The 56,658-nt window shown below is 59.9% G+C and carries 51 protein-coding genes, 1 other RNA gene and 4 pseudogenes (1 of these 56 only partly in view); 38 read left to right on the forward strand and 18 right to left on the reverse strand.

Annotation, left to right across the window (positions count from 1 at the left end):
- The 4 genes from rho to ACIPL2_RS11130 form a co-directional block, all read left to right on the forward strand.
- Positions 1-1,179 (forward strand): transcription termination factor Rho (gene rho / locus ACIPL2_RS11115; RefSeq protein ID WP_401356011.1); only part of this gene is annotated, 1,179 nt, incomplete at its 5' end.
- 140 nt (positions 1,180-1,319) lie between these two features.
- Complete coding sequence (gene ubiD, locus ACIPL2_RS11120) at positions 1,320-2,786, forward strand: 4-hydroxy-3-polyprenylbenzoate decarboxylase (RefSeq protein ID WP_401356014.1); 1,467 nt, start codon at positions 1,320-1,322, stop codon at positions 2,784-2,786.
- Positions 2,786-3,754, forward strand: a complete 969-nt coding sequence (locus ACIPL2_RS11125; RefSeq protein ID WP_401356017.1) for a CDP-6-deoxy-delta-3,4-glucoseen reductase — start codon at positions 2,786-2,788, stop codon at positions 3,752-3,754. Before ubiD ends, ACIPL2_RS11125 begins: the two co-directional genes overlap by 1 nt.
- A gap of 309 nt (positions 3,755-4,063) precedes the next feature.
- The gene (locus tag ACIPL2_RS11130) at positions 4,064-4,735 is read left to right on the forward strand and encodes a gamma-glutamylcyclotransferase (protein WP_401356018.1); all 672 of its coding nucleotides are present in this window, start codon (positions 4,064-4,066) and stop codon (positions 4,733-4,735) included.
- Here the strand turns inward: ACIPL2_RS11130 and glpT are convergent.
- Positions 4,708-6,060: pseudogene (gene glpT, locus ACIPL2_RS11135) on the reverse strand (glycerol-3-phosphate transporter). The gene ACIPL2_RS11130 and the pseudogene glpT sit on opposite strands and share 28 nt — an antisense overlap.
- Positions 6,061-6,388: 328 nt before the next feature.
- On the opposite strand from glpT, the gene ACIPL2_RS11140 reads away from it, so the two are divergent.
- On the forward strand, positions 6,389-7,003 hold the full coding sequence (locus ACIPL2_RS11140) for an energy transducer TonB (protein ID WP_401356020.1): 615 nt from the start codon (positions 6,389-6,391) through the stop codon (positions 7,001-7,003).
- Between the two features lie 110 nt (positions 7,004-7,113).
- On the opposite strand, the gene ACIPL2_RS11145 is transcribed toward ACIPL2_RS11140, so the two are convergent.
- The gene (locus ACIPL2_RS11145; protein ID WP_219094980.1) at positions 7,114-8,091 is read right to left on the reverse strand and encodes an NADPH:quinone oxidoreductase family protein; all 978 of its coding nucleotides are present in this window, start codon (positions 8,089-8,091) and stop codon (positions 7,114-7,116) included.
- A gap of 150 nt (positions 8,092-8,241) precedes the next feature.
- Here ACIPL2_RS11145 and ACIPL2_RS11150 point away from each other — a divergent pair, with 150 nt between their 5' ends.
- Positions 8,242-8,649, forward strand: a complete 408-nt coding sequence (locus ACIPL2_RS11150) for a flagellar basal body-associated protein FliL (protein WP_401356022.1) — start codon at positions 8,242-8,244, stop codon at positions 8,647-8,649.
- Between the two features lie 127 nt (positions 8,650-8,776).
- On the opposite strand, the gene ACIPL2_RS11155 is transcribed toward ACIPL2_RS11150, so the two are convergent.
- Positions 8,777-9,232, reverse strand: a complete 456-nt coding sequence (locus ACIPL2_RS11155) for an EVE domain-containing protein (protein ID WP_401356024.1) — start codon at positions 9,230-9,232, stop codon at positions 8,777-8,779.
- A 195-nt stretch (positions 9,233-9,427) separates the two neighbouring features.
- On the opposite strand from ACIPL2_RS11155, the gene ACIPL2_RS11160 reads away from it, so the two are divergent.
- The gene (locus ACIPL2_RS11160) at positions 9,428-9,580 is read left to right on the forward strand and encodes a hypothetical protein (protein ID WP_007942433.1); all 153 of its coding nucleotides are present in this window, start codon (positions 9,428-9,430) and stop codon (positions 9,578-9,580) included.
- Between the two features lie 34 nt (positions 9,581-9,614).
- Here the strand turns inward: ACIPL2_RS11160 and ACIPL2_RS11165 are convergent, their stop codons facing one another.
- From ACIPL2_RS11165 to ACIPL2_RS11180, 4 genes are all read right to left on the reverse strand, one after another.
- Positions 9,615-10,220, reverse strand: coding sequence for a 5-formyltetrahydrofolate cyclo-ligase (locus ACIPL2_RS11165; protein WP_401356153.1), 606 nt, complete (start codon positions 10,218-10,220; stop codon positions 9,615-9,617).
- A gap of 84 nt (positions 10,221-10,304) precedes the next feature.
- Positions 10,305-10,483, reverse strand: a non-coding RNA gene (gene ssrS / locus ACIPL2_RS11170) — 6S RNA.
- A gap of 30 nt (positions 10,484-10,513) precedes the next feature.
- A complete protein-coding gene (locus tag ACIPL2_RS11175) occupies positions 10,514-10,831 on the reverse strand; it encodes a cell division protein ZapA (RefSeq protein ID WP_007942435.1) in 318 nt (105 codons plus the stop codon).
- On the reverse strand, positions 10,828-11,037 hold the full coding sequence (locus tag ACIPL2_RS11180; RefSeq protein ID WP_007942437.1) for a TIGR02449 family protein: 210 nt from the start codon (positions 11,035-11,037) through the stop codon (positions 10,828-10,830). Before ACIPL2_RS11180 ends, ACIPL2_RS11175 begins: the two co-directional genes overlap by 4 nt.
- A 194-nt stretch (positions 11,038-11,231) precedes the next feature.
- Between ACIPL2_RS11180 and ACIPL2_RS11185 the strand changes: the two genes are divergently transcribed.
- From ACIPL2_RS11185 to gcvH, 9 genes and pseudogenes are all read left to right on the forward strand, one after another.
- Positions 11,232-11,792 (forward strand): YecA family protein, encoded by a 561-nt coding sequence (locus ACIPL2_RS11185; RefSeq protein WP_401356027.1) that lies wholly within the window; start codon positions 11,232-11,234, stop codon positions 11,790-11,792.
- A 27-nt stretch (positions 11,793-11,819) separates the two neighbouring features.
- Positions 11,820-13,154: a Xaa-Pro aminopeptidase gene (gene pepP, locus ACIPL2_RS11190; RefSeq protein WP_401356030.1), complete on the forward strand. Its 1,335-nt coding sequence runs from the start codon at positions 11,820-11,822 to the stop codon at positions 13,152-13,154.
- Positions 13,151-14,338 (forward strand): 2-octaprenyl-6-methoxyphenyl hydroxylase, encoded by a 1,188-nt coding sequence (gene ubiH / locus ACIPL2_RS11195; protein WP_401356033.1) that lies wholly within the window; start codon positions 13,151-13,153, stop codon positions 14,336-14,338. The genes pepP and ubiH overlap by 4 nt, the downstream gene beginning before the upstream one ends.
- 22 nt (positions 14,339-14,360) lie before the next feature.
- Positions 14,361-14,465 (forward strand): annotated as a pseudogene (locus ACIPL2_RS11200) (tetrameric acyl-CoA thioesterase); the annotation flags it as partial.
- A gap of 9 nt (positions 14,466-14,474) precedes the next feature.
- Positions 14,475-15,692, forward strand: coding sequence for a 2-octaprenyl-3-methyl-6-methoxy-1,4-benzoquinol hydroxylase (locus ACIPL2_RS11205; RefSeq protein ID WP_401356155.1), 1,218 nt, complete (start codon positions 14,475-14,477; stop codon positions 15,690-15,692).
- 221 nt (positions 15,693-15,913) lie between these two features.
- Complete coding sequence (locus tag ACIPL2_RS11210; RefSeq protein WP_401356036.1) at positions 15,914-16,918, forward strand: extracellular solute-binding protein; 1,005 nt, start codon at positions 15,914-15,916, stop codon at positions 16,916-16,918.
- Positions 16,919-17,074: 156 nt separating this feature from the next.
- A complete protein-coding gene (locus ACIPL2_RS11215) occupies positions 17,075-18,691 on the forward strand; it encodes an ABC transporter permease (RefSeq protein ID WP_401356039.1) in 1,617 nt (538 codons plus the stop codon).
- 156 nt (positions 18,692-18,847) lie between these two features.
- A complete protein-coding gene (gene gcvT, locus ACIPL2_RS11220; RefSeq protein ID WP_401356042.1) occupies positions 18,848-19,930 on the forward strand; it encodes a glycine cleavage system aminomethyltransferase GcvT in 1,083 nt (360 codons plus the stop codon).
- Positions 19,931-19,979: 49 nt separating this feature from the next.
- Positions 19,980-20,363: a glycine cleavage system protein GcvH gene (gene gcvH, locus ACIPL2_RS11225; RefSeq protein ID WP_059407245.1), complete on the forward strand. Its 384-nt coding sequence runs from the start codon at positions 19,980-19,982 to the stop codon at positions 20,361-20,363.
- Positions 20,364-20,529: 166 nt separating this feature from the next.
- Here gcvH and ACIPL2_RS11230 read toward each other — a convergent pair whose 3' ends face one another.
- Positions 20,530-21,669 carry a DegT/DnrJ/EryC1/StrS family aminotransferase gene (locus ACIPL2_RS11230; protein ID WP_401356044.1) on the reverse strand — a complete coding sequence of 380 codons (1,140 nt, stop codon included), beginning with the start codon at positions 21,667-21,669 and terminating at the stop codon, positions 20,530-20,532.
- 154 nt (positions 21,670-21,823) lie between these two features.
- Between ACIPL2_RS11230 and gcvP the strand changes: the two genes are divergently transcribed.
- Positions 21,824-24,697 (forward strand): aminomethyl-transferring glycine dehydrogenase, encoded by a 2,874-nt coding sequence (gcvP, locus tag ACIPL2_RS11235; RefSeq protein WP_401356046.1) that lies wholly within the window; start codon positions 21,824-21,826, stop codon positions 24,695-24,697.
- Between the two features lie 178 nt (positions 24,698-24,875).
- Here gcvP and ACIPL2_RS11240 read toward each other — a convergent pair whose 3' ends face one another.
- The 5 genes from ACIPL2_RS11240 to ACIPL2_RS11260 all read right to left on the reverse strand — a co-directional run bounded on the left by ACIPL2_RS11240 (position 24,876) and on the right by ACIPL2_RS11260 (position 28,962).
- On the reverse strand, positions 24,876-25,193 hold the full coding sequence (locus ACIPL2_RS11240; protein WP_008081461.1) for a DUF2388 domain-containing protein: 318 nt from the start codon (positions 25,191-25,193) through the stop codon (positions 24,876-24,878).
- A 68-nt stretch (positions 25,194-25,261) separates the two neighbouring features.
- Positions 25,262-25,711, reverse strand: a complete 450-nt coding sequence (locus ACIPL2_RS11245; RefSeq protein ID WP_401356050.1) for an NfeD family protein — start codon at positions 25,709-25,711, stop codon at positions 25,262-25,264.
- Positions 25,712-25,719: 8 nt separating this feature from the next.
- Positions 25,720-26,640 carry an SPFH domain-containing protein gene (locus tag ACIPL2_RS11250; RefSeq protein WP_008150402.1) on the reverse strand — a complete coding sequence of 307 codons (921 nt, stop codon included), beginning with the start codon at positions 26,638-26,640 and terminating at the stop codon, positions 25,720-25,722.
- Between the two features lie 108 nt (positions 26,641-26,748).
- Complete coding sequence (locus tag ACIPL2_RS11255) at positions 26,749-28,533, reverse strand: GspE/PulE family protein (protein ID WP_059407250.1); 1,785 nt, start codon at positions 28,531-28,533, stop codon at positions 26,749-26,751.
- Positions 28,534-28,623: 90 nt separating this feature from the next.
- On the reverse strand, positions 28,624-28,962 hold the full coding sequence (locus tag ACIPL2_RS11260) for a hypothetical protein (protein ID WP_401356053.1): 339 nt from the start codon (positions 28,960-28,962) through the stop codon (positions 28,624-28,626).
- A gap of 125 nt (positions 28,963-29,087) precedes the next feature.
- Between ACIPL2_RS11260 and ACIPL2_RS11265 the strand changes: the two genes are divergently transcribed.
- On the forward strand, positions 29,088-29,552 hold the full coding sequence (locus ACIPL2_RS11265; RefSeq protein WP_401356055.1) for an Lrp/AsnC family transcriptional regulator: 465 nt from the start codon (positions 29,088-29,090) through the stop codon (positions 29,550-29,552).
- Between the two features lie 108 nt (positions 29,553-29,660).
- On the opposite strand, the gene ACIPL2_RS11270 is transcribed toward ACIPL2_RS11265, so the two are convergent.
- Positions 29,661-31,028, reverse strand: coding sequence for an inorganic triphosphatase (locus ACIPL2_RS11270; protein WP_401356058.1), 1,368 nt, complete (start codon positions 31,026-31,028; stop codon positions 29,661-29,663).
- A gap of 156 nt (positions 31,029-31,184) precedes the next feature.
- Here ACIPL2_RS11270 and argE point away from each other — a divergent pair, with 156 nt between their 5' ends.
- Positions 31,185-32,363 carry an acetylornithine deacetylase gene (gene argE, locus ACIPL2_RS11275; RefSeq protein ID WP_401356062.1) on the forward strand — a complete coding sequence of 393 codons (1,179 nt, stop codon included), beginning with the start codon at positions 31,185-31,187 and terminating at the stop codon, positions 32,361-32,363.
- A 142-nt stretch (positions 32,364-32,505) separates the two neighbouring features.
- Positions 32,506-33,804, forward strand: coding sequence for an amino-acid N-acetyltransferase (gene argA, locus ACIPL2_RS11280; protein WP_401356065.1), 1,299 nt, complete (start codon positions 32,506-32,508; stop codon positions 33,802-33,804).
- A gap of 389 nt (positions 33,805-34,193) precedes the next feature.
- Here argA and tauA read toward each other — a convergent pair.
- A pseudogene (tauA, locus tag ACIPL2_RS11285) lies at positions 34,194-34,295 on the reverse strand (taurine ABC transporter substrate-binding protein); the annotation flags it as partial.
- A 362-nt stretch (positions 34,296-34,657) separates the two neighbouring features.
- Here tauA and ACIPL2_RS11290 point away from each other — a divergent pair.
- The 9 genes from ACIPL2_RS11290 (at position 34,658) to ACIPL2_RS11330 (ending at position 43,650) form a co-directional block, all read left to right on the forward strand.
- Entirely contained in the window at positions 34,658-35,986 is a 1,329-nt protein-coding gene (locus tag ACIPL2_RS11290; RefSeq protein WP_401356067.1) for an OprD family porin, read from the forward strand.
- Positions 35,987-36,383: 397 nt separating this feature from the next.
- Positions 36,384-37,733, forward strand: coding sequence for an OprD family porin (locus tag ACIPL2_RS11295; RefSeq protein ID WP_401356069.1), 1,350 nt, complete (start codon positions 36,384-36,386; stop codon positions 37,731-37,733).
- A 293-nt stretch (positions 37,734-38,026) separates the two neighbouring features.
- The gene (locus ACIPL2_RS11300; RefSeq protein WP_401356072.1) at positions 38,027-38,665 is read left to right on the forward strand and encodes a peroxiredoxin; all 639 of its coding nucleotides are present in this window, start codon (positions 38,027-38,029) and stop codon (positions 38,663-38,665) included.
- 306 nt (positions 38,666-38,971) lie between these two features.
- Positions 38,972-39,565 (forward strand): NADPH-dependent FMN reductase, encoded by a 594-nt coding sequence (gene ssuE, locus ACIPL2_RS11305; RefSeq protein WP_059407260.1) that lies wholly within the window; start codon positions 38,972-38,974, stop codon positions 39,563-39,565.
- A 101-nt stretch (positions 39,566-39,666) separates the two neighbouring features.
- The gene (locus tag ACIPL2_RS11310; RefSeq protein WP_401356074.1) at positions 39,667-40,632 is read left to right on the forward strand and encodes a sulfonate ABC transporter substrate-binding protein; all 966 of its coding nucleotides are present in this window, start codon (positions 39,667-39,669) and stop codon (positions 40,630-40,632) included.
- A 25-nt stretch (positions 40,633-40,657) separates the two neighbouring features.
- Complete coding sequence (gene ssuD, locus ACIPL2_RS11315; protein ID WP_401356077.1) at positions 40,658-41,806, forward strand: FMNH2-dependent alkanesulfonate monooxygenase; 1,149 nt, start codon at positions 40,658-40,660, stop codon at positions 41,804-41,806.
- Positions 41,807-41,814: 8 nt separating this feature from the next.
- Positions 41,815-42,597: an aliphatic sulfonate ABC transporter permease SsuC gene (ssuC, locus tag ACIPL2_RS11320; RefSeq protein ID WP_401356079.1), complete on the forward strand. Its 783-nt coding sequence runs from the start codon at positions 41,815-41,817 to the stop codon at positions 42,595-42,597.
- Positions 42,594-43,400: an aliphatic sulfonates ABC transporter ATP-binding protein gene (ssuB, locus tag ACIPL2_RS11325; protein ID WP_401356082.1), complete on the forward strand. Its 807-nt coding sequence runs from the start codon at positions 42,594-42,596 to the stop codon at positions 43,398-43,400. The genes ssuC and ssuB overlap by 4 nt, the downstream gene beginning before the upstream one ends.
- Positions 43,401-43,434: 34 nt before the next feature.
- Positions 43,435-43,650 carry a molybdopterin-binding protein gene (locus ACIPL2_RS11330; RefSeq protein WP_003229256.1) on the forward strand — a complete coding sequence of 72 codons (216 nt, stop codon included), beginning with the start codon at positions 43,435-43,437 and terminating at the stop codon, positions 43,648-43,650.
- A gap of 168 nt (positions 43,651-43,818) precedes the next feature.
- Here the strand turns inward: ACIPL2_RS11330 and ACIPL2_RS11335 are convergent, their stop codons facing one another.
- The gene (locus tag ACIPL2_RS11335) at positions 43,819-44,451 is read right to left on the reverse strand and encodes a TetR/AcrR family transcriptional regulator (RefSeq protein ID WP_401356085.1); all 633 of its coding nucleotides are present in this window, start codon (positions 44,449-44,451) and stop codon (positions 43,819-43,821) included.
- A 244-nt stretch (positions 44,452-44,695) separates the two neighbouring features.
- On the reverse strand, positions 44,696-46,072 hold the full coding sequence (locus ACIPL2_RS11340) for a glutamine synthetase family protein (protein WP_010466681.1): 1,377 nt from the start codon (positions 46,070-46,072) through the stop codon (positions 44,696-44,698).
- A 278-nt stretch (positions 46,073-46,350) separates the two neighbouring features.
- On the opposite strand from ACIPL2_RS11340, the pseudogene ACIPL2_RS11345 reads away from it, so the two are divergent.
- From ACIPL2_RS11345 to ACIPL2_RS11380, 8 genes and pseudogenes are all read left to right on the forward strand, one after another.
- Positions 46,351-46,668 (forward strand): annotated as a pseudogene (locus ACIPL2_RS11345) (gamma-glutamyl-gamma-aminobutyrate hydrolase family protein); the annotation flags it as partial.
- 100 nt (positions 46,669-46,768) lie between these two features.
- On the forward strand, positions 46,769-48,127 hold the full coding sequence (locus ACIPL2_RS11350; protein ID WP_401356088.1) for a glutamine synthetase family protein: 1,359 nt from the start codon (positions 46,769-46,771) through the stop codon (positions 48,125-48,127).
- Between the two features lie 58 nt (positions 48,128-48,185).
- Positions 48,186-49,550 (forward strand): aspartate aminotransferase family protein, encoded by a 1,365-nt coding sequence (locus tag ACIPL2_RS11355; protein ID WP_401356091.1) that lies wholly within the window; start codon positions 48,186-48,188, stop codon positions 49,548-49,550.
- A gap of 182 nt (positions 49,551-49,732) precedes the next feature.
- The gene (locus ACIPL2_RS11360) at positions 49,733-50,830 is read left to right on the forward strand and encodes a polyamine ABC transporter substrate-binding protein (RefSeq protein WP_401356158.1); all 1,098 of its coding nucleotides are present in this window, start codon (positions 49,733-49,735) and stop codon (positions 50,828-50,830) included.
- Between the two features lie 239 nt (positions 50,831-51,069).
- Positions 51,070-52,167, forward strand: a complete 1,098-nt coding sequence (locus tag ACIPL2_RS11365; protein WP_401356093.1) for a polyamine ABC transporter substrate-binding protein — start codon at positions 51,070-51,072, stop codon at positions 52,165-52,167.
- Positions 52,168-52,236: 69 nt separating this feature from the next.
- Entirely contained in the window at positions 52,237-53,379 is a 1,143-nt protein-coding gene (locus ACIPL2_RS11370; protein WP_253433447.1) for an ABC transporter ATP-binding protein, read from the forward strand.
- Complete coding sequence (locus tag ACIPL2_RS11375; RefSeq protein ID WP_401356097.1) at positions 53,376-54,296, forward strand: ABC transporter permease subunit; 921 nt, start codon at positions 53,376-53,378, stop codon at positions 54,294-54,296. Before ACIPL2_RS11370 ends, ACIPL2_RS11375 begins: the two co-directional genes overlap by 4 nt.
- A complete protein-coding gene (locus ACIPL2_RS11380) occupies positions 54,293-55,186 on the forward strand; it encodes an ABC transporter permease subunit (RefSeq protein ID WP_401356099.1) in 894 nt (297 codons plus the stop codon). The genes ACIPL2_RS11375 and ACIPL2_RS11380 overlap by 4 nt, the downstream gene beginning before the upstream one ends.
- Before the next feature lie 143 nt (positions 55,187-55,329).
- Here the strand turns inward: ACIPL2_RS11380 and ACIPL2_RS11385 are convergent, their stop codons facing one another.
- Positions 55,330-55,971 (reverse strand): HD domain-containing protein, encoded by a 642-nt coding sequence (locus tag ACIPL2_RS11385; protein ID WP_401356100.1) that lies wholly within the window; start codon positions 55,969-55,971, stop codon positions 55,330-55,332.
- 314 nt (positions 55,972-56,285) lie between these two features.
- On the opposite strand from ACIPL2_RS11385, the gene ACIPL2_RS11390 reads away from it, so the two are divergent.
- A protein-coding gene (locus tag ACIPL2_RS11390; protein WP_401356103.1) for a GlxA family transcriptional regulator crosses the window boundary here: on the forward strand, positions 56,286-56,658 show its start. 593 nt of this gene lie beyond the right edge of the window; 373 of the gene's 966 nt are visible here — the first part of the coding sequence; its start codon is at positions 56,286-56,288; its stop codon lies beyond the right edge, outside the window.

Below are 56,658 nucleotides of genomic sequence, written 5' to 3' on the forward strand. Positions count from 1 at the left end.
CGTTCGCGCAAGCAGGACGTGATTTTCTCCCTGCTCAAAAAGCACGCGAAAAGCGGCGAGGAAATCTCCGGTGATGGCGTGCTGGAGATTCTCCAGGACGGCTTCGGCTTCCTGCGCTCCGCTGACGCTTCCTATCTGGCTGGCCCGGACGATATTTACGTCTCGCCTAGCCAGATCCGCCGTTTCAACTTGCGCACCGGTGACACCATCGTTGGCAAGATCCGCCCTCCGAAGGAAGGCGAGCGTTATTTCGCGCTGCTCAAGGTCGACACGATCAACTACGATCGTCCCGAGAACGCGAAAAACAAGATTCTCTTCGAGAACCTGACCCCGCTGTTCCCGACCGTGCGCATGAAGATGGAAGCCGGCAACGGTTCCACCGAAGACTTGACCGGTCGAGTGATCGACCTGTGCGCCCCGATCGGCAAAGGCCAGCGCGGTCTGATCGTTGCACCGCCGAAAGCCGGTAAAACGATCATGCTGCAGAACATCGCGGCCAACATCGCGCGTAACAACCCTGAAGTTCATCTGATCGTCTTGCTGATCGACGAACGTCCGGAAGAAGTAACCGAAATGCAGCGCACCGTGCGCGGCGAAGTGGTTGCCTCGACGTTCGACGAGCCGCCAACCCGCCACGTGCAGGTTGCCGAAATGGTGATCGAAAAGGCCAAGCGCCTGGTCGAACACAAGAAAGACGTGGTGATCCTGCTCGACTCCATCACCCGTCTGGCTCGCGCCTACAACACCGTGATCCCGAGCTCCGGCAAAGTGCTCACCGGTGGTGTCGATGCCCACGCCCTGGAGAAACCGAAACGTTTCTTCGGCGCCGCGCGGAACATCGAAGAAGGCGGTTCGCTGACCATCATCGCCACCGCGCTGGTTGAAACCGGCTCGAAGATGGACGAAGTGATCTACGAAGAATTCAAAGGCACGGGCAACATGGAACTGCCGCTGGATCGCCGCATCGCTGAAAAACGCGTGTTCCCGGCCATCAACATCAACCGTTCCGGCACCCGCCGCGAAGAGTTGCTGACGGCTGACGACGAGTTGCAGCGCATGTGGATCCTTCGCAAGTTGCTGCACCCGATGGACGAAATCGCTGCCATCGAGTTCCTGGTCGACAAGCTGAAAACGACCAAGACCAACGATGAGTTCTTCCTGTCGATGAAACGCAAGTAAATCGAGCAGGCCAGCAGAAGCCGGGGAAACCCGGCTTTTTGCTATCTGATTTTTGATGAATGGCACTTCGGTGTTCTGAATAGAGGGGTTCGGCGCTAAACTGCCACCCCCGAACGGCACGGCCAATACGAGGCTCACGCATGCAGTATCGCGACTTGCGCGACTTTATCAGCGGCCTGGAAAAGCGCGGCGAACTCAAGCGCATCCAGGTTCCGGTGTCCCCAGTGCTCGAAATGACCGAGGTCTGCGACCGCACGTTGCGCGCCAAAGGCCCGGCCCTGCTATTCGAAAACCCTACCGGCTTTGACATTCCGGTGCTCGGCAACCTGTTCGGCACCCCCGAGCGCGTCGCGTTGGGCATGGGCGCCGAGGCGGTCAGTGAGCTGCGCGAGATCGGCAAGCTGCTGGCCTTCCTCAAGGAACCCGAGCCGCCCAAAGGCCTGAAAGACGCCTGGTCGAAACTGCCGATCTTCCGCAAGATCATCGCCATGGCGCCGAAAGTCGTCAAAGACGCGATCTGCCAGGAAGTGGTCATCGAAGGCGACGACGTCGACCTCGCGATGCTGCCGGTGCAGACCTGCTGGCCCGGCGACGTCGGCCCGCTGATCACCTGGGGCCTGACCGTCACCAAAGGCCCGAACAAGGATCGCCAGAACCTCGGCATCTACCGTCAGCAAGTGATCGGCCGCAACAAGGTCATCATGCGTTGGCTAAGCCACCGTGGCGGCGCGCTGGATTATCGCGAGTGGTGCGAGAAGCATCCGGGCCAACCGTTCCCGGTGTCCGTGGCGTTGGGCGCTGACCCGGCGACTATTCTCGGCGCGGTGACGCCGGTGCCGGACAGCCTCTCCGAATATGCCTTCGCCGGTCTGTTGCGCGGCAACCGCACCGAGCTGGTGAAGTGCCGTGGCAACGACCTGCAAGTGCCGGCCACCGCCGAGATTATCCTCGAAGGCGTGATCCATCCGGGCGAGATGGCCGATGAAGGTCCGTATGGCGACCACACCGGCTACTACAACGAAGTCGACAGTTTCCCGGTGCTCACCGTCGAGCGCATTACCCACCGGATCAAACCGATTTATCACAGCACCTACACCGGCCGTCCGCCGGATGAGCCGGCGATTCTTGGCGTGGCGCTGAACGAAGTGTTCGTGCCGATCCTGCAGAAGCAGTTCCCCGAGATCACCGACTTCTACCTGCCGCCCGAAGGCTGCTCGTACCGCATGGCCATCGTGACCATGAAGAAGTCGTATCCCGGCCATGCCAAGCGGGTAATGCTCGGTGTCTGGTCGTTTTTGCGACAGTTCATGTACACCAAGTTCGTTATCGTCTGTGATGACGATATCAACGCACGCGACTGGAACGACGTGATCTGGGCCATCACCACGCGCATGGACCCCAAGCGCGACACGGTGATGATCGACAACACGCCGATCGACTACCTCGACTTCGCCTCGCCGGTTTCCGGCCTGGGTTCGAAGATGGGGCTCGATGCCACGCATAAATGGCCGGGCGAAACCACCCGCGAGTGGGGCCGGGTCATCGTCAAGGACGAAGCCGTGACCCAACGGATCGATGCCATCTGGAATCAGTTAGGAATAGATTGATGCGTGTAACCTTGCAGCCCTCCGGAGCAGTGCTAGAGATTCTGCCCGGCGAGCGGATTCTCGATGGCGCACGGCGTCTGGGCTATGAATGCCCGCAAAGCTGTCGCAATGGCAATTGCCACGTCTGTGGCGCACTGCTGGTGGAAGGGCGAGTCGAGCAGGCCGGCGATGTGCGCGACCATGGCGAGTTCTACACTTGCATAGCAGAGCCGCTGGAAGACTGCATCGTGCTGTGGGATGGCGTGCTCGCGCTGGGAGAATTGCCGGTGCGCAGCTTGTCGTGTCAGGTCATTGAATGCAGGGATGTCGGCGGCGATACCTGGCGCGTGCGTTTGCGCGCACCGGCAGGCAAGCCACCGCGCTATCACGCAGGTCAGTATTTGATGATCGAACGGGAAAACGGCGAGAAATCCGCGTTCTCCCTGGCCTCGGCGCCGCATGGCGGGCGTGACCTGGAAATCCATGTGCTGGCGCGCGAAAGCAGTGCGCTGAGCCTGATCGAGCAGCTTCAGCGCAACTCGATGGTGCGGATCGAAATGCCGTTCGGCGATACCCACCTGGCGGAACTGCCGGACGGTCCGCTGGTGCTGATTGCCGCAGGCACAGGCATGGGCCAGATCCACAGTTTGATCGAACATTGCCGCGCGACCGGCTTCAAACACCCGGTGCATCTGTATTGGGGCGTGCGTCGTCCTGAAGACTTCTATGACATTGAACATTGGGATGAATGGCTGAAACTGCCTAACCTGTTCCTGCATAAAGTCGTCAGCGATCAATGCGGCTGGCAGGGGCGCTGCGGCATGTTGCATGAAGCGGTATGTGAAGACTTCCCTGATCTGAAAGCCTTGCACGTCTACGCCAGCGGCTCACCGGCGATGGTCTACGGCACGCTGGACGCGTTGGTCGAAGCCGGGATGGACGCCCATCAAATGCGCGCCGACGTATTTGCATACGCCCCCAGATCCTGAGGCTGCCCACCACACTGTAGGAGCGAGCTTGCTCGCGATGGACTCAAAAGCACCGCGGGAAAGCCTGACTTCCCGCGTAATCGTTAACGACCCTCGCGAGCAAGCTCGCTCCTACAGGTTATAACCCTCTATATAGCCGATCGGTATTTATAAATTTATATAAATACCGGTAGGTTATATGTCATCCAGGCATTCAGTTAAGAACTGTGCCATGGCATTCAAATTGCCTTAAAACATATGTGCCTTATTGTTACAGCGGTGCGTTCTATTAAGTAATCTTTACCCGCGGGGAGCTGAACGCTATTCGCCATGAGCGCCATTGAATCTGCTTTTTTGAACCTGCCTTACCCTCCGCGGCTCGATCTGGGGCCGCAGCTTACGCACGAACAATTGCTCAGCTCGATGCAATCGACCATGGCGCGCCACAAGGGCGGGCCGGTCTGGCTGTTCGCTTACGGTTCGCTGATCTGGCGGCCTGAATGCCCGGCGGTGGAACGTGTGCGCGGTCGGGTGCATGGCTACCATCGCGGTTTGTATTTGTGGTCCCACGAACATCGCGGCACGCCGGAAGTGCCGGGTTTAGTGTTTGGCCTGGATCGCGGCGGCTCTTGCAGCGGTTTCGCTTATCGCTTGCCCGAAGAACAACTCGACGCGTCGCTCTACGCCTTGTGGCAGCGCGAAATGCCCTTTCCATCCTATCGCCCACACTGGCTTAACTGCCGTCTTGAAGACGGAAGCCAGGTTCAGGCATTGGGATTTGTACTGGAGCGGCACCTGCCCAGCTATGCCGGCAACTTGCCGGATCATGTGCTGAGCCATGTGTTCGAAAATGCTTGCGGGCGTTATGGCACCACTCGCGATTATGTCGAGCAGACTGCCAACGCCCTGCGCAGCCACGCCATGCCAGACCGGAATCTGGAGGCGCGGCTCAAGCGTTGCAAGTCAACGTCCGATCAGGCGATGGCTTCTTCGCGGCTCTGACTGGCGACGTTCTTGTGACCCAGCGTGGGTGCCAGGAACGCCATCGCCAGCAGGCACGCGGCAACCAGCAGAATGAAACCGCCATCCCAACCGAAGTAGTCCACGGTGTAGCCCATGAGCGCACTGGCCGCGACTGAACCGCCCAAATACCCAAACAGACCGGTAAAACCAGCGGCTGTCCCGGCGGCTTTTTTCGGTACCAGTTCCAGCGCTTGCAAGCCCACCAGCATCACCGGACCGTAGATCAGGAAGCCGATCGCGAACAGCGAGATCATATCGATCATCGGGTTGCCCGGCGGGTTCAGCCAATACACGATCGTCGCGACGGTCACCAATGCCATGAACACCATGCCTGTCAGGCCACGGTTGCCACGGAAGACCTTGTCCGACATCCAGCCGCACAGCAGCGTGCCCGGAATGCCTGCCCACTCATAAAGGAAATACGCCCATGAGGTCTTGTCGAAGTCGAAGTGCTTGACCTCTTTGAGGTAGGTCGGCGCCCAGTCCAGGATGCCGTAGCGCAGCAGGTAGACGAAGACGTTGGCCAGGGCGATGAACCAGAGCATTTTGTTGCGCAGTACGTATTTGACGAAGATGTCCTTGGCGCTGAATTCGTCTTCGTGGCTGGCGTCGTAGCCTTCCGGGTAATCGTTTTTGTACTTCTCGATGGGCGGCAGGCCCGTCGATTGCGGTGTATCGCGCATCACAATGAAGGCAAATACGGCGACCAGCAGTGCCACGGCAGCCGGTACATAGAACTTGCTGTGCCAGTCGTTGAACCAGCCCATGCCGAGAATCGCCAGCGGGCCGATCAAGCCACCGCCGACGTTATGCGCGGTGTTCCACACCGACACCACACCGCCGCGCTCTTTCTGCGACCACCAATGCACCATGGTTCGCCCGCTCGGCGGCCAGCCCATGCCTTGCGCCCAGCCGTTGATGAACAACAGGATGAACATCATGGTCACGCTGGACGTCGCTCACGGCGCGAAACCGAAAACGAACATCACCCCGTCGGACACCACCAGGCCAAACGGCAGGAAGTAACGTGGGTTCGAGCGGTCGGACACAATGCCCATCAAAAACTTCGACAGGCCGTAGGCGATCGCAATCGCCGACATGGCCACGCCCAGCTGGCCTTTTGTATAGCCTTGGGCGATCAGGTCGGGGAAGGCCAGGGTGAAGTTCTTGCGCAGCAGGTAGTAACCGGCATAGCCAATGAAAATCCCGGCGAAGATCTGCCAGCGAAGGCGTCGGTAGGTGCTGTCTATTTTTTCTTCAGGCAATGGAGCCTGATGTGCGGCAGGACGAAAGAAAGCAAACATTCAAGAGCTCCAGATTTCTTGTTTTGACTGCGGATGCGAATGTTACAGTTTCGTTACCGAAAATAGCACCGGTTCGCATTGGCAAAACAGCGGAAACATTGGAGATCGCATGTTCTTTTACGAACATGTCGCTCAGGTATAAATGAACGACGTTGTAGGAAGCATTACCTCTGTCGCTTTGACGCCCTTCGTCTGTCCGAAGTAGGGCAGGGCTTTGGGAAATGTCCTTCGATTGAATGGGAAGTCGTGATGTTCTGTTTCAGGTCGCCGCGCTTTAACCTTTGTGCGGGTGCCAGGGTTGGCATTGCAGTCGCGAAGGAGAGGGGTTATGCGGTGGTTAGCGTGTGTGCTGTTGCTGATGGTGTCGATGGATATCAGGGCCGGGGAGGTGCTCCTGATACCTGAGCATAATCCCAAGCCGATTTACCCCCGGGCGCTTTACAGGGCCGGGAAAATCGGTGAGGTCCGGGTCGGGTTCACTGCCAATGCCGATGGTTCGGTCAGCCAGGTGAACATTTTGCAAAGCGACCATCCTGAACTGGCCGAAGCGTCCAGGGTCGCGATTGCACAGTGGCGATTCAAGCCGTGGGCGGTGGAGGGGGACACACTTGCCGAACTGGAAGTGGTTGCGCCCATGAGCTTCCGGCTGGATCTGGACACGCCCATCCACACCAACCAATGGCTCAAAAAGCTGCGATGCCGTGACATTAATGAGGCTCTGGCCGATTTCCCGGAACACGCGTGGGTGGATACAGCAGTGTTTGATTACACCCGAGCTTACCTGTCGAACGTGTTTCATATCACTCAATTGCCAGACGAGAAGCGTCTGGCGCTGATCGCCACGCTCAACAGGCGTGTGCCCACCATCGTCAGGCAATGCCGTCGCGGCCCCGTCCTCAAATACATGAGTTTGCTGCCGAAGGAGGTTCGCGAGTTGCTTTAGTCCCGGCCAAAAAAAGCCCTCGATCCTGAGATCGAGGGCATTTTTATACTCGTACAACACCCGTAGGAGCCAGGCTCGCCGGCGAAGGCGTCATCAGCCGTAGCGCAGGCTCAGCGAACCTGAACCACCACTTTCCCGACCGCTTTACGCTGGCCCAGATCATTAATGGCTTGCGCCGCATTGCTCAGCGGATACACCTGCGACACCAGCGGCTTCAACTTGCCCTCGGCAAACCAGCCAAACAACTGCTGGAAGTTCGCCGCGTTGTCTTGTGGCTGGCGTTGGGCGAACGAGCCCCAGAACACGCCGACCACCGCTGCACCCTTGAGCAGCGCCAGGTTTACTGGCAGTTCCGGGATGCGTCCACTGGCGAAGCCGACCACCAGCAACCGACCATTCCAGGCGATGGCACGGATGGCCTGGTCGAACAGGTCGCCGCCCACCGGGTCGTAGATCACGTCGGCACCCTGGCCATCGGTCAGGCGCTTGATTTCATCCTTGAGGCTGGTTTCGCTGTAGTTGATCAGTTCATCGGCGCCGGCCGCCTTGGCCACCGCGAGTTTTTCGGCGCTGCTGGCGGCGGCGATCACGCGGGCGCCCATGGCTTTGCCGATTTCCACGGCAGCCAGACCGACACCGCCGGAGGCGCCGAGTACCAGCAAGGTTTCACCGGGTTGCAGATTGGCCCGTTGCTTGAGCGCGTGCATCGAGGTGCCGTAAGTCATGCTGAAGGCGGCGGCGGTGTTGAAGTCCATCGACGGCGGGATCGGCAGCACGTTGTAGCCCGGCACCGCGACCTGTTCGGCGAAGCTGCCCCAGCCGGTCAGGGCCATGACCCGGTCGCCGACTTTCAGGTGGCTGACCTTTTCGCCCACCGCACTGACCACGCCAGCCGCTTCACCGCCCGGGGAAAACGGGAAGGGCGGCTTGAACTGGTATTTACCCTCGATGATCAGCGTGTCCGGGAAATTCACCCCGGCGGCGTGCACGTCCAGCAGGATTTCATTCTTCTTCGCGACAGGACTGGCGACGTCTTCCAGCACCAGCGATTCGGCAGGGCCGAAGGCTTTGCACAGCACGGCTTTCATCAGGGCTATTCCTTTGGGAGTGATGGCCGATAAGTGTAGGTGTGTGAATCGACGGGTCAACGAGCATGCCCCGCCCTGATAGTCAGCCATAAGCTTGTGCTAGCGCGGAGGGTCGATATGCTAGGCCGCAAACCGGATAAGGAGCGAATTGTGAAAGCGTGGATCATGTTGTTGCTGGCCCTGTCTCTGCCCGTGGCAGCGATGGCCGAAGAAGCCAAAGAAGGTTCGGCGCCGAAGGTCAATTACATCACCTTGAGCCCGCCGTTCGTGGGCAACTACGGGCTGGACGGCACGCCGAAGCTCAAGGTCTACAAGGCCGATGTGGCGTTACGGGTGTCCGGGGAAGAAGCGACCAAACTGGTCAAGGCCAACGAGCCGTTGATTCGTAATCAGCTGGTGGCGCTGTTTGCCCAGCAGACGACCGAGGCGATGAACAATGTCGAGGCCAAGGAAAAGCTGCGTCAGGAAGCGTTGAAGCAGACCCAGCAAATAATGAACGACGAAACCGGTCAGCCGGTGGTTGAGGATTTGTTGTTCAACAACCTCATCATCCAGTAAGACTTTCGCTGTCCCGGCGGGCCTCTTCGCGAGCAAGCCCGCTCCCACATTTGACCGTATTTAACATGAAAACGCGGTCAAATGTGGGAGCGGGCTTGCTCGCGAAGGCATTCTTTCAGTCAATAAATCAATCAGGCTTCAACGCGATAACCGCCGCCCACTGCTCAGCCGTCACCGGCATCACCGACAGTCGCGACCCTTTCTGCACCAACGGCATCTCGGCCAGAGCCGTCTGCTGTTTCAGGTAATCCAGCTTCAACACTCTGGAAAACGTCTCGACATGCGCGACATCGATCGCGCTCCAGGCGTTTTTCTCAGCGGACGCCTTCGGATCGAAGTAATGACTCTCTGGCTCCAGCGCCGTCGGGTCCGGATACGCGGCTTCGACAATTTTGCCGATCCCGGCAATTCCCGGCTCCGGGCAGCTGGAGTGATAAAAGAAAAACTCGTCACCGACCGCCATGGCCCGCAAAAAGTTACGCGCCTGATAGTTGCGAACCCCGTCCCAGCGTGCTGTGCCCAACTTCTCCAGACCTTTGATCGAGAGTTCGTCGGGCTCGGATTTCATCAGCCAATAGGCCATGGTTTTTGCTCCTTGCGAGGTGAGTGGGCAAGTTGTCGGTCAATTTTATGACAAACCGACAGTCGGTTGACGCCAGCGTTTGCGTGTCGGTTCACGTTGTCGCAAAATGCCGGCCTTCTAAGCTTGACGCTGCTGCACGGCCTACAACGGAAACCGCTGCTGTCATCGTGTTGATGTGCCTTTGGGGGGCAATCGATGAAACGCAAACCGGATTTACTATGGATTTTGGTTATTTTGTTCGGCCTCGGCGTCGTGACTACCGGCTATGCCCAAAGCTTGTGGAACAACAAGACCGACGCACCGATCGAAATCGCCCAGCAACAACAGCCGTCAGCCTTCAAGCGCTGATCGGTCTTTTCGACGCCGCTGATTCCAGTGGCGTCTAGCCTGCGAAATACCACGCCTTGTCTGTCACCGTTCCTTGCAGCGGCACATCCCAGCTCGCCTGAGCCAATCGCTCGACCTTCTGACATTCATGGGCCAGCCCCAGCAGCGTCGGCTTGCGCCAGTTTTTGCGCCGCGCCAGGTACGCCAGGCTCCGGTCGTAGAAACCACCGCCCATGCCCAGTCGCCCGCCGACATCGTCAAACCCCACCAACGGCAGCAACACCAGGTCCAGCGCCCAGACTTTGCGTTGCCGGGCGAGGTTGTGCAGGGGTTCGAGAATACGGAAGCGGTTGGGTTTCAGTTTTTCACCGGGGCGGATCCGCTGGAACACCATTTTGGTTCGCGGCCAGGCGCTGAGTACCGGCAGGTAGGTGGCCTTGCCCCGACGTTGCGCGGCACGCAGCAGCACGCGCGGATCGATTTCACCGTCGGTGGGCAGATACAGTGAGATGTGTTTTGCGCGGCGGAACAGCGGTTGCTGGGCCAATTGCTTGTACAACCCGTGAGCGGCCTGGCGCTGCTGACTGGGTGTCAGTGCGCGACGGGCCTTGCGCAGCATGCGTCGAAGTTGCGGTCGGGGTAGCAGCGCAGGTTCGGTCATGAATTCGGGCTCGTGGAATGAGTCCATGAAGCGTACCCGTAAAAAAGCCGATGCCGGTATTTAAACCGGCATCGGATTGGAATCAGGCTCCCCGGATGAACCGCTGCTGACTTAGCCCTTGAACCCGAAAGTTCAAGGTGGAAGATGCAGTAGGCTTTAAGGCTTTCCGTCTAGCGGACATGCACACCAGCCCAACGTGCAACTTCCAGGGTAGTGCGAATCGGCTCAGGGACGTGGTCAACTGGCAAGCACCCCAGGGAGTGAAGCGAGTATACCCCAAGCCGTTTCACGTTTCAGCCCTTGGTGACGTCCGGATCGGTTGCGAGCACCAAATCGACACGGTCCAGCAGGTCGCGAACCTGCTCGCGAGTCGAGCCGCTGGCCTGTACATCCGGGCGTTCTTCCTTGTGCAGCAGGTCGTGGGTGATGTTCAGCGCGGCCATCACGGCGATGCGATCGGCACCGATGACTTTGCCGCTGCTGCGGATTTCACGCATCTTGCCGTCCAGGTAACGGGCTGCGCTCACCAGATTGCTGCGCTCTTCCTGGGGGCAAATGATCGAATATTCTTTGTCGAGGATCTGCACGGTTACGCTATTGCTTGAACTCATGAGTCTTGCTCCAGGGCCTTGAGGCGCGAAATCATTGATTCGACCTTACGCCGGGCGATTTCGTTCTTTTCAATGAGGTGAGCGCGTTCCTCGCGCCAGGTCTTTTCCTGAGCTAATAGGAGTCCGTTTTGACTCTTTAGTTGCTCGACTCGGCTAATTAGCAGTTCGAGTCTGGCCATCAGCGCTTGCAGGTCGGTGTCTTCCATTGTCTTCACTGTCTGATGGGTGTCGGACCGTAGGAGCGAGCTTGCTCGCGATGAACCCGAGAACGCCGCGGGGTGTCAGGTACTCAGCGTTATCGTTGGCGAGCATCGCGAGCAAGCTCGCTCCTACAGGGGTAGTCGATGTAGGATACAAGGCCTTCATTCTAGACATAGCGCCGTCTGGCGCCTAGCTGCCCATGCCCATTCAGAATTCTCCGTACCAAGCCTTCGCCACCCTGCTGACTTCCAGCGGTCATAACGTCTCGCCTGCCGAACTGCATGGCCTGTTGCTCGGCCGCAGTTGCGCCGGTGCCGGCTTTGATGCCGAAGGCTGGTTGATCGATGCCGCCGAGCTGCTCGAAAGCGAGCCGCAAGACAATGTCCGCAATGCCCTGATCGGTTTGCAGGAGATGGTCAAGGGCGAACTCACCGGCGACGACGTGACCGTCGTTCTGCTGCTGCCGACCGATGACGAGCCGCTGGCCGATCGTGCCGCTGCACTGGGCCAATGGTGCCAGGGCTTCCTTAGCGGTTTCGGCTTGAACTGCCGTGACAGCAGCATGCTCAGCACCGAAGCCACCGAAGTGCTGCAAGACCTGGCGGCCATCGCCCAGGTGCAAGACGCCCTTGAAGAGTCCGACGACGGCGAGAGCGACTACATGGAAGTCATGGAATACCTGCGCGTCGCGCCGCTGCTGCTGTTCAGTGAAACCAGGAAGCCGGACGCGCCGGCTGCCGCCAAACCGTCGTTGCATTAATCGCGAGCCAGGAAAAGCCATCTGCCCATGATTCATATCCCGAAATCGGAATACAGCCGTCGCCGCAAGGCCCTGATGGCGCAGATGGAACCCAACAGCATCGCCATCCTGCCTGCCGCCGCGGTGGCCATTCGTAACCGTGACGTCGAGCACGTCTATCGCCAGGACAGCGACTTCCAGTACCTCAGCGGTTTCCCCGAGCCACAGGCCGTCATCGTGCTGATGCCCGGCCGTGAGCATGGCGAATACCTGCTGTTCTGCCGTGAGCGCAATGCCGAACGCGAGTTGTGGGACGGCTTGCGCGCCGGCCAGGAAGGCGCGATCCGTGACTTTGGCGCCGACGACGCGTTCCCCATCACCGACATTGACGACATCCTGCCGGGCCTGATCGAAGGGCGCGACCGGGTGTATTCGGCCATGGGCAGCAACCCGGAATTCGACCGGCACCTGATGGACTGGATCAACGTGATCCGCTCCAAGGCGCACCTTGGCGCCCAGCCACCGAACGAATTCGTTGCCCTGGATCATCTGCTGCACGACATGCGCCTGTATAAATGGGCGGCAGAAGTGAAGGTGATGCGCGAGGCCGCGCGGATTTCCGCCCAGGCGCATATCCGCGCGATGCAGGCCAGCCGCGCCGGGCTGCATGAGTTCAGCCTCGAAGCCGAGCTCGATTACGAGTTCCGCCGGGGCGGGGCGAAGATGCCGGCCTACGGTTCGATTGTCGCGTCGGGGCGCAACAGCTGCATCCTGCATTACCAGCAGAATGACGCGGTGCTCAAGGACGGTGACCTGGTGCTGATCGACGCCGGTTGCGAGATCGACTGCTACGCCAGCGACATCACCCGCACCTGGCCGGTCAATGGCAAGTATTCGGCGGAACAGAAGGCGATCTATGAACTGGTGCTGGCGTCGCAAGAAGCCGCATTTGCCCAAATCGCGCCGAACAAGCACTGGAATCAGGCGCACGAAGCCACGGTTCGAGTAATTACTGCCGGTCTGGTGCAACTGGGCCTGCTGCAAGGCGATGTCGACGAGTTGATCGCCAGCGAAGCCTATAAAGCCTTTTACATGCACCGCGCCGGCCACTGGCTGGGCATGGATGTGCATGACGTCGGCGAGTACAAGGTCGGCGGCGAATGGCGCGTGCTGGAAGTCGGCATGGCGCTGACCGTGGAGCCGGGCATCTACATCGCCCCGGACAACCAGAGCGTGGCGAAGAAATGGCGCGGCATTGGCGTGCGCATCGAGGACGACGTAGTGGTGACCAAGACCGGTTGTGAAATATTAACCAAAGGCGTGCCGAAAACGGTCGCCGAGATCGAAGCCTTGATGGCCGCCGCACGGGCACAAGCGGCATGAGTCGAGTCAATCTGGCCATCATCGGTGGCGGTCTGGTGGGAGCCAGTCTGGCGTTAGCCTTGCAGGCCGGGGCCAAGGCTCGCGGCTGGAAGATCGTGCTGATCGAACCGTTCGCGCCGGGCGACACTTATCAGCCGAGCTACGACGCCCGCTCTTCGGCGCTGTCGTACGGTGCCAAGCAGATTTATCAGCGGTTGGGCGTGTGGCAGGAAATCTCCCGCCGCGCCGAGCCGATCAAACAGATTCATGTCTCCGACCGTGGGCGTTTTTCAACGGCGCGACTGTCGGCGATGGAAGAAGGCGTTCCGGCGCTGGGTTACGTGGTGGAAAACGCCTGGCTCGGCCAATGCCTGTGGCAAGGTCTGGACAAGGACGTGATCAGTTGGCGTTGCCCGGCGGAAGTCACGCGCATGGAGCCGCTGACCGATGGCTATCGCCTGACCCTCAACGATGAAACCACCCTGGAATGCGACCTCGCGGTGCTCGCTGATGGCGGCCGTTCCGGCCTGCGCGAGCAACTGGGGATCGGCATTAAGAAGCGCCCGTACAACCAGAGCGCGCTGATCGCCAACATCACCCCGAGTGAAGCGCACAACGGCATGGCCTTCGAGCGTTTCACCGACGACGGCCCGATGGCCTTGTTGCCGCTGCCGGAAAACCGCTGCGCGCTGGTCTGGACGCGTCTGGGGATGGACGCGCAACGCTTGGCTGCCCTCGATGAAAGAAGCTTTCTCAGCGAGTTGCAGGGCGTGTTCGGTTATCGCCTCGGTACCTTGAAGCAGGTCGGCGTGCGGCATTTGTACCCGCTGACCCTGATCGAGGCCGAAGAGCAGGTGCGGCCGCATCTGGCGATTCTCGGCAACGCCGCCCACAGCCTGCACCCGATTGCCGGCCAGGGTTTCAACCTGTCGCTGCGGGATGCCCAGGCCTTGGCCGACGCTTTGCTGGCCAGCGAGACTTCGCCCGGCGACTTCGCGACCTTGCAGGCTTACCGCGAGCGTCAGCGCATGGATCAGAACCTGACCGTCGGTTTCTCCGATCAGGTCACGCGTTTGTTCGGCAGCACCCAGCCGCTGGTGTCCCTGGGACGCAACCTCGGCCTGCTCGGCCTCGATCTGCTGCCTCCGGCCAAACGCTGGTTCGCCCGGCAGGCCATGGGCTTGGGTACGCGTCCCGATGCTTGAGTGGCGGGTTGACGCGCACTCTCTGCCGCGATTGCAGGTCGATATTCACGACGGCGCGGGCCCCTTGGCGGCGCCGGTCGAAAAACCCCTTTACGTGCGGTGCAAACCGCAAGCGAGACAGGCTTAAAGCATGGAAATGCGCGCAGATCTGCTGATTGTCGGGGCTGGAATGGTCGGCAGCGCCCTGGCGCTGGCGTTGCAGGACAGCGGGCTGGAAGTCCTGCTGCTGGACGGCAGCCCCCTGAGCGTCAAACCGTTTGATGTGCAGGCGTCGTTCGAGCCGCGAGTGAGCGCCTTGTCGGCGGCCAGCCAACGGATTCTTGAGCGCCTGGGCGTCTGGGACGGCATCGCCCATCGGCGCAGCAGCCCTTACACCGACATGCAGGTGTGGGATGGCAGCGGCACCGGGCAGATTCATTTCTCGGCGGCCAGTGTGCATGCCGACGTGCTCGGGCACATCGTCGAGAACCGTGTGGTTCAGGACGCTTTGCTCGACCGTTTGCACGACTGCGACCTCGGGATGCTGGCCAATGCGCGCCTGGAACAGATGCGCCGCTCCGGCGACGACTGGCTGCTGACCCTGGCCGATGGCCGCACACTGCGCGCACCGCTGGTGATCGCAGCGGACGGCGCCAACTCGGCGGTGCGGCGCCTGACCGGCGTGGCCACGCGCGAGTGGGATTACTTGCACCATGCGATTGTCACCAGCGTGCGCAGCTCAATGCCTCATCAGCTGACGGCCTGGCAGCGTTTCACCGATAACGGTCCTTTAGCGTTCCTGCCGCTGGAACGCGACGGTCAGCAAGATTGGTGTTCGATCGTCTGGTCGACCACGCCGAGCGAAGCCGAACGCCTGATGGCGCTGGATGACGACGGCTTCTGCAAAGCGCTGGAGCGCGCCTTTGAAGGTCGACTCGGCAGCGTGCTCAGCGCTGACCCGCGTCTGTGCGTGCCGCTACGCCAGCGCCACGCCAAGCGTTACGTGGCGGAAGGCCTGGCGCTGATCGGCGACGCAGCGCACACCATTCACCCGTTGGCCGGGCAGGGCGTGAACCTGGGTTTCCTCGATGCCGCCGTATTGGCCGAAGTGCTGTTGCAAGCGGCTGCGCGTGGCGAGCGTCTGGCGGATGTGAAGGTGCTGAGCCGTTACGAGCGTCGGCGCATGCCCCACAACCTGGCGTTGATGGCGGCGATGGAGGGGTTTGAGCGGTTGTTCCAGGCGGATCCGCTGCCGGTGCGCTGGTTGCGCAATGCCGGGTTGAAGATGGTCGACCAGATGCCGGAAGCGAAGGCGCTGTTTGTGCGTGAGGCGCTGGGGTTGACCGGGGATCTGCCGGCGCTGGCCAAGGCTTGAGATTTTTGCTGAAGCTGAGGGCCTCTTCGCGGGCGAGCCTCGCTCCTACAGGGATCGGCGTTGATCTGTAGGAGCGAGGCTCGCCCGCGAAGGCGTCGGTACATTCACCCCACCTTTCAAACCATGCAACATCTGGTAACTCACCCGCGAACTGTTCGATTGAGAAGGCAAATGTGAGTCCTTATCATTTGGCCTCACTTTTCAATCGAGAGACTGCGCCCATGTTGGCACCGAAGCGTCTACTGACCGCACTGGCCCTGACCCTGATTGGCAGCACCGCCGCCCAGGCCGCCGACGAAGTGGTGGTTTACTCCTCGCGTATCGACGAGCTGATCAAGCCAGTCTTCGATGCCTACACCGCGAAAACCGGTGTGCAGGTGAAGTTCATCACCGACAAGGAAGCGCCGCTGATGCAGCGCATCAAGGCCGAGGGCGAGAACGCCACCGCCGACCTGCTGCTCACCGTCGATGCCGGCAACCTCTGGCAAGCCGAGCAGATGGGCATCCTCCAGCCATTCACCTCGAAAGTGATCGACGCCAATATCCCGTTGCAGTACCGCGCGTCCTCTCACGCCTGGACCGGCCTGAGCCTGCGGGCGCGGACCATCGCTTACTCCACCGATCGAGTGAAGCCGGGTGAACTGACCACCTACGAAGGTCTGGCCGACAAGCAATGGGAAGGCCGCCTGTGCCTGCGCACGGCGAAAAAGGTCTACAACCAGTCGCTGACTGCCACGATGATCGAAGTGCATGGCGCGGATAAAACCGAACAGATCCTCAAGGGTTGGGTAAGCAACCTGTCCACCGACGTGTTCTCCGATGACGTCGCGGTACTGGAAGCGATCAACGCCGGGCAGTGCGACGTCGGCATCGTCAACACCTACTACTACGGCCGCCTGCACAAGCAGAAGCCGGACCTGGCGGTGAAGCTGTTCTGGCCAAACCAGGGTGACCGTGGCGTGCACGTCAACCTGTCGGGCATCGGCCTGACCAAACATGCGCCGCACCCGGAAGCGGCCAAGGCGTTGGTGGAGTGGATGACCACGCCGGAAGCACAAAAGATTTTCGCGGATGTGAACCAGGAATTCCCGGCCAACCCTGCCGTTCAACCTTCCGCTGAAGTGGCGGGCTGGGGCAAGTTTGTCGCCGATACCTTACCGGTGGAAATTGCCGGCAAGCGTCAGGCCGAAGCGATTCGGATGATGGATCGGGCAGGTTGGAACTGAGTCCAGTGCGTTAAAGATCAAAAGATCGCAGCCTCGTTTCGCTCGACAGCTCCTACATCGGGATAGCGGACCCCTGTAGGAGCTGTCGAGTGAAACGAGGCTGCGATCTTTTTGCGTTTTTCCTAAACTTCACGATTTATCCGCGAGAGACCTTCCTTGGCCCACCCCGCCCAACGCCGCTGGTATCCCCTGGTCTTCGCCATTGCCGCGCTGGTCCTGCTGCCCCTGAGTGTGTTGTTTCTCTCCTGGCAAACCATCGATCAGCAAATCTGGTCCCACCTGTGGGACACCCAGATGCCACGCTTGCTGGGCAACACCCTGACCCTGGTGCTCGGCGTCGGTATCGGCGTAACGCTGTTGGGCGTGAGCCTTGCCTGGCTCACCAGCCTCTGCGAATTCCCCGGTCGGCGCTGGCTGGACTGGGCGCTGATGCTGCCGTTTGCGATTCCCGCCTACGTGCTGGCGTTCGTCTTTGTCGGCTTACTGGACTTTGCCGGCCCCGTGCAAACCCTGATGCGCGAATGGTTCGGCAGCGGGCTGCGGCTGCCGCGAGTGCGCTCCACCGGCGGGGTCATCCTCGTTCTGGTGCTGGTGTTTTATCCCTACGTTTACCTGTTGGCGCGCACCGCGTTCCTGGCGCAGGGCAAAGGCCTGATGGAAGCGGCGCGGGTTCTCGGCCAATCGCCGTGGCAGGCGTTCTGGCGCGTCGCCTTACCGATGGCGCGCCCGGCCATTGGCGCGGGCGTGGCATTGGCGTTGATGGAAACCCTCGCGGATTTCGGTGCGGTGTCGGTGTTCAACTTCGACACGTTCACCACCGCCATTTATAAAACCTGGTACGGATTTTTCAGCCTCTCCACCGCCGCGCAACTGGCGAGCCTGTTGCTGCTGGTGGTGATGGTCGTGTTGTACGGCGAGCGCCGTGCGCGCGGGGCCAACCGGGCAAGCAACGAGCGACCGCGGGTCAAGGCGCTGTATCACTTACACGGCTTCAAGGCGTTGGTGGCAATGAGTTGGTGTGGGCTGGTGTTCGCCTGCGCCTTCGTCATTCCGATGCTGCAACTGGTGGTGTGGTTCTGGCAGCGCGGGCGCTTCGATCTGGACGAGCGTTACGCCGGGCTGATCGTCCACACCCTCTATTTGGGTGGCATGGCGGCAGCGATTACGGTCAGCGTCGCCCTGGTACTGGCGTTTGCCCGCCGACTGGCGCCGACGCGGGGTATCCGCACCGGTGTCAGCCTGGCCAATCTTGGGTATGCCTTGCCCGGTTCGGTGCTGGCGGTGTCGATCATGCTGGCGTTCAGTTACCTCGACCGCGAACTGGTGATCCCGTTATCGGGTTGGCTCGGTGGCGCGGGCAAGCCGTTGCTGTTGGGCAGTCTGTCGGCGCTGTTGCTGGCCTATCTGGTGCGCTTTATCGCAGTGGCGTATGGGCCACTGGAAAACAGTCTGGCGCGAATACGGCCATCTTTGCCCGAAGCGGCACGTAGCCTTGGCGTCAGTGGGCCACGGTTGTTTTTCAAAGTGTATCTGCCGTTATTACTGCCCGGCACCTTGAGCGCCGCGTTGCTGGTGTTCGTCGATGTGCTCAAGGAAATGCCTGCGACCCTGCTGATGCGCCCGTTTGGCTGGGACACGCTGGCGGTGCGCATCTTTGAAATGACCAGCGAAGGCGAGTGGGCGAGGGCGTCGTTGCCGGCACTGACCCTGGTTTTGGTCGGGTTGTTACCGGTCATCGGATTGATTCGACGTTCGGCGCATCGAAACGCCTAGGTGCCAGTCCTACACCTTGAGGCTACAATGCGCGGCATTCGGTGCGGTCCGTCCTACGGACCCGGTAGCTGAGATCGGCTGAAAGCCTTGTATTTCAAGGCCTTCACTCGGTAAAGCACCTGCCCGCACCTTCGCCACGCCCGGAAGGAGAAACCCATGGGACAGCGTACGCCTCTGTATGACCTTCATCTCGCCCTCGGCGCGAAGATGGTCGATTTTGGCGGTTGGGATATGCCTCTGCATTACGGCTCGCAGGTCGAGGAGCACCATCAGGTGCGTCGCGATTGCGGGGTTTTCGATGTATCCCACATGACCGTGATCGATGTCGGCGGCCCCGAGGCGAAAGCCTGGCTCCAGCATTTGCTGGCCAATGACGTCCAACGTCTGCACAGCCCCGGCCGTGCGTTGTACAGCACCATGCTCAACGAGCGCGGCGGCATCGTCGACGACATGATCGTCTACCGCCTCGACGAGGGTTATCGTCTGGTGGTCAACGCCTCGACCCGCAATCAGGACCTCGCCTGGATGCAGGCTCACCTTGATGGTTTCGATGTGCAGCTCAAGGAGCGCTCCGAGTTGGCGATGCTGGCCATTCAAGGTCCGCAGGCCCGACACAAGATTGCCGAACTGGTGACCCAGTCTCGCGGCAACCTGATCCAGCTGCTCAAGCCGTTCGAAGGTCAGCCGGACGGTGACTGGTTCATCGCCCGCACCGGTTACACCGGCGAAGACGGCCTGGAAATCGTTCTGCCGGCCAGTCAGGCGCCGGGTTTTTTCAACGACCTGGTGGGCGCGGGCATTTCCCCCATCGGGCTTGGCGCTCGGGACACCTTGCGGGTCGAAGCCGGGATGAACCTCTACGGTCAGGACATCCATCAGGATGTTTCACCGCTGGCCTCCAACATGGCCTGGAGCATTGCCTGGGAACCGGCCACTCGTCAGTTCATTGGTCGCGCCGCGCTGGAAGCCGAACGCGCGGGTGGCATACAGCACAAACTGGTCGGTCTGGTCCTTGAAGAGCGTGGGGTTTTGCGCGCTCATCAAGTGGTCCGCATCGCCAATGTTGGCGAAGGAGAGATCACCAGTGGTAGTTTCTCTCCTACGCTTAGCAAGTCGATAGCACTGGCGCGCGTGCCAATGGCAACTGCCGACCGCGCCGAAGTGGAAATCCGTGGCAAGTGGTACCCGGTCCGAGTGGTCAAACCGACCTTCGTACGCCATGGCAAAACCTTGATCTAACCTTTTCCGGCGGACTACGACCGCTAACAATTTCTTGAGGACACAGAACATGAGCGATATCCCTGCCGACCTGCGTTTTGCCGAAAGTCACGAATGGGCCCGTCTGGAAGCCGATGGCACCGTCACCGTGGGCATCAGCGATCACGCTCAGGAAGCCTTGGGCGATGTGGTCTTCGTTGAGCTGACCGAAGTCGGAAAAGTCTTCGCCGCCGGTGATCAATCCGGTGTGGTGGAGTCGGTTAAAGCGGCTTCCGACATCTATTCGCCGATTGCCGGTGAAGTGATCGCAATCAACGAAGACCTGGGCGCTTCGCCTGAGTCGCTCAACACCGACCCGTACGGTGCCTGGATCTTCAAGCTCAAGCCAAGCAACACGGCTGACCTGGACAAGCTGCTCGATGCAGCAGGTTACAAGGCTGCCATCGGCGAATAAGCCGCAAAGCGTCATCCCAAAGCCCCGACCTGTCGGGGCTTTTTATTGCACGCTGAAAATCCCTGTAGGAGCGAGCTCGCTCGCGATGGTCGTCAACGATAACGCTGCAAGACGGTACTGCGCGGCATTCTCAGGCCTGTCGCGAGCAAGCTCGCCCGTACAGGTTTTAAGGCTTCAGAACGGCTTTCACTGCTGCCACCGAACGCTCGACGTCGGCTTTGTTCATGGCTGTAAACATCGGCAACGAAACAATCAGGCGACCCACCCGTTCAGCCACGGGAAACATCCCTTCCTTGAACCCGCGCTCGCGGTAAAGACTGAGCAAGTGAATCGGCGGGTAGTGATAGCCAATACCGACGCCCAATGCCTGCATCTGCTCCATGAACGTGGCCCGTGCCGGTTGGCCATCCTTACGCTCTGGCAGCACCAGTTGGAACAAATGCCAGTTGCTGTTATGAAAATCCGCCGGCGGCAGTTGAGCCCCGTACTGCGCTTCGAAATCCTCGCCAAAGCAAGCGAAGTAATGCCTGGCCAATTCGCGCCGATGAGCGGTGATCGCTTCGATAGGGGCAAATTGGCCCAGACCAATGGCCGCTGCAACATCGGTCATGTTGAACTTGCCGCCCAACACATCAACATCCAGCCCATCGAAGCCGCTGCGGGTCACGCCCTGCAAACGGTACTTCTCCGCCAGTCGTACTTCGTCGGCGGTGTTCAGCACCAGGCACCCGCCCTCTGACGAGGTGACGTTTTTGTTCGCCTGGAAACTGAAGGACACAAAGTCGCCGGTCGAGCCAATGCGTCGGCCATCCCAGCTTGACCCCAGTGCCTGGGCCGCGTCTTCCAGCACTCGCAGGTTGTGCTTTTTCGCCAGGGCATACAGGCGCGTCATGTCCAGTGGCAGGCCGGCGAGAAACACCGGGATGATGGCTTTGGTGCGCGGGGTGATGGCGGCTTCGAGCTGCCTGAGGTCGATGTTGCGTGTCATCGGATCGATGTCGGCAAACACCGGCGTGGCACCGACTTCAAGAATGACGTTGGCGGTAGCGACCCAGGAAATCGGCGTGGTGATCACTTCATCACCCGGCCCGACTCCGGCAATGCGCAAGGCGATTTCCATGGTGCAGGTGCCGGAATTGAAGGTGCGCACCGGGCGCCCGCCGAAATACTCCGAGAGCTGCGCTTCAAAGGCCTGGACCTTGGGACCGCTGGTAATCCAGCCCGAACGCAATACGTCACCGACAGCGGCAATCGTGGCTTCATCGATGGTGGGTTTGGAGAAAGGCAGGAAAGGCAGTTGGCTCATGGATACAGACACCTGATCAGCGGACATTAGGCATGCGCCGAGCATGATGATCGGGATTGGTCGTTGGCGCCACGCCATCCGCTCGGGCATCGACTGCTATGCTGCTTTGACCGAGTTGCATCGACGTTGAGCGCCAGTCAAGAGAGAGCCCGTCATGTCCCAGTTGCCGTCCTTGAGCCAGTTACGCGACCCCAATGCCTTCCTTCGCCGCCACCTCGGGCCCGATGCCGCCGAGCAGCAAGCGATGCTCGACAGCCTCGGCCTCGGTAGCCGGGTCGAGTTGATCGAGCAGACGGTGCCCCCGGGAATCCGCCTGAACCGGGCGCTCGACCTGCCGCCTGCCCTCGACGAAGAAGCCGCGCTGGCCAAACTGCGAGGTTACGCCGAGCAGAACCAGGTCTGGACCAGCCTGATCGGTATGGGCTACCACGGCACGCTCACACCAACCGTCATCTTGCGAAACGTGCTGGAAAATCCCGGTTGGTACACCGCCTACACGCCCTATCAACCGGAGATCGCCCAAGGCCGTCTCGAAGCGCTGCTGAATTTTCAGCAGTTGACCATCGACCTCACAGGCCTGGAACTGGCCAACGCCTCGCTGCTGGATGAGGCCACCGCGGCGGCGGAAGCCATGGCGCTGGCCAAGCGTGTTGCCAAGTCGAAAAGCAATCTGTTCTTCGTCGACGAAAACTGTCATCCGCAGACCATCTCCGTGGTGCAGACCCGCGCCGAAGGCTTCGGCTTCGAGCTGATCATCGATGCTGTGGATAACTTGAAACAGCACCAGGTGTTCGGCGCGCTGCTGCAATACCCCGACACCCACGGCGAGATCCGCGACCTTCGCCCGTTGATCGATCACCTGCATGCCCAGCAAGCGCTGGCCTGTGTCGCTACCGATCTGTTGAGTCTGCTGTTGCTGACGCCGCCGGGAGAGTTGGGCGCCGACGTGGTGTTCGGTTCGTCCCAGCGGTTTGGCGTGCCGATGGGTTACGGCGGGCCGCACGCGGCGTTTTTTGCCAGCCGCGATGAGTACAAACGGGCGATTCCCGGTCGGATCATCGGCGTCTCGAAAGATGCGCGTGGCAACACCGCGTTGCGCATGGCCCTGCAAACCCGCGAGCAACACATCCGTCGGGAGAAGGCCAATTCGAACATCTGCACCGCCCAAGTATTACTGGCCAACATCGCCAGTTTCTACGCGGTCTACCATGGCCCGGAAGGGTTGAAGCGGATTGCCCAGCGCGTTCACCGCCTGACCTGCATCCTTGCTGCCGGCCTTGAGCGAAACGGTATCACCCGCCTCAATCAGCATTTCTTCGACACCCTGACCCTGGAGGTCGGCGGCACCCAGACCGCGATCATCGAAAGTGCTCAGGCGGCGCAGATCAACCTGCGTATTCTCGGTCGCGGGCGACTGGGCCTGAGCCTCGATGAAACCTCTGATGAATCCACCGTGGCGAAGTTGTTCGATGTGTTCCTCGGTGCCGATCATGGGCTGAACGTCGACGACCTGGATGCCGAAACCCTGGCGCCCGGCATTCCCGATGGGCTGCTGCGTACCTCGCCGTATTTGCGTCATCCGGTGTTCAATGCGCATCACAGCGAAACCGAGATGCTGCGTTACCTCAAGCAACTGGAAAACAAGGACCTGGCGCTCAATCAATCGATGATCCCGCTGGGCTCTTGCACCATGAAGCTCAACGCCACCAGCGAAATGATCCCCATCACTTGGCCACAGTTCGCCAATCTGCACCCGTTTGTGCCGAAAGAGCAGGCGCTCGGTTATTCGCTGATGATCGAGGAGCTGGAGCGCTGGCTGTGTGCGATCACCGGTTTCGATGCGATCTGCATGCAACCCAACTCCGGCGCCCAGGGCGAGTACGCCGGGTTGCTGGCGATCCGCAAATACCATGAGAGCCGCCATGAAGGCGCCCGGGATATCTGTCTGATTCCGTCCTCGGCCCACGGCACCAATCCGGCTTCGGCGCAGATGGCCGGGATGCGCGTGGTGATCGTCGAGTGCGATGAAGCGGGTAACGTCGACCTGGAGGACTTGAAGGAAAAAGCAGCGGCGGCGGGGGATAAACTCGCCTGCCTGATGGCGACGTATCCTTCGACTCACGGCGTCTACGAGGAAGGCATCAGCGAAATCTGTGAAGTTATCCACAGCCATGGCGGCCAGGTGTACATGGATGGCGCCAACCTCAATGCCCAGGTCGGGCTGGCGCGGCCGGCAGACATTGGCGCCGACGTGTCGCACATGAACCTGCACAAAACCTTCTGCATTCCCCACGGCGGCGGCGGGCCGGGCATGGGACCGATTGGTGTGCGGGCGCATCTGGCACCGTTCGTGGCCAACCACCCGGTGGTGCCGATCGACGGGCCGTTGCCGCAGAACGGCGCAGTGAGCGCGGCGCCCTGGGGCAGTGCGAGCATCCTGCCGATCAGTTGGATGTACATCGCCATGATGGGACCGCAACTGGCGGACGCCAGCGAAGTGGCGATCCTCGCCGCGAATTACCTGGCGCAGCATCTGTCCGGCGCGTTCCCTGTGCTCTACACCGGGCGCAACGAGCGGGTGGCACACGAATGCATCCTCGACTTGCGGCCGCTCAAGGTGCTGACCGGGATCAGCGAGGAGGACGTGGCCAAGCGCTTGATGGACTACGGCTTCCACGCCCCGACCATGTCGTTTCCGGTGCCGGGAACGTTGATGGTCGAACCGACCGAGAGTGAATCGAAAGCCGAGCTGGACCGGTTTATCGGAGCGATGCTGAGCATCCGCGCGGAAATCACCGAGGTGCAGAACGGCAACTGGCCGGCCGAAGACAACCCGCTGAAACGTTCGCCGCACACCTTGGCTGACATCACCGGAATTTGGGAGCGGCCCTACAGCATCGAACAGGCCGTGACGCCGGATGCGCACACCAAGGCGCATAAATATTGGCCGGTGGTGAACCGGGTGGACAATGTCTACGGCGACCGCAATTTGTTTTGTGCGTGTGTCCCGGTAGACGATTACCGCTGATCTATCGGGTAATACAAATCAAATGTGGGAGCGGGCTTGCTCGCGAAGAGGGTATGTCAGTCGATACAAATATTGCCTGATACACCGCCTTCGCGAGCAAGCCCGCTCCCACATTTGATCGCATTCAGGGCAAAAAAATGCCGCTCATGTGAGCGGCATTTTTGTTCAGCAGTAAATCTTACTCGGAAGCGACGGCATTCTTCGCCAGGATCGCATTCGCCAATTCCATGTCCGTCGCCTGCAGGCCCGGGTTGTCGGCGCGGACTTTCTGCATCGCGGCTTCCAGGTACGGGCCGCGGATGCCGCCGTCGCTGGCGACGAAGCTGCCGGCATCGTCCTGAGCGGCAATGATCAGCTTGTGATCCTTGAAGGTCAGGTAAGTCGAACCGGTGGTCGCACCGGAAGAGATGACGTTACGCCAAAAGCTATCGGCCATCGCCGAACCGACTGGAAGGGACAACAAGGCGAGGGTAGCGACAGCAAGTTTGAGACGCATAGGGGGTGACTCCACTGGGTTATCTACGGCCTTTGATTGCCAATCACCCAATCGAGTTCCATACCGGCTCATTCAGCCGGTTGCACCAGCAAAATCGCCCCGTGCTGCCCGACCACGCGAACCCGGCTGCCCAGTGCAGCATCCGGCCCTCGGGCCATCCACACGCCGTCGGCAACCTTGATTTTGCCGCGTCCGTCGATAATCGCTTCATGCACCACAAAGGTTTTGCCGACCAGTTCCTGACCGCGCAGGTTGAGGTTCGGCTGATCGCTCTCGCGCACGGCGCTGCGTTGGCGTCGCCACCAATACAACGCGGTGGCGATCGAGAGCAGGCCGAACAGCAGGAACTGCAATTCCCAGGACAGATCCGGCGCGACAAAGGTCAGCACGCCAACGGCGGCGGCCGCCATGCCGACCCACAGCAGATAGCCGCCCGCGCCGAACACTTCGAGAATCAGCAACACCGTGCCTAACGCCAGCCAGTCCCAGAAGGAGAGATGCTGCAGAAATGCCCACATAGCGTGCCTCAGGCTTTCTTGTTATCGAACGTGGCCTTGACGATTTCGCCGATGCCGCCGACTGCGCCGATCATCGAACTGGCTTCGAGCGGCATCAGGATCACTTTGCTGTTGTTGGCCGAGGCCAGTTTGCCCAGTGCATCGATGTACTTTTGCGCGACGAAGTAGTTGACCGCCTGCACGTTGCCGCCAGCGATGGCTTCGGACACCACTTTGGTCGCCTGGGCTTCAGCTTCGGCCTGACGTTCACGGGCTTCGGCTTCGAGGAACGCGGCCTGACGACCGCCTTCGGCCTCGAGGATCTGCGCCTGTTTCTTGCCTTCGGCGGTCAGGATGGCAGCCGCTCGCAGGCCCTCGGCTTCGAGGATTTGCGCACGCTTGATCCGCTCCGCCTTCATCTGCCCGGACATTGCCGCCATCAGGTCAGCCGGCGGGCTGATGTCCTTGATCTCGATCCGGGTGATCTTGATGCCCCACGGCGCCGTCGCTTCGTCGACGGTACGCAGCAGTTTTTCGTTGATCCCGTCGCGCTGGCTGAGCATCGCGTCCAGTTCCATCGAGCCGAGCACGGTGCGGATGTTGGTTTGCAGCAGGTTGCGAATCGCGTGTTCGAGATTGTTCACCTCGTAGGCGGCCTGGGCGGTGTTGACCACCTGGAAGAAGCACACCGCGTCGATCTGCACCGTGGCGTTGTCGGCGGTGATGACTTCCTGCGGCGGAATATCCAGCACGCTTTCCATCACGTTGATCTTGCGACCGATGCGGTCCATCACCGGAATGATGATGTTCAGGCCTGGCTTGAGGGTGTTGGTGTAACGGCCGAATCGCTCGACCGTCCATTGGTAACCCTGAGGCACAACCTTGAAACCCATGAACAGAATGGCGACCACGAGGCCGACAAACAGTAAAAGCACGCTGCCGATCTGCATAACGATTCCCTGTTGATCAATGAAATGGCGATCGCAGAAGTGTAGCGGCGCGGGTCGGGGATAAGTACCGATAGTCGGCCCTCGCATCATCAGGAGACACAATAGGGGTTATTTCTGCTCACTTTGCGGCGTCACTCGCAGCACCTCCTCGATCGTGGTCAACCCTGCCGCGACTTTCTGCGCCCCGGACAGCCGCAAACTGCGCATGCCTTCCTTGAATGCCTGGCGCCGGATCGCCAGCAAATCGGTATCGGGATTGATCAGCGCCTTGACGCCGTCAGTCAGTTGCATGATTTCGTACACCCCGGCGCGGCCTCGATAGCCGGTGTCGCGGCATTCCAGGCAACCGATGGCGCGTTGGGCGTTGCTCGGCAACGGTGCCTGCCAGGGCCGGGTCAAGGTTTGCCAGTCTTCTTCGCCCAGCGTCAGCGGCGCCTTGCAATGCGGGCACAAGGTACGGACCAGACGCTGGGCCATGACGCCAAGCACCGTGGCTTTGATCAGGTAATGCGGCACGCCGAGTTCCAGCAGGCGGCTGATCGCACTGGGTGCGTCATTGGTGTGCAACGTCGACAACACCAAGTGACCGGTGAGCGCGGCCTGAATTGCCATTTCGGCAGTTTCGAGGTCGCGGATCTCGCCGATCATGATGATGTCCGGGTCCTGCCGCATCAGCGCACGCACACCGGCGGCGAAGGTCAGGTCGATGTTGTGCTGGACCTGCATCTGGTTGAACGCCGGCTCGACCATTTCGATCGGGTCTTCGATGGTGCAGAGGTTGACCTCGGGCGTCGCCAGTTTCTTCAGGGTGGTGTACAGCGTGGTGGTTTTACCGGAACCGGTCGGCCCGGTGACCAGGATGATGCCGTTGGGCTGGCTCGTCATGTCCTGCCAGCGGCGCAAGTCTTCGGCGGAGAAGCCCAACTGATCGAAATTCTTGAGCAGCACTTCCGGGTCGAAGATCCGCATGACCATTTTTTCGCCGAAGGCGGTCGGCAATGTCGACAGGCGCAACTCGACTTCGCCACCGTCCGGGGTCTTGGTCTTCACCCGGCCGTCCTGGGGTTTGCGCTTTTCCGCGACGTTCATTCGCCCCAGGCTTTTCAGGCGACTGACGATGGCCATGGTCACCTGCGGCGGGAATTGATAGACGTTGTGCAGCACGCCGTCGATGCGAAAGCGTACGGTGCCTTGCTCGCGTCTGGGTTCGATGTGGATGTCGCTGGCGCGCTGCTGGAACGCGTACTGGAACAACCAATCGACGATGTTGACGATGTGCGCGTCGTTGGCATCGGGTTCCTGGTCGCTGGCGCCGAGGTTGAGCAACTGTTCGAAGTTGCCCAGAGTGTTCATCTGCTGATCGGCGTTGGTCGCGCCGCTGACCGATTTGGCCAGGCGGAAGAACTCCACACTGAAGCGCTGGATGTCGATCGGGTTGGCCACCACGCGCTTGATCGGCAGTTTCAGGACGTGGGTCAGGTCGGCTTCCCAACCGTTGACGTACGGCTGGGCGCTGGCCACGGTCACCGCGTCGCGATCGATGGCGACCGCGAGAATCTTGTGGCGCTGGGCGAAGGCATAGGACATCAACGGGGTAATGGCTGCCACGTTGATTTTCAGCGGGTCGATGCGCAAGTAAGGCTGGCCGGCCTGCTGCGACAGCCACAGCGTCAGGCTTTCCAGGTCGAGGTGTTTGCCGGGGCGGCTGAGGTCGTCCAGCTGCTGGCTGGCGATGAACTCCAGCGGGTGCATCTGGCCATTGGCGGCGTGACGGCGTCGGGCATTCAGCGCGTGCTCGGCCGAGTCCTGGCTGATGAAGCCTTGGGCGACCAGTTCACGCAGCAAATCATTGAGATCCAGCCAGCGGTCCTGAATGGCAAGTTGAACGGACATGCGGGCTCCTCATGAACAACAGTTCGCAAAGGATAGTCGCGGAACCGCTGACCGTTGGGCCACTACCCGACGAAGCCGTTTCGAGTTCTTTCAGCCTGCCGCCTGCACCGGCTCATCCCACGCAGAATCGGCGGCTTGCAGCTCCACCGAACAGACGCTGATCAGGTTACGCAGTTTTTCCGCGATGACCTGGGCGCGGTGCCAGCTTAATCCGTCGATGACGATGTCGAGCGACAGCAGATCATCCATGCGCTGTACGTTGACCTGATGCGGCGTGAGGAACTGCAGGGCAAACAGGTTCAGCGCCCGGCACAGCACATCCGGTTCGGTCTCGGCCAGCAGTTGGTAATGAACGCGGCAGTGGGCGTTGCTGGTGTTCCAGACATCGGCGCGGGTGGGCGAGGTATTTACGGCTTCCAGATACGGCATGGTCGGTCTCCAAATCACTGGAGAAATTTTTACATTCGGAGCGGGGCATTTCTTATCTATGATGGGCTTTATGGGTGATTTATCGAATCACACAATTCATAAAGCTATTGATTACAGGTTTTTCTATGCATAGCGAGCTGGACAGCTACGACCGCAAGATTCTGGCATTGCTGCAAGAGGACGCCTCGCTCTCCAGTGCGCAGATCGCCGAACAGGTGGGGCTCTCGCAATCACCGTGCTGGCGGCGAATTCAGCGGATGAAGGAGGAGGGGATCATTCGCGGGCAGGTAACGTTGCTCGACCGCAAGAAAATCGGCCTGAACACGCAGATCTTCGCCCAGGTGAAACTCAACGCCCACGGACGCTCGAACTTCACCGAATTCACCGAGGCGATTCGCGGTTTTCCCGAGGTGCTGGAGTGTTACGTGCTGATGGGGGCGGTGGATTTCATGCTGCGGATTGTCGCGGCGGACATCGAGGCCTATGAGCGCTTCTTTTTCGAGAAGCTGTCGATGGTGCCGGGGATCCAGGAAGTGAACTCGGTGGTGGCGTTGTCGGAGATCAAGTCGACCACGAGTTTGCCGGTCTGAAAATGATGCGTTAACCCTGCGGCCCCATCGCCAGCAGGCTGGCTCCCACATTGGTTTTGTGTACACCACAAATCCCCTGTGGGAGCCAGCCTGCTGGCGATGGCGGTATTACATGCGCAGCAGCATCTTCCAGGCACGGTTCTGATACACCGCAATCGCCTGCTGCTTACGCGCATCCAGCGATTCATCGGTGATCGGCTCGTTGGCCAGTTGCGCCAGTTTGTTCAGCTCACCGTACAGGCGATCCATTTCCGGAGTGTCCAGCACGTTGCGGGCATGGTGCATCCAGGCCTGGATGCGTTCGATGCGCGGCAGTTGCTCGGCCAGGTCTTCCGGCTGCTGCTGGTAACGCTGCAATTGCAGGGACGTGGCTTCTTCGCCCAACAGGCGCGGCAACCAGCTGCCCAGTTGAGCGGCGCCCTGGCGATTGCCACGAACGTTGCGATCGGCAGCCCAGGTGCGGGCCAGCAACCAGCGCGAGGTGTTCAATGAGAACAGGCCCCAGCGCGGGTCTTCGAGTTCTTCGAGGAACTGTTCCGGCGCGGCTTTGCGCACGTCTTCGTCATCGATGCCGGCGTGTACCAGCGGGCGCCAGTCTTCCAGCAAGGCATCCAGTGCAACGCGCAGATCGTGCGTCGATTGACGCGGTGCGGCCTGACCCAGGCTGCTCAGCAGCGCGCGCAGTTCAGCCAGGTTTTCGACCCAGTCCTGCAACAGGCGCCAGTGACCATTGAACCGATACTGCTCGGCCAAACGCTGGCTGCTGCCCAGCAAGTGCCAGCTCAGGGCGGCGAACGCATCGTCCAGCGGCATTTCGGCGCTGATCTGCGGCGCCGGCAGGCTCAACGAGTAGCTGTTGGCGTCGTACAAACGATAACCGCGCTCGGCCTTGCTGATGTCACACGGCATCAGGGCCAGGGTCGCGGCCAGTTCGGCGGCCAGTTCCAGCAGCGCAGCGGGTTCGCCTTCGCGCAATTCCAGTTCCAGCTCGCAGATTTCTTCTTTCTGCTTGCCGACGATCACGTGGCCCAGGTCCAGCGCGGCTTCGATGACCACTTTGGTCTTGCCACGGCCCCAGGCGATTTCCGCGCGTTCGCGGATGAAATCGGTGGTGAAGATCGGCTTCAAGGTTTTCTTGTCCAGCTCGGCCAACTCTTCTGGCCAGCATTCGCCGTCGAGTTTTTTCACGTCGAGCTTGGCTTTGGGCAGGTTCCAGTCGTATTCGTTACGCTCGGACAGACCGGCGACGCTCTGGCCACGGGTCTTGAGTGTCTGAATCACTTCTTCGCCATCGCGGCGCAGGCGCAGGGCAACCTTGGCGCGGGCCAGGTCGCGCTCAGGCGTGTCGAAGTACTGATTCATCAACTCACGGCGTTCCCAGCCACTTTTGTTGCGTTTTTTCAGGAGCGGGTGCTCGCGCAGGGCGGCGAGGGTTTCGCGGCTGACGCGGAGTTTGATTTCGGTTTCTTTCTGCATGGCCGGAAAATCCAGGATCGGGAGCGCAGCCGGGGGAATGTGTGGCTGCCAAGGTCGTGCAGTGTACAGGACTCACTTGTCCTGCGCGCCGCGACGGTTTATTCCTGTGACTAGATGGTTCTATGATGGACTTCAATCCGGGAGTTGGAGTCAGCGATGCCTTTGCCGTCCATGAAAGATCAGTTCGCTGCGCTGATCGCCGCACCGTCCGTCAGTTGTACCCAACCCAGCCTCGATCAATCCAATCGTCCGGTGATTGATCTGCTGGCGACGTGGCTCGGTGACCTGGGTTTTGCCTGCGATATCCAGCAGGTCAGCCCCGGCAAGTTCAACCTGCTGGCCAGTTTCGGCTCCGGTCCTGGCGGCCTGGTGCTGGCCGGGCACAGCGACACGGTGCCTTACGACGGCGCGTTGTGGCAGACCGATCCGCTGAAGCTGACCGAAGTCGATGGCCGTTGGATCGGCCTTGGCAGTTGCGACATGAAAGGCTTTTTTGCCCTGGCCATCGAAGCCGTCATCCCGCTGCTCGACCAACCGTTCAAGCAACCGCTGCTGATCCTTGCCACCTGCGATGAAGAAAGCTCGATGTCCGGAGCCCGCGCCTTGGCCGAAGCCGGGCGGCCGTTGGGCCGCGCAGCAGTGATCGGCGAGCCGACCGGGCTCAAGCCGATCCGCATGCACAAAGGCATCATGATGGAGCGCATCGACATTCTCGGTCAGAGCGGCCATTCCTCTGACCCGCGCCTGGGCCATAGCGCCCTCGAAGCCATGCACGATGCCATCGGCGAACTGCGGGGCCTGCGTCTGCTGTGGCAGCGCGAGTTTCGCAACCTGCAGTTTGGCGTGCCGACGCCGACCATGAACTTCGGCTGCATCCATGGCGGCGACAACCCCAACCGTATCTGCGGCCAATGCTCGCTGGAGTTCGACCTGCGGCCATTGCCGGGCATGGACCCTAAAGCCTTGCGTGCGGAAATTCTGCAACGGCTCAAGCCGGTTGCCGAGCGGCATCAGGTGAAGATCGATTACGCGCCGCTGTTCCCCGAAGTGCCGCCCTTCGAGCAGGCCGAGGATGCCGAATTGGTGCGGATCGCGGAACAGCTCACCGGTCATCGGGCCGAAGCAGTGGCGTTCGGCACGGAAGCGCCTTATCTTCAGCGTCTTGGCTGCGAAACACTGGTGCTCGGCCCGGGCGACATCGCCTGCGCACACCAACCGGGGGAATACCTCGAAATGTCACGTTTGCAGCCTACGGTGCATCTATTACGTCAGTTGATTGAACATTACTGCCTGGCGCCGGCCCAAACACCAACGCCGGTCATTTATGCCACCTGACTGTGTAAATTGCCGGTGTCCGAACCCGTATTCATGAGGAGAGCGCGCGTGTCGCCAAGCCTGTTCCGACGATAACCATCAGCCCGCTGTGCATTTTCTGTTCGCCCATTTTTTGGCTGCTATTTATTACAGGCCCAGGTTCATGCCCGAATACGTTAATTGGCTTCGTCACGCTTCGCCTTACATCAACGCCCACCGTGATTGCACCTTCGTCGTCATGCTCCCCGGCGACGGTGTGGAACACCCGAATTTCGGCAACATCGTCCACGACCTGGTGCTGCTGCACAGCCTGGGTGTGCGGCTGGTGCTGGTGCACGGTTCCCGTCCGCAAATCGAAACCCGCCTGGCGACTCGCGGCCTGACCCCGCATTACCATCACGGCATGCGCATCACCGATGCCGCAACGCTGGAATGTGTGATCGATGCGGTCGGGCAACTGCGTATCGCCATCGAAGCCCGGTTGTCGATGGACATGGCCTCGTCGCCGATGCAGGGCTCGCGCCTGCGGGTGGCAAGCGGCAATCTGGTGACGGCACGGCCGATCGGCGTGCTCGAAGGTGTCGACTATCACCACACCGGCGAAGTGCGCCGGGTCGACCGCAAGGGCATCAATCGTCTGCTGGACGAGCGTTCCATCGTGTTGCTGTCGCCGTTGGGTTACTCGCCGACCGGGGAGATTTTCAACCTCGCGTGCGAAGACGTCGCCACTCGCGCGGCCATCGACCTGGGCGCGGACAAACTGCTGCTGTTCGGCGCCGACCTTGGCCTGATCGATGAAAACGGCCGTTTGGTTCGTGAGTTGCGCCCACAGCAAGTGCCGGCGCATTTACTGCGGTTGGGCAGCAACTATCAGGCTGAGCTGCTGGATGCGGCCGCTGAGGCGTGTCGCGGCGGCGTCGCCCGCAGCCATATCGTCAGTTACGTCGAAGACGGCGCGCTGTTGACCGAACTGTTCACCCGTGACGGTGGCGGTACGCTGGTGGCCCAGGAGCAATTCGAAGTGGTGCGCGAGGCGGCCATCGAAGACGTCGGTGGCTTGCTGGATCTGATCAGCCCGTTGGAAGAGCAGGGGATTCTAGTGCGTCGTTCCCGCGAGGTGCTGGAGCGCGAGATCGAGCAGTTCAGCGTGGTCGAGCGCGAAGGCATGATCATCGCTTGCGCGGCGTTGTACCAGATTGCCGATTCGGATGCCGGGGAGTTGGCGTGCCTGGCAGTGAACCCGGAGTACCGCCATGGTGGGCGCGGGGATGAGTTGCTGGAGCGGATCGAAACCCGAGCGCGGGCACAGGGGCTGAAGACTCTGTTCGTACTGACGACCCGCACGGCCCACTGGTTCCGTGAGCGCGGTTTCGTGCCGAGCAGCGTCGAGCGCCTGCCATCGGCGCGGGCGTCGCTGTACAACTATCAGCGCAATTCGAAGATCTTCGAAAAAACCCTCTGAGTCGGCGACCCCAGCCGATGATCGTTCCCACGCTTCGCGTGGGAATGCCTCTACGGACGCTCCGCGTTCGGCTCTGGATGGGACGCGGAGCGTCCCGTGCTGCATTCCCACGCAGAGCGTGGGAATGATCAAAAACCCCTCTGAATCGGCGACCCCAATCCCTGTAGGAGCGAGGCTTGCCCGCGAAGCAGACGACTCGATTTGTCTGTTGTCCAGATGACGCTTTCGCGGGCAAGCCTCGCTCCTACAGGGGACGGTGTGTTATTCGCAATGACATGCGGCGAATGATCCGGCAGTACCGGTTCAACCTTTCCCTGTTCCTTCAAGAACATCGCCGTCTCGCCAATCGCCTTGGTTGGCACCGGTCAGTTTGGCGATTTTCCGGTTTATCGATAGCCGACGGTGAGGTTCGCTGCATGAGCGGAGAACGAAATTGAAAGCGACACACAAACTGTAACAATTGGGCTGGATAGTGCGCGTTTGGTCGACATGGCGATGCCTCTCGGTAGGGGAAATATTTCCGAATTGCGTCAAAGCTAATCGATCTAAAAAACAGCTAATAAATACCCTTTAGGAATTAGCTTATGAGTCGATCGCTCTATTCCGGGCGTCGAGTGGGGTGAGCTGTATTCCTAAAAGGTATGAAAAAAAGAATCGACCAATTCTTTTTGGGTTTATGACGAATTCATGACCCCGCAAGGACCAAAAAACCGGGGATTAGACTATGGTCGTAGACACACATAGTTACGATTGACTTGTGGGTCACGGTCTGGCGCTAATCGCGCATCTTAGGATTCGAGGCACTTGACCCCGAACCAGGAACACAAGAATTAGAAACGAGAGGAGCGAAGCAATGAACAAGTCCACCTTGGCGCTGGCCGTGGCTGTTGGGGTTTTGGCGCAGCAGGCAGGCGCCGCGGGTTTCATCGAAGACAGCAAGGCTTCCGTCAGTTCCCGCACCATGTATTACAACAACGATAACCGTGATGGCGGCGCCGATCAGAAAGAGACCGCTGAAGGCCTCAAGTTCGATTATCTGTCCGGCTTCACCCAAGGCACCGTTGGTTTTGGTATCGATGCGCAGGCACTGGTCGGCATCCATCTGGATGGCGGCAAGGGTCACCACCCGGACAACAACACGTTCTTCCCTAGCGACACCGATGGTTCGGCAGTGGACGAGTGGAGCCGTGTGGCGGGTAACGTCAAGGCGCGCTTCTCCAAGACCGAAGCCCACTACGGTGGCGCTCTGCAGCCAAACATGCCGATTCTGGTAGCGAACGACAGCCGTCTGCTGCCACAGACCTTTGAAGGCGGCACGATCTCCTCCAAAGAAATCGACAACGTGACCCTCAACGTCGGCCAGCTCGAACACGCCGCAGGTCGCGCTTCGTCGAACACCACCGGTATGGCCGTGGCCGGCGGTACTCAGGACAGCAACCAGTTCCGTTACGCCGGTGCTGACTGGAAGGTCACCAAAGACCTCACCCTGCAGTACTACCACTCGAACCTGAAGGACTACTACAAACAGAACTTCTTCGGTCTGATTCACGTCTTGCCGATCAGCACCAATCAGTCCTTCAAGACCGACATTCGTTATTTCGATAGCAGCTCCGACGGCAAGAACGGCGACGCTGGCTATCAGTTCAATAACAACGGTGGTTTCGCCAGGAACCCGGGCGAGGTCGATAACAAGACCTGGAGCGCGATGTTCACCTACACCCTGGGTGGCAACGCCTTCCTGCTCGGCCATCAGCGTGTCAACGATGACGGTGGTTTCGTTTATCTGAACCAGGGCAACGTGGTCGATGGCAATGGCCGCAACGAAGGGGCTGGCGGCACGAGCTTCTACCTGTTCACCGACGCCATGGTTAACGGTTTTGTCCGTGCCGGTGAAAACACCACGTTCGGTCAGTACAGCTACGACTTCGCAACGCTGGGCGTGCCAGGCTTGAAAGCATCGGTTGCTTACCTGCATGGCGATAACATCAAAGCCACTAACGGTACCGGCAGCGATATGTCCGAGTGGGAACGCGACTTGCGAGTGGACTACACCATTCAGCAGGGCGCTCTCAAAGGTTTCGGCGCGACGTTGCGTCATGGCACCTACCGTGGCAGCGAAATCAACATCGCCGACCAGGACCAGACCCGTCTGATCTTCAACTACACCTACAGCTTCATGTAATCAGTCAGTCCTGAAAAAGCCTCGCCGGGTGGCGAGGTTTTTTTTCGCCCGGATTTTATATTCCATAAACAGCGCGCGTGATGATTTTTTATTCTTTTTAGATTTGTTTCTGTGCGCCTAAAGTGGGCGCCGCAGCACCTTTCTGCCTTGGCATACCGCTCCCTATTCAAACAGGTTAAGGAATTGGTTTTCGAGCCGATACCTTCTGTCCCATGCGGAGCTTTATTCCTCAATGGCATGAAAAACAGGTCCGCAATTCTTTTTGGGTTTATGAACAGGTATCCTTTAGCGACCAGATGACCGCGCTAGACGGCTTGGCGCTAAAGCGCGCATCTCAGGATCCGGGCATTCGACCAGGACCAGAACATTAGAATTAGAAACGATAGGAGCGAAACAAATGAACAAGTCCACCTTGGCCATGGCTGTGGCCTTAGGGGTTGTGGCGCAACAGGCAAGCGCCGCAGGTTTCATCGAAGACAGCAAGGCCACTCTGGGGCTGCGCAACTTCTACATCAACACCGACTACCGTGACGGTACCGGTCCGAACAAGAACGAAGAATGGGGCCAAGGCTTCGATCTGCGTTTCATCTCCGGTTATACCCAAGGCACCGTTGGTTTTGGTGTTGATGCGATCGGCCTGTTGGGCGTGCGTCTGGATTCGGGCGGCGGTACTAACGGTGCCTCCAACAACTCGTACGGCGGTACTGTTTTCCCAAGCAAGTCCAACGGCGAAGCGGTTGATAACTTCTCCAGCCTGGGCTTGACGGCCAAGGCCAAGATCTCCCAGACCGAGCTGAAACTGGGCACTCTGCAGCCGAAACTGCCGGTCATCGTGACCAACGATGGTCGTCTGCTGCCGCAAACCTTCCAGGGTGGCCAGATCACCACGAATGACATCAAAGACCTGACGTTGGTCGGCGGTCAGATCGAGCACGCCAAGGGTCGTAACTCCAGCAACAACGAAGAGCTGTCGATTTCGGGTGCCAACGGTCGCACGGCTGCTGGCCGTGACAGCAACAAGTTCATTTACGGGGGTGGTGACTACAAAATCACCAAAGACCTGACCGCCCAGTACTACTACGGCAACCTGGAAGACTTCTACAAGCATCACTTCCTGGGGCTGGTGCACAACTGGGCAATCGGCCCGGGTGTGTTGAAGTCGGACTTGCGCTACTTCAACAGCTCTGACGACGGCGCCAACGGTCACGATCCGCTCTACTACAGCACCGGCAACTACAACGCGGTGGCTAGCGGTAAAGGCAAAGTCGACAACAACCTGTACAGCGGCCTGTTCCTCTACACCGTTGCCGGTCACACCTTTGGTGGTGGTTATCAGGTCAGCAACGGCAGCAGCGATTTCCCTTGGCTGAACCAGGGCGACGGCTCGTCGGCTTACATCATTACCGACTCGCAAATCCAGAAATTCGCCCGTGCCGGCGAGCGCACCTGGCAAGCACGCTACGCGTATGACTTCGCCAAGGTCGGCGTGCCTGGCTTGACTGCTGGTGTGGTGTATCTGCGTGGCGACAACATCGATACCGTTTCCGGTACCCGTCCTTTTGCTCAGGTCGCCAACGGCGCTTCCGAGTGGGAACGGGACCTGACCGTGGGTTACGTCGTCCAGTCCGGCGCGTTGAAAAACCTCGGCGTCATGTGGAAAAACGCTACCTGGCGTACCGACCTGCCGAGCACTCGCTCCCAGGACGAAAACCGCCTGATCGTCAGCTACTCGATCCCGCTGTTGTAAGCGCGCTCTTGTAACCGAGACAAAAAAGCCCCGCCCGGCATCTCGCCGGGCGGGGCTTTTGCGTTTTCAAGTCGGGATCACCCCCGTAAACCCGACCTGAAATTCTCCTCTTTTGCAGCAACTCAAGGCCTTCTCGAACCTTGCCGGCGATGTTCGGCGGGATGCGCCTGCACGTCCAGTGAACAGATTTTTAATATTCATTTAAGATCTAAACAAATCGATATTTATTCTTTTTAATAGATAAGAAACACAGGCACAGTTGAGCTCAAACCGCACTCATCAGGAGCAGCACCATGAGCCTCAGACTGGGCGATATCGCCCCCGACTTCGAACAGGATTCCAGCGCCGGCACCATCAATTTCCACCAGTGGCTGGGTGATAGCTGGGGCGTGCTGTTTTCCCACCCGGCGGATTTCACGCCGGTGTGCACCACCGAACTCGGCTTCACCGCCAAGTTGAAAGACCAGTTTGCCCAGCGTGGGGTCAAGGCCATCGCGTTGTCCGTCGACCCGGTGGATTCGCACCACAAGTGGATCGAGGACATCAACGAAACCCAGGACACCGTCGTCAACTTCCCGATCCTCGCTGACGCCGACCGCAAGGTCTCGGACCTCTACGACCTGATCCACCCCAATGCCAACGACACCTTGACCGTGCGTTCGCTGTTCGTGATCGACCCGAACAAAAAGGTGCGCCTGACCATCACCTACCCGGCGAGCACGGGTCGCAACTTTAATGAAATCCTGCGGGTAATCGATTCGCTGCAACTCACCGACCACTACAAAGTGGCGACCCCGGCCAACTGGCAGGACGGTGATGAAGTGGTGATCGTGCCGTCGCTCAAGGACGAAGACGAAATCAACAAACGCTTTCCCAAAGGGTATCGCGCGGTGAAACCGTACCTGCGCCTGACGCCACAACCGAATCGTTAATCACCCATCCTGTAGGAGCGAGGCTTGCCCGCGAAGGCGTCCTGCGCAACACCTCAAGTACCGAGTCGTACCCTTCGCGGGCAAGCCTCGCTCCTACAAGGGCAATGTACAGCCACAAAGCAGGGGATTTCGGGCCGTGTATACGGCCTGTTTTTTTGCCTGGAGGAAATGAAACCGTATAGGCCTTTAAGGAATAACCAAATGAATAAATATGATTTATGGATATAACAATCACCTGTTAAGGTCATTCCACCCAAGCGAGATCGCAAACCGCGAATCGCCAACACCGCTCAAGGAATCGTCTGAATGCTGGTCGTCTCTCTCGGTGGCAGTCCGAGCCAACGCTCCCGTTCCGGGGTGCTGCTGGACCGCTCGCAACGCTGGTTGCAGGAGCAAGGTGTGGAAGTGGTGAGTTATCAGGTACGGGACTTCCCGGCTGAGGACTTGCTGCATGCACGCTTCGACAGTCCGAAGGTGATCGACCTGCTGCAACAGATTGAAAACGCCGATGGCTTGCTGATCGCTACTCCGGTGTACAAGGCCTCGTTCTCCGGCGCCCTGAAGACCGTATTGGATCTGCTGCCCGAACGCGCCCTGGCGCACAAAGTGGTTTTGCCAATGGCAACCGGCGGCAGCATCGCCCACATGCTGGCGGTGGATTACGCGCTCAAACCCGTGTTGTCGGCGTTGAAAGCGCAGGAAATGCTCCACGGGATTTTCGCCGTGGACAGTCAGATCGCCTACGGCGAAGGCAGTGCCCAGGCGCAGTTGGCACCCGAGCTGGAACAGCGGCTGAGCGAATCGCTGGAGCTGTTTTTCAGCGCCATGGCCCGACGCCCCAAGCCGATCGACCCGAACCTGTTGAACGAACGTTTGTTGAGTGCTCGCTGGAGCATTTAAGCCAGCACTCAAGCCACATCCGAATTTGATCCACTCACCTTACTCAGCCGCTAACGGCCAAGCAGGTGCAGCCAAAACCCAACAGCAAAAAGGAGAGCGCCATGCGCCCTGTCATTTTGCGTCGTGGTCTGGTCGCTCTGTTTGCTGCGGCTGTCACCTTCGGCGCCATTACTCAAGCTCAAGCCGAGACACTTCGGATCGGTTATCAGAAGTACGGCACCCTGGTGCTGCTCAAAGCCAAAGGCACCCTGGAAAAACGCCTCGCCGCCCAAGGCGTGGACGTGCAATGGACTGAATTCCCCGGTGGCCCGCAACTGCTTGAAGGCCTGAACGTCGGCTCGATCGACTTCGGCGTCACTGGCGAAACCCCTCCGGTGTTCGCTCAAGCGGCCGGCGCCGATCTGCTCTACGTCGCCTACGAACCGCCTGCGCCACACAGCGAAGCGGTCCTCGTGCCGAAGGACTCGCCGATCAAATCCGTGGCCGAGCTCAAGGGCAAGAAAGTCGTCCTGAACAAAGGCTCCAACGTTCACTATTTGCTGGTACGCGCCCTTGAAGACGCCGGCCTCAAATACACCGACATCCAGACCGTCTTCCTGCCGCCGGCCGATGCCCGCGCCGCGTTCGAACGTGGCAGCGTCGATGCCTGGGTCATTTGGGACCCGTACCAGGCCGCCGCCGAACAGCAGCTGCAAGCACGCACCCTGCGTGATGGCCAAGGCATCGTCGACAACCATCAGTTCTACCTGGCGACCAAGCCGTATGCGCAGAAAAATCCCGAGGTGATCAAGACCCTCGTGGAAGAAGTGCGCGCAGTCGGTGAGTGGTCCAAGGCCAACCCCGAAGACGTGACCAAACAGGTCTCGCCACTGCTCGGCCTGCCGGCGGACATCACCCTGACCTCGGTGAAACGCCAGGGCTACGGTGCGCTGTTCCTGACGCCTGAAGTGGTCGCCGCCCAACAGAAAATCGCCGACAGCTTCTACCAGCTCAAGCTGATTCCGAAGCCGTTGAGCATCAAAGACGTGATCTGGACGCCACCGGCGGCCGTTGCCAAAGCACCGTAATTCGATTCCCTAAGGAGACCACTCCATGAGCCTCAATATCTTCTGGTTCCTGCCTACCCACGGCGACGGCCATTACCTTGGCACCGCCGAAGGCGCTCGCGCCGTTGACCACGGTTACCTGCAACAAGTCGCGCAAGCGGCGGATCGCCTGGGCTTCGGCGGGGTGCTGATTCCCACCGGTCGCTCCTGCGAAGATTCGTGGCTGGTGGCCGCGTCGCTGATCCCGGTGACCCAGCGTTTGAAATTCCTCGTCGCCCTGCGCCCCGGGATCATTTCCCCGACGGTGGCCGCGCGTCAGGCTGCCACGCTGGATCGCTTGTCCGGCGGTCGTGCGCTGTTCAACCTGGTAACCGGTGGTGATCCGGAAGAATTGGCCGGCGACGGGTTGTTCCTGACCCACGAAGAGCGCTATCAGGCTTCGGTGGAATTCACCCGCATCTGGCGTCGCGTGCTGGAAGGCGAAACCGTTGATTACGACGGCCAGCACATCAGCGTAAAGGGCGCCAAGTTGCTCTATCCACCGATCCAGCAACCGCGTCCGCCGCTGTACTTCGGCGGCTCTTCGGAAGCGGCGCAGGACCTCGCGGCCGAGCAGGTGGAAATGGTCCTGACCTGGGGCGAACCACCGGCCGCCGTGGCGGAGAAAATCGCACAGGTTCGCGCCAAAGCCGCGAAGCTCGGCCGTACCGTGCGCTTCGGTATTCGCCTGCATGTGATCGTCCGTGAAACCAACGAAGAAGCGTGGCAAGCGGCGGATCGACTGATCTCGCACCTGGACGACGACACCATTGCTCGCGCTCAAGCCTCATTGGCGCGTTTCGATTCGGTCGGCCAGCAACGCATGGCCGCGCTGCACGGTGGCAGCCGCGACAACCTCGAAGTCAGCCCCAACTTGTGGGCCGGCGTTGGCCTGGTGCGCGGCGGTGCCGGCACGGCGCTGGTGGGCGACGGTCCGACCGTGGCGGCCCGCGTGAAGGAATACGCGGACCTGGGCATCGACACCTTCATCTTCTCCGGTTATCCACACCTGGAAGAGTCGTACCGCGTCGCCGAATTGCTCTTCCCGCACCTGGACATCGAACGTCCCGAGTTGCCGAAAAGCGCCGGTTACGTCAGCCCGTTTGGTGAGATGGTCGCCAACGATATCCTCCCCAAAGCCGCGTCGCAGAGCTGAGGCGCGCCATGAAGAAAATCATCCACAACCTCGCACCCTGGGCGTTGCCGGTGTTGCTGTTGGCGGTGTGGCAGTTGTCGGTGTCGGCGGGCTGGTTGTCGACGCGGATTCTGCCGGCACCCATCGCCGTCATCGAAGCCGGCGTGAGCCTGGTGCGCAGCGGCGAAATCTGGACGCACCTGGCGATCAGCGGCTGGCGTGCCGCGCTTGGCTTTGCCATCGGCGGCGGCATCGGCCTGACGTTGGGCTTCATCACCGGCCTGTCGAAATGGGGCGAACGCCTGCTCGACAGCTCGGTGCAGATGATCCGCAACGTGCCGCACCTGGCGCTGATTCCGCTGGTGATCCTGTGGTTCGGCATCGATGAGTCGGCGAAGATTTTCCTGGTGGCGTTGGGCACGTTGTTCCCGATCTACCTCAACACCTATCACGGCATCCGCAACGTCGACCCGGCGCTGGTGGAAATGTCCCGCAGTTATGGCTTGTCCGGGTTCAGCCTGTTCTGGCAAGTGATCCTGCCGGGTGCGCTGCCTTCGATTCTGGTCGGTGTGCGTTTCGCTTTGGGTTTCATGTGGCTGACGCTGATCGTCGCGGAAACCATTTCCGCCAGTTCCGGCATCGGCTACCTGGCGATGAATGCCCGGGAGTTCTTGCAGACCGACGTGGTGGTGCTGGCGATTCTGTTGTACGCGGTGCTCGGCAAGCTGGCCGACCTCGCGGCCCGTGGACTGGAACGTGTGTGGCTGCGCTGGCATCCGGCGTATCAGGTTGTTAAAGGAGGTGCCGCATGACTGCTCAACAACCTCCACGCCTGCTGCGCGGGATTCCGCTGGCGGTGCGCAAGCTGCAAAAAAGCTTCGGTTCGCGGCAAGTGCTGCGCGAGATCGACCTGCACATTCCCGCGGGCCAGTTCGTGGCGGTGGTCGGTCGCAGCGGTTGCGGCAAAAGCACCTTGCTGCGTTTGCTCGCCGGCCTCGACAAGCCCACGGGCGGTGAATTGCTGGCCGGCTCCGCGCCGCTCAGCGATGCGCGGGAAGACACTCGGTTGATGTTCCAGGAAGCGCGCCTGCTGCCGTGGAAAAAGGTCATCGACAACGTCGGCCTCGGGCTCAAGGGCAACTGGCGTGCGCAAGCGCTGGAAGCCTTGGAAGCGGTCGGCCTGGCGGATCGCGCCAATGAGTGGCCAGCGGCCTTGTCCGGTGGGCAGAAGCAACGTGTGGCCCTGGCCCGCGCGCTGATCCACCAACCGCGCTTGCTGCTGTTGGACGAGCCTTTGGGCGCTCTGGATGCCCTGACTCGGATCGAGATGCAGCAACTGATTGAGCGGCTCTGGCAGAAGCACGGCTTCACCGTGTTGCTGGTGACCCACGATGTCAGTGAAGCGGTGGCGATTGCCGATCGGGTGATCCTGATCGAAGAGGGCGAAGTCGGCCTCGACCTGCTGGTGGAACTGCCGCGCCCTCGGGTCCGTGGCTCCCATCGGCTGGCGGCGCTGGAAACCGAAGTCCTCAACCGCGTGCTGGCGCTGCCCGGCCAACCGCCGGGACCGGAACCCGTTTCACCATTGCCCACGCAGCTGCGTTGGGCTCAATAACTCAAGCCTTGTATCAACGACAGGAATCAACACCATGACGATTAAAGCCATCAACGTGCGTAACCAATTCAAAGGCTCGATCAAGGAAATCGTCCTCGGCGACGTGCTCTCGGAAATCGACGTGCAGACCGCTTCCGGCATCGTGACCTCGGTTATCACCACGCGCTCGGTGAAAGAGCTGGAACTGGTGGTCGGCAGCGAAGTGATCGCCTTTGTGAAATCCACCGAGGTGTCGATCGCCAAGTTGTAAGCGCGTGCGCAAACAACTACCCCGAAAGGCGTGAGCCCTTCGGGGTTTTTTGTGCATGTGAACAGTGAGCTCGGCGGCGCGGCCTTCGCGGGCAAGCCTCGCTCCTACAGATTGATTCGTGTGACCTGTAGGAGCGAGGCTTGCCCGCGAAGAGGCCAGTGAGCGCGCTTAGAGAGTCCGCTTGGGTAAATAGGTTGGCAAATACAACCCCAGATACGCATCAAACACCCGCATACCTTCCTCGGCCATGCGCGGGGTGATCTGCCCGTGCTGCTGCACTGAGCGGGCGTAGACGCGGTCACCCAGTTCCATCGCCAGGGCAAACACATCGACATCACTCGGCAGCCTCGGCAGTTCGAAGTGGTGGTCGAACAGCTTGTGCATCAGGTCGCCGAGCTCGATGTCGTGCTGGCGGTCGGCCTGGGTCACTTCGGTGAGCCCGTGCTGGGCAAGGATCAGTTGGCGGGCGGCGGCGTCTTCGTCGTAGATGTCGAGCATGCGTTGCTCGACCAATCGCGACAGGTCACGCCAGCCGTTGAGGGCGTCGTGGTCGATCGGCGCTTGCAGGCAGGCGCGGAACGCGGCGTGGACGTCGGCGGTCAGGGCTTCGAGCAAGGCCGGGACGCTGGCGAAGAAGTGGTAGACGGAGGAGGGCGGGATCTCCGCGCGTTCGGCGACGCTGTAGATCGACAGGCTGGCCACCCCTTCGGCCGCCAGCAGCGTGCGGGCGGCATCGAGTATCGAGTCGATCCGGGCCTGGCTGCGTGCGCGGGGTTTGCGTGGGGTGGCGAGTCGGGTCATCGAAGTCTCCTGCGGGGGCAGCGGGCATTGTACGAGCAGGGTTTGATGTTGTCTGCCAGGGCGCCTTCGCGAGCAAGCCCGCTCCCACATTTGATCTCCAGTGAACATAGTGTTTGTGTACGGCAGAGATCAAATGTGGGAGCGGGCTTGCTCGCGAAGCAGGCGCCTCGGTCCCGCTGAAAAAAAACCATAAAAAAACGCCGCAAGCTGTGAGGCCGGCGGCGTTCTTCTTTGCTGCAACCACTTACACGGTATGCAGGTACCAGTTGTACTCAAGGTCGGAGATGGAGTGTTCGAACTCCTCCAGCTCACTTTCCTTGCAGGCCACGAAGATATCGATGTACTTCGGATCGATGTACTTGGCCATGACTTCGCTGTCGTCCAGCTCGCGCAATGCATCGCGCAGGTTGTTCGGCAGGCTTTGCTCGTTCTGCTCGTAGCTGTTGCCTTCCACGGGTGCGCCAGGTTCGATCTTGTTGGTCAGACCGTGGTGCACGCCTGCCAGGACCGAAGCCATCAGCAGGTACGGGTTGGCGTCGGCGCCAGCCACACGGTGTTCGATACGTACGGCGTCGGACGAGCCGGTCGGTACGCGAATCGCCACGGTGCGGTTGTCCAGGCCCCAGCACGGCGAGTTCGGCACGTAGAACTGTGCGCCGAAACGACGGTAGGAGTTGACGTTCGGGCAGAGGAAAGCCATCTGCGCCGGTAGGGTCTCGAGCACACCGCCGATCGCGTGACGCAGTGCGGCGTTCTGCTCGGGATCCTCACTGGCAAAAATATTCTTGCCATCTTTATCGAGAATCGAGATGTGGACGTGCAGACCGTTGCCCGCCTGGCCCGGGTAAGGCTTGGCCATGAAGGTGGTGTCCATTTCATGGTCGTAGGCGATGTTCTTGATCAGGCGCTTGAGCAACACCGCGTAGTCGCAGGCCTTGATCGGGTCAGCCACGTGGTGCAGGTTCACTTCGAACTGCGCCGGGGCACTTTCCTTGACGATCGCGTCGGCAGGGATGCCTTGCTCTTTCGCACCTTCCAGAATGTCCTGGAGGCAGTCGACGTATTCGTCGAGGTCGTCGATCAGGTAAACCTGAGTCGAGTGCGGGCGTTTGCCGGAAATCGGCGAGCGCGGTGGTTGCGGGCGACCGTTCACGTTCTCCTGGTCGATCAGGTAGAACTCCAGTTCGAACGCGGCGCAGATGGTCAGGCCCATCTCGTCGAACTTGGTCACAACTTGACGCAGTACTTCACGGGGATCCGCGAAGAAAGGTTCACCTTCGAGTTCGTGCATGGTCATTAACAGTTGCGCGGTAGGGCGCTTCTGCCAAGGCTCGTTGCACAGGGTGTCAGGGATTGGATAGCAGATTCGGTCAGCATCGCCGATGTCCAGGCCCAGGCCGGTGCTTTCCACCGTCGAGCCATTGATATCCAGAGCAAATAGAGAGGCCGGCAGGTTGATGCCTTTCTCGTAAACCTTGTGGAGGCTGGTGCGTTCAATGCGCTTGCCGCGCACCACACCATTCATATCCGCAATCAGAAGGTCAACGTACAGAACCTCAGGATGTTCCTTAAGGAACGCGTTCGCTTCGTTAAGCTGAACGGCACGCGGGGGTACCGACATGATGCAACACCTTTGTTGTTAAAAATATCAATCATTGATCTCTTCGGATTCCAGTCAACCCGAACGGCATGCCGAAGTCAAGCGAGGCCTTTTTTGCCCTAAAAAAGCGCTCGCAGGGCTTTTTTGAGGCAGTTTGGGGCGTTTTTATGCCTTTGAACGCTTTAGCGACCGCAGGCTTGAGCGGGCCGTGTTGTATTTTTTACGGGGGTGTTGTGTAAAAAAATGAACAAGGCTAAGCTCGATTCAAACCCATAACACCAATAATACCGGGGTGCTTCATGTCTCGCCTGCCGTTAATCGGCGTCACCGAATGCTCAAGGCAGATCGGTCTGCATGCTTACCACATCAGTGGCGACCCGTACGTTCACGCTCAGGCCAGTGTTGCCAAAGGCGTGCCGTCGACTCTTTCTTCCCCGGCACTTTGGCGGGCACCGTCCGATATTCTGGACGGTTTGCACGACATTCTCTTGACCGACGCTACTTCCAATATAGAACCGTTTCACGGTGGCGGCCCGGCCAATACGTCGGGCGCTGCTCATCATTCTGCACGCGCTGCTTTACTCTCCGTTTACCACGCCATTGTCGCGGCGGGTATTTGTGCGCGGCAATGGCAGTGGCAATCTGTACCACGCGACGCCGATGCGTCAAACAACGCCTGACTTATAAGAGTCAGGAAACTCAGCCTAAGAGGCATTTATGAGTCACAACCTCGACCAGCTCACCGATTGGTTGAAAGACCACAAGATCACAGAAGTCGAATGCATGATCGCCGACTTGACCGGGATCACCCGGGGCAAGATTTCGCCGACCAACAAGTTCATTGCCGAAAAGGGCATGCGCCTGCCCGAGAGCGTTCTGTTGCAGACCGTGACCGGCGACTATGTCGAAGACGACATCTATTACGAACTGCTCGACCCGGCCGACATCGACATGATCTGCCGCCCCGACGCGAACGCGGTGTTTCTCGTGCCGTGGGCCATCGAGCCCACCGCCCAGGTGATCCACGACACCTACGACAAGCAGGGCAACCCGATCGAGCTGTCGCCGCGCAACGTGCTCAAGAAGGTCCTGAAACTCTATGCCGACAAGGGCTGGCAGCCGATCGTGGCGCCGGAAATGGAGTTTTACCTGACCAAGCGCAGCGACGACCCGGACTATCCGTTGCAGCCGCCGATCGGCCGCTCCGGGCGCCCGGAAATCGGCCGCCAGTCGTTCTCGATTGAAGCGGCGAACGAATTCGATCCGCTGTTCGAAGACGTCTACGACTGGTGCGAACTGCAGGAACTGGACCTCGACACGCTGATCCACGAGGACGGCACGGCGCAGATGGAAAACAACTTCCGTCACGGCGATGCCTTGTCCCTGGCCGACCAGATCCTGGTGTTCAAGCGCACCATGCGCGAAGCCGCGCTCAAGCACGACGTGGCCGCGACCTTCATGGCCAAGCCCATGACCGGCGAGCCGGGCAGCGCGATGCACTTGCACCAGAGCATCATCGACATCGAGACCGGCAAGAACGTTTTCTCCAACGAAGACGGGACCATGAGCCAGCTGTTCCTGAACCACATCGGTGGCTTGCAGAAACTGATCCCCGAGCTGTTGCCGCTGTTCGCCCCGAACGTCAACTCGTTCCGCCGCTTCCTGCCGGACACCTCGGCACCGGTGAACGTGGAGTGGGGCGAAGAGAACCGCACCGTGGGCCTGCGGGTGCCGGATGCCGGGCCACAAAACCGTCGGGTGGAAAACCGCCTGCCGGGCGCCGACGCCAACCCGTACCTGGCGATTGCCGCGAGCCTGCTCTGCGGTTACGTCGGCATGGTCGAAGGCTTGAACCCGAGTGCGCCGGTGGTGGGGCGTGGCTATGAACGCCGCAACCTGCGCCTGCCACTGACCATCGAAGACGCGCTGGAACGCATGGAAAACAGCGCGACCATCGAGAAATACCTGGGCAAGAAATTCATCACTGGCTACGTCGCGGTCAAGCGGGCCGAGCATGAAAACTTCAAGCGCGTGATCAGTTCGTGGGAGCGGGAATTCCTGCTCTTCGCCGTCTGATGCGCCGGGCGCCGCTGCACTTGGCGGCGCCCTCCACTGCAACCTTAGGAGAATTCGCATGACCAGCAACAACCCGCAAACCCGTGAGTGGCAAACCCTGAGCAATGATCACCACCTGGCCCCGTTCAGCGACTTCAAGCAGCTGAAAGAGAAAGGCCCGCGGATCATCACCACCGCCAAAGGCGTTTACCTCTGGGACAGCGAAGGCAACAAGATCCTCGACGGCATGGCCGGCCTGTGGTGCGTTGCGATCGGCTACGGTCGCGATGAACTGGCTGATGCCGCCAGCAAGCAAATGCGCGAATTGCCTTATTACAACCTGTTCTTCCAGACCGCTCACCCGCCGGTGCTGGAACTGGCCAAGGCCATCGCCGACATCGCACCGGAAGGCATGAATCACGTGTTCTTCACCGGTTCCGGTTCCGAAGGCAACGACACCATGCTGCGTATGGTTCGTCACTATTGGGCGATCAAGGGCCAGCCGAAAAAGAAAGTCATCATCAGCCGCAAGAACGGCTATCACGGTTCCACCGTGGCTGGCGCGAGCCTGGGTGGCATGACTTACATGCACGAGCAGGGCGACTTGCCGATCCCGGGCATCGTCCACATCGCCCAGCCGTACTGGTTCGCTGAAGGCGGCGACATGACCCCGGAAGAGTTCGGTATCTGGGCGGCCAATCAGCTGGAAGAGAAGATTCTGGAAGTCGGCGTCGACAACGTCGGTGCCTTTATTGCCGAGCCGATCCAGGGCGCCGGCGGCGTGATCATTCCGCCAGACAGCTACTGGCCGCGCATCAAGGAAATCCTCGCCAAGTACGACATCCTGTTCGTGGCGGACGAAGTGATTTGTGGTTTCGGCCGTACCGGTGAGTGGTTCGGTACCGATTTCTACGACCTCAAGCCCGACATGATGACCATCGCCAAAGGCCTGACCTCCGGCTACATCCCTATGGGTGGCCTGATCGTGCGTGACGAAGTGGTCGCGGTGCTCAACGAGGGCGGCGATTTCAACCACGGCTTCACCTATTCCGGGCACCCGGTGGCTGCTGCGGTAGCGCTGGAAAACATCCGCATCCTGCGCGAAGAAAAAATTGTCGAGCGCGTTCATGCAGAAACGGCACCCTATTTGCAAAAGCGTCTACGGGAATTGAGCGATCACCCGTTGGTGGGCGAAGTGCGTGGGGTCGGTCTGTTGGGGGCCATCGAGCTGGTGCAGGACAAGGCCACTCGCAAACGTTACGAAGGCAAGGGCGTCGGCATGATCTGCCGCACGTTCTGCTTCGAGAACGGCCTGATCATGCGCGCCGTGGGCGACACCATGATCATTGCTCCGCCGCTGGTGATCACACCGGCAGAAATCGATGAGTTGGTTACAAAGGCACGCAAGTGTCTGGACCTGACGCTGAGTGCGTTGCAGGGCTAAGTGCTAGGCTCTGAGCGGGGTGTGAAGTTTGCATTTCGCTCGGAGCAAACAAAGGATGGGTCTTTCCTTGAAAGCCTGCCTTGGATCTTGCCAGACTACCGCTTGTTCGGAGTGCCCGGGAAAGGCCGCTGAGCACGTGGTTAAAAAGAAAAATTGGAGCATTACCCATGAAGGCATTAGGTATGAAGATAGCTGGCAAGACCCTCCTCGCCATGTCCCTGATGGGCGTGATGGCGGGCGCAGTTCAGGCGGACGACAAAGTTCTTCACGTGTACAACTGGTCTGATTACATTGCACCGGACACCATCGCGAACTTCGAAAAAGAGTCCGGGATCAAGGTGGTGTACGACGTTTTTGACAGCAACGAAACCCTGGAAGCCAAGTTGCTGGCAGGCAAGTCCGGCTACGACATCGTCGTACCGTCGAACAACTTCCTGGCCAAGCAGATCAAGGCCGGTGTTTACCAGAAGCTGGACAAGTCCAAGCTGCCCAACTGGAAAAACCTGAACCCCGACCTGCTCAAAGCGGTATCGGTGAGCGACCCTGGCAACGAACATGCCTTCCCTTACATGTGGGGTTCGATCGGTATCGGTTTCAACGCCGAGAAGGTCAAGGCTGCACTGGGTGCCGACGCACCGACCGATTCCTGGGACCTGATCTTCAAGCCTGAAAACGCCGCCAAGTTGAAGTCGTGCGGTATCAGCCTCCTCGATTCGCCTACCGAGATGATTCCGGTGGCGCTGCATTACCTGGGCCTGCCAACCGACAGCCAGAAGAAAGAAGACATCGACAAGGCCGAAGCGCTGATCATGAAGGTCCGTCCTTCGATCGCCTACTTCCACTCGTCCAAGTACATCTCCGACCTGGCCAACGGCAACATCTGCGTGGCCGTGGGTTACTCGGGTGACATCTACCAGGCCAAGTCCCGTGCGGCTGAAGCCGGTGACAAGGTAAAAGTCAGCTACAACATTCCGAAAGAAGGTGCGGGCAGCTTCTACGACATGGTCGCCATCCCTAAAGATGCCGAAAACGTCGAAGGCGCCTACAAGTTCATGACCTACCTGCAGAAGCCGGAAGTCATGGCGGCCATCACCAACGCCGTACGCTTCCCGAACGGTAACGCGGCGGCAACCCCGTTGGTGGATAAAGACATCACTGCCGACCCGGGCATCTACCCGCCAGCAGACGTGTTGGCCAAGCTGTACGCGATTGCCGACTTGCCGGCCGCGACCCAGCGGATCCTGACGCGCAGCTGGACCAAGATCAAATCCGGTAAGTAAGTAAAACCCTTGTAGGAGCGAGCTTGCTCGCGATGGTCGTCAACGATAACGCTGGGTGCCTGACACCCAGCGGTGCTCTCAGGTTCATCGCGAGCAAGCTCGCTCCTACAGGTCTTGTGTAAAAGTTTGCTGGAACGGTTTTTCGAGGGTAAGTTGCGCGCCGGTTTTGTTGTCAGGCAGCCAAGGCTGTCATGTAACACGGGGCAACTTGGGCCCAACTCATTTTAGAGGACCTTCACTTGCCTATTTTTTCTTTGTTGCGCAATGCCTTGCTGGTCGGCGCCGGACTAACGCTCGCCGTTAGTGTCCAGGCCGCCGGCACTGTGCATATTTATAACTGGTCGGACTACATCGGATCGACCACCCTGGCAGACTTCCAGAAAGAGACCGGCATCAAGCCGGTGTATGACGTCTTCGATTCCAACGAAACCCTGGAAGGCAAGTTGCTCGCCGGGCGTACCGGTTACGACGTGGTCGTGCCGTCCAACCACTTCCTCGGCAAGCAGATCAAGGCCGGCGCTTTCCAGAAGCTCGACAAGAAGCTGCTGCCCAACTATTCCAACCTCGACCCGGTGCTGCTCAAGCGCCTGGAGCAAAACGATCCGGGTAACCAGTACGCCGCGCCGTATCTGTGGGGCACCAACGGCATCGGTTACAACGTCGACAAGGTCAAGGAAGTGCTCGGTCTCGACAAGATCGACTCCTGGGATGTGGTGTTCGAGCCGGAAAACATCAAGAAATTGCACAGCTGCGGCGTGTCGTTCCTCGATTCCGCCGATGAAATGATGCCCACCGTGCTCAACTATATGGGCCTCAACGCCAACAGCACCGACCCCAAAGACTATGAGAAGGCGACAGCCAAGTTGCTGGCAGTGCGGCCTTACGTGACCTATTTCCACTCTTCAAAATACATCGCAGATTTGGCCAACGGCGATATCTGCGTGGCGATCGGTTTTTCCGGCGACATGATCCAGGCAAAGGCCCGCGCGGCTGAAGCCGGCAAAGGCATGAACATCGCCTATTCGATTCCAAAGGAAGGCGGCGCGCTGTGGTTCGACATGCTGGCAATCCCCAAGGATGCGGCCAACGTCAAGGAAGCCCACGCCTTCATCAACTATTTGCTGAAACCCGAGGTGATCGCCCAGGTCAGTGATTACGTCGGCTACGCCAACCCTAACCCTGGGTCGGACAAACTGATGGAGCAGTCCATCCGCACCGACGAGTCGGTTTATCCACCGCAAGCAGTCCTCGACAAGACCTATGTGTCCATCGAGTTACCACCAAACATTCAACGTTTGATGACCCGCAGCTGGACCAAGGTCAAGTCGGGTAAATAGCTGTAAGGCTCAAACTATCCAAGGTTCGCTCGCCTCGGGCGAACTGCAATTTTGTTGGGAGTTTCGTAAATGGCAGTTGCCTCCGGCGCCTATAAGAAAGCCCTCGAGGGCGACCAATCACCTAAACAGGTGTTGGTCAAAATCGACCGGGTCACGAAGAAGTTCGACGAGACGATTGCCGTGGACGATGTGTCCCTGGAAATCAAGAAAGGCGAGATTTTCGCCTTGCTCGGCGGTTCGGGATCGGGCAAATCCACCTTGCTGCGCATGCTCGCAGGTTTCGAACGGCCCACGGAGGGGCGGATTTTCCTTGATGGCGTAGACATCACCGACATGCCGCCGTACGAGCGGCCGATCAACATGATGTTCCAGTCCTACGCCTTGTTCCCGCACATGACCGTGGCGCAGAACATCGCCTTCGGCCTCAAGCAGGACAAGCTACCCGCCGCTGAAGTCGATGCGCGCGTGGCCGACATGCTCAAGCTGGTACAGATGAGCCAATACGCCAAGCGTAAGCCGCATCAACTGTCCGGTGGCCAGCGTCAGCGTGTGGCGTTGGCCCGTTCGCTGGCCAAGCGACCGAAGCTGTTGCTGCTCGACGAACCGATGGGTGCGCTGGACAAGAAGCTGCGTTCGCAAATGCAGCTGGAGCTGGTCGAGATCATCGAGCGCGTCGGCGTAACCTGCGTCATGGTGACCCACGACCAGGAAGAGGCCATGACCATGGCCGAGCGCATCGCGATCATGCACCTGGGCTGGATCGCCCAGATCGGCAGCCCGATCGACATCTACGAAACCCCGACCAGTCGCCTGGTCTGCGAATTCATCGGCAACGTCAACATCTTCGACGGCGAAGTGATCGACGACGCCGAAGGCCACGCGATCATTACCTGCAAGGACCTGGATCGCCAGATCTACGTCGGCCACGGCATCAGCACCTCGGTGCAGGACAAATCCGTGACCTACGCGATCCGTCCGGAAAAACTGCTGGTGACGCCGACCATGCCGACCTGCGACTACAACTGGTCCAGCGGCAAGGTGCACGACATCGCCTACCTCGGTGGCCATTCGGTGTTCTACGTCGAGTTGCCGAGCGGCAAGATTGTCCAGTCGTTCGTCGCCAATGCCGAGCGCCGTGGTCAGCGCCCAACCTGGGGTGATCAGGTTTACGTGTATTGGGAAGACGACAGCGGCGTGGTACTTCGCTCATGAACATGCGCAAATTCAAACGCCGCCTCAATCGAATAATTCCCGGTGGCCGTCAGCTGGTCATCGGGGTTCCGTTCATCTGGCTGTTCCTGTTCTTCATGTTGCCGTTCTTCATCGTGTTGAAGATCAGCTTCGCCGAAGCCGACGTGGCCATTCCGCCGTACACCGAAATCTACAGCTACCTCGACCAGAAAGTGCAGTTGCTGCTTAACCTGAGCAACTACGCGATGCTGGCCGGCGACGAGTTGTACATCGCCGCTTACCTCGGCTCGTTGAAGATGGCGCTGATCAGCACCGTCCTCTGTTTGCTGATCGGCTACCCGATGGCCTACGCCATTGCCAGTGCCCGCAAAGAAATGCAAACGGTGCTGGTGCTGCTGATCATGATGCCGACCTGGACCGCGATCCTGATCCGCGTGTATGCGTGGATGGGCATCCTCAGCAACAACGGCCTGTTGAACGGCTTCCTGATGAGCATGGGCTGGATCGACGAGCCACTGCAGATCCTCAACACCAACCTCGCGGTCTATATTGGTGTCGTTTACTCCTATCTGCCGTTCATGATCCTGCCGCTCTATGCCAACCTGGTGAAGCACGACAACAGTCTGCTGGAAGCCGCATCGGACCTCGGTTCGAGTACCTTCAACAGCTTCTGGAAAATCACCATTCCGCTGTCCAAGAACGGCATCGTTGCCGGCTGCATGCTGGTGTTCATTCCGGTGGTCGGTGAGTTCGTGATCCCGGAACTGCTCGGCGGTCCGGAAACCCTGATGATCGGTAAAGTGCTCTGGCAAGAGTTCTTCAATAACCGTGACTGGCCGGTGGCCTCTGCCCTGGCGGTGGTGATGCTGTTGATCCTGATTGTGCCGATCATCCTGTTCAACCGTAGTCAGGCCAAAGAAATGGAGGGCAAAGAATGAAGCGCTTCCGTTTCTCAAGCTTCATGTTGATAGCGGGTCTGCTGTTCATCTACGCACCGATGCTGATCCTGGTGATCTACTCGTTCAACGCCTCGAAACTGGTGACGGTGTGGGGCGGCTGGTCGATCAAGTGGTACGTCGGCTTGATGGACAACACCCAACTGATGGGCTCGGTGGTGCGCTCGCTGGAAATCGCCTGCTACACGGCGGTGGCCGCAGTGGCGCTGGGTACGCTGGCGGCCTTCGTGCTGACCCGTATCACCCACTTCAAGGGCCGCACGCTGTTCGGTGGCCTGGTGACGGCGCCGTTGGTGATGCCGGAAGTGATCACCGGTCTGTCGCTGCTGCTACTGTTCGTGGCCATGGCGCAGATGATCGGTTGGCCGCAGGAGCGCGGCATCGTCACCATCTGGATCGCCCACACCACGTTCTGTGCGGCGTATGTGGCGGTGGTGGTGTCGGCGCGCTTGCGTGAGCTGGACCTGTCCATCGAAGAGGCAGCCATGGACCTCGGTGCGCGGCCGTGGAAGGTGTTCTTCCTGATCACCATCCCGATGATCGCGCCATCGCTGGGGGCCGGCGGCATGATGTCCTTCGCGCTGTCGCTGGATGACCTGGTGTTGGCGAGCTTCGTCTCCGGTCCGGGTTCGACGACCCTGCCGATGGAAGTGTTCTCGGCGGTGCGCCTGGGCGTGAAACCCGAGATCAACGCCGTGGCCAGCCTGATTCTGCTGGCGGTCTCGCTGATGACATTCCTGGTCTGGTTCTTCAGCCGCCGCGCCGAAGAAAGTCGCAAACGTGCGATCCAGCAGGCCATCGAAGAAAGCGCTGCCGACTCCTGGAAACAACCGGACGTGCGTCGCGCACAGCAGGCGCCGGAAGCGGCTTAAGCCTGAGATGGGTTGACACACTATTGTGTGGCCAACCCAGATCCAATGTGGGAGCGGGCTTGCTCGCGAAAGTGGTGTGTCAGACGGCATTAATGTCAACTGACACTCTCTCTTCGCGAGCAAGCCCGCTCCCACATTTGGTTTTAGGAAACCCAAGGTGACTTGCGGATGATCTCGACGAAGTTCATCGGCTTGAAGCCCGGCTCGCTGTCCACCAGCACGTCCGCGTTCACGGTACCGAACGTGGTGTCCGGCCGGTGTTTGAAGCCATTGGCGAACGCACACAGGATGCATTCCTTGAACCCTTCGCCCCGTGGATGCGCATGCACCACCGCCTCACGTTGCACGGTGGGGAAGGCGGCGTAATCAATCCCCAACACATCCATCTCGACACCGGCCGTCACCAGCGCCACGTTTGGGCGCAAGTGTTGCGGCACGCCCGGTGTGGTGTGCAAGGCAATCGACAACCACACCTGCTCGATATCGTCGTCCGAGAAACCGTAAGGCTGGAGGAACGCTTTGGCGGCGTTGGCGCTATCGACTTCGAAACGCTCATTGTCAGTGCGGTGACCTTCCACCAGACCCAAGTCATGGAACATCGCGCCGACGTACAACAACTCGGGGTTGTAGGCCAGTTGCTTGCGTTCGCCACTCAAGGCGCCGAACAGAAACACCCGGCGTGAGTGGTGATACAGCAGGTCTGATTCGACGTCGCGAATGTATTCAGTGGTGGCCTTGGCCAACGCGCTGTCGGGGATTTTGATACCGGCGATGGTGCTGCTCATGGTGCTTTCCTCGTGGGGAACGCCGTGGCGGCGCTGATGGAACAAGTCTGTTCCCACACCCCAAACCGGACAATCGATCCATGGCTGCGATCCTTGCCAATGAACCTGCATATCGCGCCAACCTCGCTTGTTGCCCGCGGCTTGGCTAAGTTTGATCGGGATAAACACATTCCCTGTAGGAGTGAGCTTGCTCGCGATGGACGTCAACGATGACGCGGGCTGCCTGGATGAACGCGGCGTCCTCACGTCCATCGCGAGCGAGCTCGCTCCTACAGGTCTTGGTGCATTCAGAGCCATAGAAGGCGATTCATGTCATGAGTAAAACCGTTGCCATCGTGGTGTTCGCAGGCGTCCAGTCGCTGGACGTCACCGGTCCCATGGATGTGTTTTCCGAAGCCAATCGGTTCCTGGCGCCGGAAGATCACTATCGGCTGGAGGTGATCGGGGTCGAGCGTGGGGTGATGGCCTGCTCCAACGGCTTGTCACTCAATGCCCATCGGCATTTCAGCGAGGCGCTGGAGGCTTATGACTTGCTGCTGGTGGCCGGTGGGCCGCAGTTGCCGTTCCTGAATTTCGGCGCGGCGTTCGATGCCTGGCTGCGCGATGCCTGTGCGCTGGCGCAGCGCTTTGGCTCGATCTGCAACGGCGCGTTCATGCTTGCACGCGCCGGATTGCTCGAAGGGCGAA

The sequence above is a fragment of the Pseudomonas sp. NPDC086251 genome, assembly GCF_044746405.1.
Taxonomy (GTDB): Bacteria; Pseudomonadota; Gammaproteobacteria; order Pseudomonadales; family Pseudomonadaceae; genus Aquipseudomonas.

Bases quoted from the DNA above. Each gene is read 5' to 3' on its own strand.
- ubiD (WP_401356014.1), top strand. From the start codon at position 1,320: ATGCAGTATCGCGACTTGCGCGACTTTATCAGCGGCCTGGAAAAGCGC.
- ACIPL2_RS11125 (WP_401356017.1), top strand. From the start codon at position 2,786: ATGCGTGTAACCTTGCAGCCCTCCGGAGCAGTGCTAGAGATTCTGCCC.
- ACIPL2_RS11130 (WP_401356018.1), top strand. From the start codon at position 4,064: ATGAGCGCCATTGAATCTGCTTTTTTGAACCTGCCTTACCCTCCGCGG.
- ACIPL2_RS11140 (WP_401356020.1), top strand. From the start codon at position 6,389: ATGCGGTGGTTAGCGTGTGTGCTGTTGCTGATGGTGTCGATGGATATC.
- ACIPL2_RS11145 (WP_219094980.1), bottom strand. From the start codon at position 8,091: ATGAAAGCCGTGCTGTGCAAAGCCTTCGGCCCTGCCGAATCGCTGGTG.
- ACIPL2_RS11155 (WP_401356024.1), bottom strand. From the start codon at position 9,232: ATGGCCTATTGGCTGATGAAATCCGAGCCCGACGAACTCTCGATCAAA.
- ACIPL2_RS11160 (WP_007942433.1), top strand. From the start codon at position 9,428: ATGAAACGCAAACCGGATTTACTATGGATTTTGGTTATTTTGTTCGGC.
- ACIPL2_RS11165 (WP_401356153.1), bottom strand. From the start codon at position 10,220: ATGACCGAACCTGCGCTGCTACCCCGACCGCAACTTCGACGCATGCTG.
- ACIPL2_RS11175 (WP_007942435.1), bottom strand. From the start codon at position 10,831: ATGAGTTCAAGCAATAGCGTAACCGTGCAGATCCTCGACAAAGAATAT.
- ACIPL2_RS11180 (WP_007942437.1), bottom strand. From the start codon at position 11,037: ATGGAAGACACCGACCTGCAAGCGCTGATGGCCAGACTCGAACTGCTA.
- ACIPL2_RS11185 (WP_401356027.1), top strand. From the start codon at position 11,232: ATGCCCATTCAGAATTCTCCGTACCAAGCCTTCGCCACCCTGCTGACT.
- pepP (WP_401356030.1), top strand. From the start codon at position 11,820: ATGATTCATATCCCGAAATCGGAATACAGCCGTCGCCGCAAGGCCCTG.
- ubiH (WP_401356033.1), top strand. From the start codon at position 13,151: ATGAGTCGAGTCAATCTGGCCATCATCGGTGGCGGTCTGGTGGGAGCC.
- ACIPL2_RS11205 (WP_401356155.1), top strand. From the start codon at position 14,475: ATGCGCGCAGATCTGCTGATTGTCGGGGCTGGAATGGTCGGCAGCGCC.
- ACIPL2_RS11210 (WP_401356036.1), top strand. From the start codon at position 15,914: ATGTTGGCACCGAAGCGTCTACTGACCGCACTGGCCCTGACCCTGATT.
- gcvT (WP_401356042.1), top strand. From the start codon at position 18,848: ATGGGACAGCGTACGCCTCTGTATGACCTTCATCTCGCCCTCGGCGCG.
- gcvH (WP_059407245.1), top strand. From the start codon at position 19,980: ATGAGCGATATCCCTGCCGACCTGCGTTTTGCCGAAAGTCACGAATGG.
- ACIPL2_RS11230 (WP_401356044.1), bottom strand. From the start codon at position 21,669: ATGAGCCAACTGCCTTTCCTGCCTTTCTCCAAACCCACCATCGATGAA.
- gcvP (WP_401356046.1), top strand. From the start codon at position 21,824: ATGTCCCAGTTGCCGTCCTTGAGCCAGTTACGCGACCCCAATGCCTTC.
- ACIPL2_RS11240 (WP_008081461.1), bottom strand. From the start codon at position 25,193: ATGCGTCTCAAACTTGCTGTCGCTACCCTCGCCTTGTTGTCCCTTCCA.
- ACIPL2_RS11245 (WP_401356050.1), bottom strand. From the start codon at position 25,711: ATGTGGGCATTTCTGCAGCATCTCTCCTTCTGGGACTGGCTGGCGTTA.
- ACIPL2_RS11250 (WP_008150402.1), bottom strand. From the start codon at position 26,640: ATGCAGATCGGCAGCGTGCTTTTACTGTTTGTCGGCCTCGTGGTCGCC.
- ACIPL2_RS11255 (WP_059407250.1), bottom strand. From the start codon at position 28,533: ATGTCCGTTCAACTTGCCATTCAGGACCGCTGGCTGGATCTCAATGAT.
- ACIPL2_RS11260 (WP_401356053.1), bottom strand. From the start codon at position 28,962: ATGCCGTATCTGGAAGCCGTAAATACCTCGCCCACCCGCGCCGATGTC.
- ACIPL2_RS11265 (WP_401356055.1), top strand. From the start codon at position 29,088: ATGCATAGCGAGCTGGACAGCTACGACCGCAAGATTCTGGCATTGCTG.
- ACIPL2_RS11270 (WP_401356058.1), bottom strand. From the start codon at position 31,028: ATGCAGAAAGAAACCGAAATCAAACTCCGCGTCAGCCGCGAAACCCTC.
- argE (WP_401356062.1), top strand. From the start codon at position 31,185: ATGCCTTTGCCGTCCATGAAAGATCAGTTCGCTGCGCTGATCGCCGCA.
- argA (WP_401356065.1), top strand. From the start codon at position 32,506: ATGCCCGAATACGTTAATTGGCTTCGTCACGCTTCGCCTTACATCAAC.
- ACIPL2_RS11290 (WP_401356067.1), top strand. From the start codon at position 34,658: ATGAACAAGTCCACCTTGGCGCTGGCCGTGGCTGTTGGGGTTTTGGCG.
- ACIPL2_RS11295 (WP_401356069.1), top strand. From the start codon at position 36,384: ATGAACAAGTCCACCTTGGCCATGGCTGTGGCCTTAGGGGTTGTGGCG.
- ACIPL2_RS11300 (WP_401356072.1), top strand. From the start codon at position 38,027: ATGAGCCTCAGACTGGGCGATATCGCCCCCGACTTCGAACAGGATTCC.
- ssuE (WP_059407260.1), top strand. From the start codon at position 38,972: ATGCTGGTCGTCTCTCTCGGTGGCAGTCCGAGCCAACGCTCCCGTTCC.
- ACIPL2_RS11310 (WP_401356074.1), top strand. From the start codon at position 39,667: ATGCGCCCTGTCATTTTGCGTCGTGGTCTGGTCGCTCTGTTTGCTGCG.
- ssuD (WP_401356077.1), top strand. From the start codon at position 40,658: ATGAGCCTCAATATCTTCTGGTTCCTGCCTACCCACGGCGACGGCCAT.
- ssuC (WP_401356079.1), top strand. From the start codon at position 41,815: ATGAAGAAAATCATCCACAACCTCGCACCCTGGGCGTTGCCGGTGTTG.
- ssuB (WP_401356082.1), top strand. From the start codon at position 42,594: ATGACTGCTCAACAACCTCCACGCCTGCTGCGCGGGATTCCGCTGGCG.
- ACIPL2_RS11330 (WP_003229256.1), top strand. From the start codon at position 43,435: ATGACGATTAAAGCCATCAACGTGCGTAACCAATTCAAAGGCTCGATC.
- ACIPL2_RS11335 (WP_401356085.1), bottom strand. From the start codon at position 44,451: ATGACCCGACTCGCCACCCCACGCAAACCCCGCGCACGCAGCCAGGCC.
- ACIPL2_RS11340 (WP_010466681.1), bottom strand. From the start codon at position 46,072: ATGTCGGTACCCCCGCGTGCCGTTCAGCTTAACGAAGCGAACGCGTTC.
- ACIPL2_RS11350 (WP_401356088.1), top strand. From the start codon at position 46,769: ATGAGTCACAACCTCGACCAGCTCACCGATTGGTTGAAAGACCACAAG.
- ACIPL2_RS11355 (WP_401356091.1), top strand. From the start codon at position 48,186: ATGACCAGCAACAACCCGCAAACCCGTGAGTGGCAAACCCTGAGCAAT.
- ACIPL2_RS11360 (WP_401356158.1), top strand. From the start codon at position 49,733: ATGAAGATAGCTGGCAAGACCCTCCTCGCCATGTCCCTGATGGGCGTG.
- ACIPL2_RS11370 (WP_253433447.1), top strand. From the start codon at position 52,237: ATGGCAGTTGCCTCCGGCGCCTATAAGAAAGCCCTCGAGGGCGACCAA.
- ACIPL2_RS11375 (WP_401356097.1), top strand. From the start codon at position 53,376: ATGAACATGCGCAAATTCAAACGCCGCCTCAATCGAATAATTCCCGGT.
- ACIPL2_RS11380 (WP_401356099.1), top strand. From the start codon at position 54,293: ATGAAGCGCTTCCGTTTCTCAAGCTTCATGTTGATAGCGGGTCTGCTG.
- ACIPL2_RS11385 (WP_401356100.1), bottom strand. From the start codon at position 55,971: ATGAGCAGCACCATCGCCGGTATCAAAATCCCCGACAGCGCGTTGGCC.